Origin of the sequence: Nitrospira sp., assembly GCA_024760545.1 — a bacterium.
In the GTDB taxonomy this organism is placed as follows: domain Bacteria; phylum Nitrospirota; class Nitrospiria; order Nitrospirales; family Nitrospiraceae; genus Nitrospira_D.
On the sequence record CP060501.1, the window covers coordinates 2236273 to 2293943 of the forward strand.

48 protein-coding genes, 1 tRNA gene and 1 pseudogene (2 of these 50 only partly in view) are annotated in these 57671 nt (G+C 55.0%); 14 read left to right on the forward strand and 36 right to left on the reverse strand.

Features of this window, described 5'->3' with window-relative positions; all coding sequences use genetic code 11:
* Positions 1-1655: the 5' portion of an efflux RND transporter permease subunit gene (locus tag H8K03_10545; protein ID UVT22290.1), read on the reverse strand. It extends 1510 nt beyond the left edge of the window; only the first 1655 of its 3165 coding nucleotides appear in the window; it begins with the start codon at positions 1653-1655; its stop codon lies off the left edge, out of view.
* A gap of 662 nt (positions 1656-2317) precedes the next feature.
* On the opposite strand from H8K03_10545, the gene H8K03_10550 reads away from it, so the two are divergent.
* Positions 2318-3727: a sigma-54-dependent Fis family transcriptional regulator gene (locus H8K03_10550; protein ID UVT22291.1), complete on the forward strand. Its 1410-nt coding sequence runs from the start codon at positions 2318-2320 to the stop codon at positions 3725-3727.
* Positions 3728-3863: 136 nt separating this feature from the next.
* On the opposite strand, the gene H8K03_10555 is transcribed toward H8K03_10550, so the two are convergent.
* The 3 genes from H8K03_10555 to H8K03_10565 form a co-directional block, all read right to left on the reverse strand.
* The gene (locus tag H8K03_10555) at positions 3864-5180 is read right to left on the reverse strand and encodes an NAD(P)/FAD-dependent oxidoreductase (protein ID UVT22292.1); all 1317 of its coding nucleotides are present in this window, start codon (positions 5178-5180) and stop codon (positions 3864-3866) included.
* Between the two features lie 96 nt (positions 5181-5276).
* Positions 5277-5666, reverse strand: a complete 390-nt coding sequence (locus tag H8K03_10560; GenBank protein UVT22293.1) for a hypothetical protein — start codon at positions 5664-5666, stop codon at positions 5277-5279.
* A gap of 784 nt (positions 5667-6450) precedes the next feature.
* Positions 6451-7089, reverse strand: a complete 639-nt coding sequence (locus H8K03_10565) for a hypothetical protein (GenBank protein UVT22294.1) — start codon at positions 7087-7089, stop codon at positions 6451-6453.
* 489 nt (positions 7090-7578) lie between these two features.
* Between H8K03_10565 and H8K03_10570 the strand changes: the two genes are divergently transcribed.
* Positions 7579-8574 (forward strand): hypothetical protein, encoded by a 996-nt coding sequence (locus H8K03_10570; protein UVT22295.1) that lies wholly within the window; start codon positions 7579-7581, stop codon positions 8572-8574.
* Between the two features lie 160 nt (positions 8575-8734).
* On the opposite strand, the gene H8K03_10575 is transcribed toward H8K03_10570, so the two are convergent.
* The 5 genes from H8K03_10575 to H8K03_10595 form a co-directional block, all read right to left on the reverse strand.
* Positions 8735-9259 carry a DUF4118 domain-containing protein gene (locus H8K03_10575; GenBank protein UVT22296.1) on the reverse strand — a complete coding sequence of 175 codons (525 nt, stop codon included), beginning with the start codon at positions 9257-9259 and terminating at the stop codon, positions 8735-8737.
* Between the two features lie 371 nt (positions 9260-9630).
* Positions 9631-11025, reverse strand: a complete 1395-nt coding sequence (locus tag H8K03_10580) for a sigma-54-dependent Fis family transcriptional regulator (GenBank protein UVT22297.1) — start codon at positions 11023-11025, stop codon at positions 9631-9633.
* Positions 11026-11028: 3 nt separating this feature from the next.
* Positions 11029-12957 carry a CHASE3 domain-containing protein gene (locus H8K03_10585; GenBank protein ID UVT22298.1) on the reverse strand — a complete coding sequence of 643 codons (1929 nt, stop codon included), beginning with the start codon at positions 12955-12957 and terminating at the stop codon, positions 11029-11031.
* Between the two features lie 81 nt (positions 12958-13038).
* Positions 13039-14211, reverse strand: a complete 1173-nt coding sequence (locus tag H8K03_10590; protein UVT22299.1) for a sigma-54-dependent Fis family transcriptional regulator — start codon at positions 14209-14211, stop codon at positions 13039-13041.
* Positions 14212-14482: 271 nt separating this feature from the next.
* Positions 14483-16243, reverse strand: a complete 1761-nt coding sequence (locus H8K03_10595; GenBank protein ID UVT22300.1) for a SulP family inorganic anion transporter — start codon at positions 16241-16243, stop codon at positions 14483-14485.
* A gap of 727 nt (positions 16244-16970) precedes the next feature.
* Between H8K03_10595 and H8K03_10600 the strand changes: the two genes are divergently transcribed.
* Entirely contained in the window at positions 16971-17285 is a 315-nt protein-coding gene (locus tag H8K03_10600; protein ID UVT22301.1) for a hypothetical protein, read from the forward strand.
* A gap of 141 nt (positions 17286-17426) precedes the next feature.
* A complete protein-coding gene (gene arfB, locus H8K03_10605; protein UVT22302.1) occupies positions 17427-17846 on the forward strand; it encodes an aminoacyl-tRNA hydrolase in 420 nt (139 codons plus the stop codon).
* Between the two features lie 16 nt (positions 17847-17862).
* Here the strand turns inward: arfB and H8K03_10610 are convergent, their stop codons facing one another.
* Positions 17863-18531 carry a hypothetical protein gene (locus tag H8K03_10610; protein ID UVT22303.1) on the reverse strand — a complete coding sequence of 223 codons (669 nt, stop codon included), beginning with the start codon at positions 18529-18531 and terminating at the stop codon, positions 17863-17865.
* A gap of 147 nt (positions 18532-18678) precedes the next feature.
* Complete coding sequence (locus H8K03_10615; GenBank protein ID UVT22304.1) at positions 18679-19458, reverse strand: enoyl-ACP reductase; 780 nt, start codon at positions 19456-19458, stop codon at positions 18679-18681.
* A gap of 419 nt (positions 19459-19877) precedes the next feature.
* Between H8K03_10615 and H8K03_10620 the strand changes: the two genes are divergently transcribed.
* Positions 19878-20090 (forward strand): hypothetical protein, encoded by a 213-nt coding sequence (locus H8K03_10620; GenBank protein ID UVT22305.1) that lies wholly within the window; start codon positions 19878-19880, stop codon positions 20088-20090.
* A gap of 152 nt (positions 20091-20242) precedes the next feature.
* Here the strand turns inward: H8K03_10620 and H8K03_10625 are convergent, their stop codons facing one another.
* The 11 genes from H8K03_10625 to H8K03_10675 all read right to left on the reverse strand — a co-directional run bounded on the left by H8K03_10625 (position 20243) and on the right by H8K03_10675 (position 29452).
* Positions 20243-20761, reverse strand: coding sequence for an NUDIX hydrolase (locus tag H8K03_10625; protein ID UVT22306.1), 519 nt, complete (start codon positions 20759-20761; stop codon positions 20243-20245).
* A gap of 70 nt (positions 20762-20831) precedes the next feature.
* Positions 20832-21935, reverse strand: coding sequence for a glycine cleavage system aminomethyltransferase GcvT (gene gcvT, locus H8K03_10630; GenBank protein ID UVT22307.1), 1104 nt, complete (start codon positions 21933-21935; stop codon positions 20832-20834).
* 7 nt (positions 21936-21942) lie between these two features.
* On the reverse strand, positions 21943-22377 hold the full coding sequence (locus H8K03_10635; GenBank protein ID UVT22308.1) for an FKBP-type peptidyl-prolyl cis-trans isomerase: 435 nt from the start codon (positions 22375-22377) through the stop codon (positions 21943-21945).
* 45 nt (positions 22378-22422) lie between these two features.
* Positions 22423-23607 carry an FIST C-terminal domain-containing protein gene (locus H8K03_10640; GenBank protein UVT22309.1) on the reverse strand — a complete coding sequence of 395 codons (1185 nt, stop codon included), beginning with the start codon at positions 23605-23607 and terminating at the stop codon, positions 22423-22425.
* Between the two features lie 74 nt (positions 23608-23681).
* Positions 23682-23909 (reverse strand): hypothetical protein, encoded by a 228-nt coding sequence (locus H8K03_10645; GenBank protein ID UVT22310.1) that lies wholly within the window; start codon positions 23907-23909, stop codon positions 23682-23684.
* Positions 23910-24006: 97 nt separating this feature from the next.
* Positions 24007-25212 (reverse strand): P1 family peptidase, encoded by a 1206-nt coding sequence (locus tag H8K03_10650; GenBank protein ID UVT22449.1) that lies wholly within the window; start codon positions 25210-25212, stop codon positions 24007-24009.
* A gap of 13 nt (positions 25213-25225) precedes the next feature.
* Positions 25226-26623: an MBL fold metallo-hydrolase gene (locus tag H8K03_10655; protein ID UVT22311.1), complete on the reverse strand. Its 1398-nt coding sequence runs from the start codon at positions 26621-26623 to the stop codon at positions 25226-25228.
* A complete protein-coding gene (locus tag H8K03_10660) occupies positions 26620-27474 on the reverse strand; it encodes a TIGR00730 family Rossman fold protein (protein ID UVT22312.1) in 855 nt (284 codons plus the stop codon). Before H8K03_10660 ends, H8K03_10655 begins: the two co-directional genes overlap by 4 nt.
* A gap of 491 nt (positions 27475-27965) precedes the next feature.
* Positions 27966-28352: a hypothetical protein gene (locus H8K03_10665; GenBank protein UVT22313.1), complete on the reverse strand. Its 387-nt coding sequence runs from the start codon at positions 28350-28352 to the stop codon at positions 27966-27968.
* The gene (locus H8K03_10670; GenBank protein ID UVT22314.1) at positions 28349-28867 is read right to left on the reverse strand and encodes a GNAT family N-acetyltransferase; all 519 of its coding nucleotides are present in this window, start codon (positions 28865-28867) and stop codon (positions 28349-28351) included. Before H8K03_10670 ends, H8K03_10665 begins: the two co-directional genes overlap by 4 nt.
* 3 nt (positions 28868-28870) lie before the next feature.
* Positions 28871-29452 (reverse strand): DUF502 domain-containing protein, encoded by a 582-nt coding sequence (locus H8K03_10675; GenBank protein ID UVT22315.1) that lies wholly within the window; start codon positions 29450-29452, stop codon positions 28871-28873.
* Positions 29453-29615: 163 nt separating this feature from the next.
* Here H8K03_10675 and H8K03_10680 point away from each other — a divergent pair, with 163 nt between their 5' ends.
* On the forward strand, positions 29616-29876 hold the full coding sequence (locus tag H8K03_10680; protein ID UVT22316.1) for a hypothetical protein: 261 nt from the start codon (positions 29616-29618) through the stop codon (positions 29874-29876).
* A 674-nt stretch (positions 29877-30550) separates the two neighbouring features.
* On the opposite strand, the gene H8K03_10685 is transcribed toward H8K03_10680, so the two are convergent.
* From H8K03_10685 to H8K03_10700, 4 genes are all read right to left on the reverse strand, one after another.
* On the reverse strand, positions 30551-30919 hold the full coding sequence (locus H8K03_10685) for a hypothetical protein (protein UVT22317.1): 369 nt from the start codon (positions 30917-30919) through the stop codon (positions 30551-30553).
* Between the two features lie 72 nt (positions 30920-30991).
* A complete protein-coding gene (locus H8K03_10690) occupies positions 30992-31321 on the reverse strand; it encodes a hypothetical protein (GenBank protein UVT22318.1) in 330 nt (109 codons plus the stop codon).
* 302 nt (positions 31322-31623) lie between these two features.
* Positions 31624-32913: a nitrate oxidoreductase subunit beta gene (locus tag H8K03_10695; protein ID UVT22319.1), complete on the reverse strand. Its 1290-nt coding sequence runs from the start codon at positions 32911-32913 to the stop codon at positions 31624-31626.
* Positions 32914-32988: 75 nt separating this feature from the next.
* Positions 32989-36426 (reverse strand): molybdopterin-dependent oxidoreductase, encoded by a 3438-nt coding sequence (locus H8K03_10700; protein ID UVT22320.1) that lies wholly within the window; start codon positions 36424-36426, stop codon positions 32989-32991.
* Positions 36427-36907: 481 nt separating this feature from the next.
* Between H8K03_10700 and H8K03_10705 the strand changes: the two genes are divergently transcribed.
* Positions 36908-36982, forward strand: a tRNA-Gly gene (locus tag H8K03_10705).
* 95 nt (positions 36983-37077) lie between these two features.
* Here H8K03_10705 and H8K03_10710 read toward each other — a convergent pair.
* The 4 genes from H8K03_10710 to H8K03_10725 all read right to left on the reverse strand — a co-directional run bounded on the left by H8K03_10710 (position 37078) and on the right by H8K03_10725 (position 42817).
* Positions 37078-39270: a DUF3488 domain-containing protein gene (locus H8K03_10710; GenBank protein ID UVT18320.1), complete on the reverse strand. Its 2193-nt coding sequence runs from the start codon at positions 39268-39270 to the stop codon at positions 37078-37080.
* Positions 39260-40378 (reverse strand): DUF58 domain-containing protein, encoded by a 1119-nt coding sequence (locus H8K03_10715; protein UVT18321.1) that lies wholly within the window; start codon positions 40376-40378, stop codon positions 39260-39262. The genes H8K03_10710 and H8K03_10715 overlap by 11 nt, the downstream gene beginning before the upstream one ends.
* A 42-nt stretch (positions 40379-40420) precedes the next feature.
* Complete coding sequence (locus H8K03_10720) at positions 40421-41362, reverse strand: MoxR family ATPase (GenBank protein ID UVT18322.1); 942 nt, start codon at positions 41360-41362, stop codon at positions 40421-40423.
* A gap of 147 nt (positions 41363-41509) precedes the next feature.
* Positions 41510-42817 carry a hypothetical protein gene (locus H8K03_10725; protein ID UVT18323.1) on the reverse strand — a complete coding sequence of 436 codons (1308 nt, stop codon included), beginning with the start codon at positions 42815-42817 and terminating at the stop codon, positions 41510-41512.
* A 122-nt stretch (positions 42818-42939) separates the two neighbouring features.
* Here H8K03_10725 and H8K03_10730 point away from each other — a divergent pair, with 122 nt between their 5' ends.
* The 3 genes from H8K03_10730 to H8K03_10740 all read left to right on the forward strand — a co-directional run bounded on the left by H8K03_10730 (position 42940) and on the right by H8K03_10740 (position 45295).
* On the forward strand, positions 42940-43947 hold the full coding sequence (locus tag H8K03_10730) for a ChaN family lipoprotein (GenBank protein ID UVT18324.1): 1008 nt from the start codon (positions 42940-42942) through the stop codon (positions 43945-43947).
* Positions 43948-44087: 140 nt separating this feature from the next.
* A complete protein-coding gene (locus tag H8K03_10735; GenBank protein ID UVT18325.1) occupies positions 44088-44987 on the forward strand; it encodes a hypothetical protein in 900 nt (299 codons plus the stop codon).
* A 119-nt stretch (positions 44988-45106) separates the two neighbouring features.
* Positions 45107-45295, forward strand: coding sequence for a hypothetical protein (locus H8K03_10740; GenBank protein ID UVT18326.1), 189 nt, complete (start codon positions 45107-45109; stop codon positions 45293-45295).
* A gap of 96 nt (positions 45296-45391) precedes the next feature.
* Here the strand turns inward: H8K03_10740 and H8K03_10745 are convergent, their stop codons facing one another.
* Positions 45392-46057, reverse strand: a complete 666-nt coding sequence (locus H8K03_10745) for an arylesterase (protein UVT18327.1) — start codon at positions 46055-46057, stop codon at positions 45392-45394.
* Positions 46058-46141: 84 nt separating this feature from the next.
* Between H8K03_10745 and H8K03_10750 the strand changes: the two genes are divergently transcribed.
* The 3 genes from H8K03_10750 to H8K03_10760 all read left to right on the forward strand — a co-directional run bounded on the left by H8K03_10750 (position 46142) and on the right by H8K03_10760 (position 50745).
* Complete coding sequence (locus tag H8K03_10750) at positions 46142-46918, forward strand: ABC transporter ATP-binding protein (protein UVT18328.1); 777 nt, start codon at positions 46142-46144, stop codon at positions 46916-46918.
* Positions 46919-46926: 8 nt separating this feature from the next.
* Positions 46927-49584, forward strand: a complete 2658-nt coding sequence (locus tag H8K03_10755) for an ABC transporter permease (protein ID UVT18329.1) — start codon at positions 46927-46929, stop codon at positions 49582-49584.
* Positions 49585-49689: 105 nt separating this feature from the next.
* Positions 49690-50745, forward strand: a complete 1056-nt coding sequence (locus tag H8K03_10760) for an MBL fold metallo-hydrolase (GenBank protein ID UVT18330.1) — start codon at positions 49690-49692, stop codon at positions 50743-50745.
* A gap of 56 nt (positions 50746-50801) precedes the next feature.
* Here the strand turns inward: H8K03_10760 and H8K03_10765 are convergent, their stop codons facing one another.
* Positions 50802-51305, reverse strand: a complete 504-nt coding sequence (locus H8K03_10765) for a PilZ domain-containing protein (GenBank protein UVT18331.1) — start codon at positions 51303-51305, stop codon at positions 50802-50804.
* A gap of 91 nt (positions 51306-51396) precedes the next feature.
* Positions 51397-51566 (reverse strand): annotated as a pseudogene (locus H8K03_10770) (hypothetical protein).
* Positions 51567-51749: 183 nt separating this feature from the next.
* Between H8K03_10770 and H8K03_10775 the strand changes: the two are divergent.
* The gene (locus H8K03_10775; protein UVT18332.1) at positions 51750-52727 is read left to right on the forward strand and encodes a methyltransferase domain-containing protein; all 978 of its coding nucleotides are present in this window, start codon (positions 51750-51752) and stop codon (positions 52725-52727) included.
* 568 nt (positions 52728-53295) lie between these two features.
* Here the strand turns inward: H8K03_10775 and H8K03_10780 are convergent.
* The 3 genes from H8K03_10780 to glk form a co-directional block, all read right to left on the reverse strand.
* Positions 53296-55878 carry a M1 family metallopeptidase gene (locus H8K03_10780; protein ID UVT18333.1) on the reverse strand — a complete coding sequence of 861 codons (2583 nt, stop codon included), beginning with the start codon at positions 55876-55878 and terminating at the stop codon, positions 53296-53298.
* A 145-nt stretch (positions 55879-56023) separates the two neighbouring features.
* On the reverse strand, positions 56024-56722 hold the full coding sequence (rpiA, locus tag H8K03_10785; protein ID UVT18334.1) for a ribose-5-phosphate isomerase RpiA: 699 nt from the start codon (positions 56720-56722) through the stop codon (positions 56024-56026).
* Positions 56719-57671 carry the 3' portion of a glucokinase gene (gene glk / locus H8K03_10790; protein UVT18335.1) on the reverse strand. It continues 118 nt past the right edge of the window, so only the last 953 of its 1071 coding nucleotides appear in the window; the start codon falls outside the window, past its right edge; the stop codon is at positions 56719-56721. The genes rpiA and glk overlap by 4 nt, the downstream gene beginning before the upstream one ends.

A 57671-nucleotide genomic window follows, 5' to 3' on the forward strand; every position in this document is an offset into this window, starting at 1 on the left:
TAAAACAGACCGAGCGATGCCACTGCGAACACCATCGAGATCGCGACGAACCCCACGCGATGGGCGATCACCTGTTCAAGTTGCGCGGTGTAACCATCACGGAATCGTTCGAAGGCATTCTGGAACCCATGTTGGAAGCGGGCAAAGATACCACCCTCCGGCCCAGTCGCGTGATGAACCTTCAAAATGTACTTCGCCATTGTGGGCACGAGGGTATAGGTCAAGATAAAGGAGGCCAACATAGCGAAGACGACGGCCTCCGCCATCGCCGGGAACACCCACCCGGCAATGCCGCTCAAATGGAACAGTGGGACCCACACGATCGTGATGGCAAGGGTGGCAACGAACGTAGGGAGAATGATCTGATTAGCGGCATCGATGATCGCCTCTTCTAAGGGCTTGCCCATGGCGAGGTGGGTGTCGATATTCTCGATCATGACCGCGGCGTTGTCGACGAGAATGCCGACAGCCAACGCTAATCCGCCTAGAGTCATAATATTGATCGACTGTTCGAGCATATGGAGACCGATGAGAGAACAGAGGATGGAGAGTGGGATCGAGGTGAGAACGATGACTGTCGGACGCCAAGAGCCGAGCATCACCAGCACGATGAATCCGACTAGCGCGGCGGCAATGACCATTTCGTGCACTACATCGGCGATGGCATCCCTGACGAATTCTGAGGAATCGCTGATCAGACTCACCTTCACATCAGGAGGCACAACCTCCGAGATGCGTGGGATCATTCTCTTGATTCCATCCACGATATCAATGGTCGAAGCCTCACTGCTCTTCATGACGACGACGATGACGGCCTGTTTGCCGTCGACCAGCACGGAGTTCGTTTGTACTCGGCCAGCCAGGCGGACCGTGGCCACGTCGCGCAGGTGAATGAATGAGTTACCTTCTCGCTTGATCGGGATGTCGTCGAACTCTTCAATCTTCAATGGGGATGCATTCGTCAGAACAAGCCAGTCGGTTTCCTTAATCTTCATGTCCCCGCCGGGTAGCACGAGATTCTGCTTCTCAATAGCTTGGTGCACATCCTCCGTGGTGAGGTTACGGGCCAGCAGTTTATCCTGATCGACATTGATCATGACCTGCATGTCTTGCCCCCCGTAAGGGTGCGGCAGGATGGCACCGGGTATGGTGACAAGCATGGGTCGAATTCGCATGACGCAGAGATTGTAAAGCTCCGCCGGCGTTTGAACATCGGATTCAACTTGCAATACGGCTACGGGCACTTGGGAAGGAAACAGCCGCATAACCATGGGCGCAGCAACATCAGGCGGTAGGGCTTTGACGGAGGTCTGCGAGATCCCCACAATATCGGCCTCGCTCCCAGCCAGATCAACTCCGTCCTGAAGAAATATATTTATGATGGAGTGACCGAAGTACGACGTGCTCACGATGGTCTTGATGCCTTCGACCGTCTGAGTCAACATTTGCTCGAACACACGCGTGACTCGTCCCTCTGTCTCTTGCGGCATCAAGCCATCGTAGAGCCAGACCACCGAGCTAACAGGCATCTGGATATTTGGGAAGACATCGGTCGGTGCCTCGATGATCGTCAACGCCCCAAATACGAGAATGAGAATAGCCAACACTACGAAAGTATAAGGTTTTTTTAAGGCAACCTGGACGAGCTTATTCATGCAAAAAAACTCCTACTGCCTCTGTAACAAATGGTCCTAAAGCAGCTATGACTGGAGGTGGACAGTGTTCTGAAAGAAATCTTAGGTCACGGCTCATGGGACAATGCTTAGCAAGGTGTTTGCCTGGCATGCCCGAGCCCGAAATTGTGACAATTCGTTACAAATAAACGCGGTCGACTGAATGAAGGAGAGGGTTATGATTCCCTCCATTGTAAGTTGTGCGTATTACAAAGGTGCGATATGTGCGATTACGCTCTTTTATGGAGATCGGATGAATGGGAATATCGATGACACGCGAGGATTCGTCAGGATCATGATTTGCAGGGTTTGTCTGTGAGGCATTGTTCCAACGTGCTGGATGCTCAGGTTGGAGGCTAGAGGTTTTCTGCTGATGTAACAGGATTACTCCCTAAACATACGTCGTTCTTTTATCGTTCACTGGTGCTCCCTGCCTTGCAGGGAACACCTCAGGGAGTCTCGAACCTTTGAGCAGTTTTAACGAGGGAACACGAGCAAGAACTAGCGGGACTGGGGTGAATGAAATGTCTCCTCACTGGGTAGTAACAGACAACGACGGTAGGGTTCCTCTTGAAGAGTAACTCCGGGATAGGGCATCGAGTTCACGATCGATTTGCCTGTCTGGAAAGAATGGAAATCCGCTGATGTCAATAAGTGGCCTGCCTTCAATCCTCGTCGTAGAAAACGACCAACCGAATCGAGAGATGTTGGTGAAAGCGTTGAGTCATGCCGGATTTGAGGTGGCTATCGCTTGTGACGGCGCCGAAGCCATGAAGAGGGCCAACGCAGTCACATACGACGCCGTATTGAGCGACATCCGCGTGACACCATTGTCCGGGTTGGACCTTTTGGATTCACTTCACAAGACCATGCCGGAGTTGCCAATCGTGTTCTTGACGGCATCCAGTTCCGTCGACATGGCAATCCAAGCCATGAAGCACGGAGCATTCGATTACATCGCCAAGCCCGTGAATCTCGAGGAACTCGTGCTCACGATGAAGCGAGCTATTGAGCACCGGCGTCTGATAGAAAATAATCGCACGCTTGAGCGTGCATTCAGCGAACGACTGCGGGCTGCCTCTCTGATCGGACAAAGTAAAAAGATGGTCGAGGTCTTCAAACTCGTCAGAAAAGCCTCTCGAAGTAGCACAGCCGTCTTGATCCAGGGCGAGAGCGGTACCGGCAAGGAATTAATTGCTCGGGCAATCCACGATAACAGCGCTCGCGCAGCCCACCGGTTTGCCGCCATTAATTGTAGTGCCATTCCGGATTTCCTGCTTGAAAGCGAACTCTTCGGGCATATGAAGGATTCGTTCACCGGAGCCCACACCATGCGCCGTGGGTTACTTGAGGAGGCGAACGGTGGCACGTTCTTTTTCGACGAAGTCGGCGATCTCTCTCCGACCGGACAGGCTAAACTTCTTCGCCTGCTCCAGGAAGGGGAAATCCAAAGAATTGGAAGCAATGAGTCCGCACGAGTCGATATACGCATTATTGCCGCCTCCCGCCAGAATCTCGCTGAACTGGTTGCGGCCAACCGGTTTCGCGAAGATCTGCTCGGCCGACTGAACGTGGTCACGATTCTCTTGCCGCCGCTTCGGGAACGCCCCGAGGACGTTCCCCTACTAGCCGAATTCTTTCTTGCGCGGTTCGGCGAACAGAAGGAAGTTCCCATCACGTCTTTTTCATCTGCCGCGATGCGGGCACTGACTGACTATTCCTGGCCGGGGAACGTGCGTGAATTAGAACAGGTCGTTGAACAGGCCGTGGCTCTCGCCTCGCCTGCGATCCTCTCGATTGACGACCTTCCACCTGAAGTTATTCAGAAGGGCGGAGGTGGTTCGGATTATATAGACATGTTTCCCGGCACACTCAAGGCGTTGCAGCGTGAACAGGTTATCAAAATGTTGGAATCAACACATGGGCATAAGGAGCGTACAGCGCGGTTACTCGGCATCAGTAGGCGCACGCTCTATCGACTCCTCGATCGATACGGTCTCGGTAAAAACGGACATTCCTCCGAAACCGACACGTCAGGCGCTACCAATTCCTAACATAGCCTTTGTAAGGAGAACTCTTGTTGTGACTGGGGTTCACCCTCTTATGGAATACGAGCGCGCGCTCGGGCTGATGGCTATTGCGTTTCATCAAGCATGTTGCGGCGACCACACGAAATGGGGCGCGCAGAATTCAGGCCGGTTTTTCGAATTCATCGGGTGCGGGGGGGGGCGTCCGGGGGCGGGTGGTGCGAAAGTGGACGAGGTCCTTCGAGAACAGCACATCTAAGGTCCAGTCCAAGGCCACGAGGAGTTTCTTCTCCAAGCGCGGGAGTTTCAGCAAATAAATGGTGCGCCAGAGCCACCAGGCGAAGAAGCCGGAGAAGTTCACCCCGAGAATGTTGGCGACCCCGGTCCGTTTCCCGATGGGCGCCAGCAGCCCGAGCGTCGCGTAGCGGAAGGGTTTCATCGGGGCACCGCGCACGGTGGCGAGGATATTCCGCGCCGCCACCCGCCCTTCCCGCAACGCATGTTGCGCGGTGGGCGGATGGAAGGCGCCCGTCTGGCCATCCGGCACGAGCGCACAGTCCCCCAACGCCCACACGCCCGGCCACCCCGCCACTTCGAGATACTCATTGACGAGGACCCGGCCCTTCGTTTTCGGGCACGGCAGGGTGGCCAAGAGGGCATGCGGGGTAATGCCGGCGGTCCAGACCAGCGTATTGGTCGTCACGGTGGTCCCATCGCTGAGCATGACGTCGCGATCCGTCACGGCGGTGACTTTACAGTTCGCATGGATTTCCACCTGCTGCTCCCCAAGCTTGCGCTGAGCGTACGTGCCGAGCTTCTCCCCGAGTTCCGGTAAGATCACCGGCCCCGCACTGACCAGGATGAGCCGCAGCATGTCGCCCCGAAGATGTGGAAAGAACCGCACCGCCTCCCGCAAAAAGTCATTCATGGCCGCAATGGTTTCGACCCCCGCAAACCCGCCGCCGGCCACGACGAAGTTCAGCAGCGGCGCCCGGAAGCCCCCCCCACACTCAAAGTCCGCTTCCTCCAGATTGGCAATGAGATGGTTGCGGAGCACAATCGCGTCACTCAGGGACTTCATCGTGAACGCCCGGCTGGCCACCCCGGGAATGTTGAAGAAATTCGTGGTGGAGCCGAGGGCCAGCACGAGGTGGTCATAGGGCAGCGAGTGGCAATGCTGCTCGTGCCCATGCGACAGGCCGACGCGTTTCTGCACGAGATCGATGGCCTCGATCTCGCCATGAAAGAACGTCACCCGACGCAGCAGCTTGCGGATCGGGCTGACGATATTGGTGATGTCCAGGTCGCTCGCGGCGACCTCGTGCAGCATCGGGGTGAAGAGGAAAAAGTTATCGTGGTTGACGAGCGTGACGTCGACGGCCGCGCCGCGCGCCAGCGCCTGTTCGAAGGCCAACGCCGCATACATGCCCCCGAACCCCCCGCCCAAAATCACCACGCGTGCCTTACCTGGAGCCATCATGCTTCAACAAACGCTCGTATTGTGGGGGTGGGCAGGAGCCGTTCTATCTGTTGTCTGATATACCCACATGGGTGTTCCATCCGCCAAGGAAGTGAATCATCTCCACACTGAATATCCTTGCTTGATCATATCATGGGGAATTTCATGTTCTGCCACTTGAGCTTGTGCGCCTGCATATTCGGCCGCCTCCTGCGGTCGGTGAGCGAATAATCGCATCTGCTTTACGAACTCATCCGTCGCTGGCCCGGGTTTTCTCTTCAACACCAACTCCGCCTCACGCTCTCTCCGCATTGCCATGGTATGGAGTTCCTGCGCTTCCTCGCGCCAGTAAAACATTCGATCCGATGCACGCATCTGTGGAATGGTCGATCGTACGACCGGCGCTGTAGGGGTATCTGTTGAAGGTACCACGCCGTTCGTCGTACAGGAAGTGAGCACCCCGAATACGACACACATGGTGATGAGACAAGTTCTGGCCGGTTTCATATGGCCTCCATAGCAAACAGGAGGGCCTCATGGTTGTTTGTTGTGGGCTTCTAAATGATTGATTATGATGTTTGGAGTCGCGGTTCGCGGGTCAATTGAATGGCGTTCCTCATGAGCTCTAACAACTCAGCGAAATCATAAGGCTTTCGAATGCTGCCATACGTTCCTCCTTGTTCGATCGCATCTGAGTAAAGGCCTTGAGCACGACGATGCAACGGAACGCTCGGGGTCCAGCGCTCTTTTCTTCTTTTCCTAGTTAAGATGCCGTTTAGGCCGAACCTCTTTGTGTTGCCTCTTCCCCTGCTCTTGTAGGATGAACTTGTAGAGCAGAATATCTGCAACGAGCTCGCGTACCCACTTGTCCTCCAGAATTTTCCGTTTCCGCCGCGCCATGGCAGCCTGCCTCTTGGAAGGCCTCGAGTCTGGCATTGGTCTTTACCACCCCGTATAGAACTTGAGAATGCGCCGTTGCCAATACCAAGAAAGCAGTGTCGTATTGGAGTAGCTCGAAAGGAAGGTTGAGCTGTTCAGACCGAGATGTTCTTGCTGCGGTTTCAGCTGCAGCGCTTCGAACGACTCACCATATGTCTGGTAGTGAGGGGATCCCTTCGGATAACCATGCCAAGTTTCTTCATCCGAGATAAACACGTATCCCATCACTTCCATACTGGATCGCTATCTGAAAAATAGTTTTGATTTTCGCACCGCCTCGTAAAACCCCCGTCTCGGATGGTTTCTTCCGATTCATTGCTCTACTGTGCCGGTTCTGCGGAGATACCGATCTTCAGGGTGGTGACGTGAGCTGAGTGCCCTGAGTTTGGAACGTGAGAACGAGAGGACTTTGCATCGACGTCCCTAACTGGGTCACCATCGGCGGCCATTCCCGATCCCCCATGATGGTCCGCATGTCCTTTTCAGCCTGATCCTGCTGGTCGAGCACTCGTCGCGTCAGTGATCCCGAGAAGAACCCCGTTTGCATCGTCAAGTCCCAGGTCCCAATATAGGTATATTCCTGAGGCCGAACGCTGAACGAGGTCGAAAGGGGCGTTTGCCAGATACCTAGCGCATTATCGAAACTGACCGCTGTCAGCTGATAAGAGCCCGCCGGCAGGTCCAGTACGAAGGGACCGTCGACTGGAACCTGATTAACGACCAGCTTGTCGCCGCTCTTTTCGTCCGTGAGACTCCACTTCATATCGAAGGGGAACTGTCCCACTGCTTGGGTCTTTCCATTCCACTGAAGATGCACCCGACCCACCACATAGCCGTGATTAGGCCCCTCTACTGAAGTCGCAGCACCTGGCTTCAGCGGGGTGACCATAGTGGCGCAGCCCATCGTAAGGATCGGGCCGAGGAGCAGGAACGTGACGGATTTCCTTAACCAGCCGGGAGAGGATCGAACATACGCCCATAGGTCTTTCATAGCGGTCATGACCTCCGTGCATCTTGTCTCGACAAGGTGGAGTAATTGGGTAACGAGCAAGATGCGCACCTAAGCCGGCGTGAATTTCACGATATGTAAGTGCTGGTTTTCATGGATCTACTTGATGACGGGGTTAGGGCGATGTTTAAGGGTCGGATTGATCCTCATAGTCGCACTGTGCAAGTAGTGCGGTAACGCTCTATTTTATATTCATATGTCAATCTACTTGAAAATTAAGGTGATATTTTGTCATAGTAGGCTCCGTTTTGAATCTTGCTTCAAGATGGGAATGGAATGATCGTGAACGGTAAGGATAGGACCGAACCTCGATTCCAACCAGACTACCAGAATCAAGTATCCATTCTCATCCAAGCCGATCATGCCCGACCCGCATTCACTGCCATCCGCGCTAATGCCCCGCCTTCATAGGTTATCAATACAACGTAACCGGAGATTGACTCTTCGTGGGTGAGACAGAAAGGAAGCGGTATGTTGCAGAAGGTTTTGTTTTTGATTGGAATTTCAATCCTGGCGATGATACCTCCGGCTCAAGCCGAATGGTCTGTCACAGCTGATGGAAACCTCTACTACACTGATGATGTCGCCCTTTTTTCGGCCACTCGCCGATCAAACATCGATGGCGATCCTTCTCAACCGGTCTTGGACGTGTCGCGCACGGGGTTTGGCTCGGACATGGTGTTCGAACCCGGTTTCCTTATATCTAATGCGATCACGACAGGACTGGGTCGGACGGCCTTCTCGATCAAACCCCAGGGATTTATTTATGCGGTCAATCCCGAATGGAGTCAGGCAAGCGTCGCAGCCGAAGCCTTGCACTCTTTTACGCCCAATACAGCACTGCGGCTCCGCTACTATACTGCTCCCGATCAACTTCTTGGAAATACTGAGGTGAGCCACCATGAACCGGAAGTCCTTGCAAACGAGAGGGTAACTTCGCATATCGGATACATTCGACTCGAACAACGCCTGTCTGACAATTGGGAACTCCGATTTCAGGGACGGGTGGGGAAGCGCCTCTACAACGACCCCTTCGCTCGACGCAATACGACGTTATGGACCATCGGTCCTCACCTGTTTTGGCGGGCGACTGAACATCTGAAACTATTCGCCGCCTATCACTACGAACGTGGTATGGCCGGCGGCCGGCTCGAGCACGAACCCGAAGAAGATCTGTCGTATGTTCAGCACTTCGTTGCGCTTGGGCTGGATGCCGAATTGATGCCACATTTGGAATTGGAACTGGACTTTCACTACGAACGTAATAATTGGACGAGCGGGATCCTGGGGGATGAACGAAACGGCGGGCATGAGAACATCTTCCAAGGGAACGGGAGACTCTTATACAAACTGACGGATAACACCGCGGTGACATTATCTGTTCAGAGAGCAAATCGTCGCCAGAATTTCCACCAGACACACGATTTCAACACTAACGTTGGAGTGGGGGTCATCCATCGCTTTTAGTATGGCAGTACCATTTCTGCACTCTGAACTTGGCTCACCTCAGACTCATAGCCCGGCGGGTTTTGAGTCTCTTTAGTCGCAGACGCATGTGGACGTACGCCACGCTCCTCGCCGAGAGCGATGGTCACGTGACGCTAGGAATCTATGGGACAGATTCGAGCTAGACCCTGTGCTCGTGGTGTGAAGCTGGTCTACTTTCCGTTGATTCGACATGCTTTGGTTCTTCTTCAGTCTGTCTACGGCGATCTATCTCCATTCGTAGCTCTTGTGTCATTTCCTCCGTTTTTTTCCACGCCCACCGCCAAGTTTGTGCAAACCCGACCATCGCGAAACTGACGGTCAAGTAAACGGCAACACCGGCTTGATCTTCCAGGTCTCCAAGGTCAAGTGTGTACCGCGGGTGAATGAAAACCCAATTGGCAAGCAACCCACCTAATGCAAAAGCCACCAAAGAAGGGCCTATCCCGCCATACCAAGTGGTAACCGCTATGGCGATGAGGAACGCAGCATAGGCAAGTCTATCGTCGCCAAGGTAAGAATCAAGGGACCAACGCAGGAGGAAGGCGAGGAGTGTGGTCCCGAAAGCTAGACCATACTCTTTACTCAATTGTGAACCGGTTGGGATCCATCCCCTGTCTTCCCGACGCGGCGGGTGTTCTGAATGTATACCTATCATGTCCGCCATAGCCTCGGGGAACAATGCCGTCCGAGGAGTGTGTCCTATTCCTTCGTTCTCCGCTTTGTCTTCGATATGGGAAGGCACCACGCCCTTTAGTTAATCCCGTCGATTAACCGGAGAAGTAGGACACTATAAGGAACACACACCGAATCATACGACAACGGCACGGCCAATGGAAGCAGACGAATTGAGTCCTCGAAAACCTTACCGAGCGAGCGTCTATTGCGCCATCGGTCTTCCGTATGCTCCGGTCGGTAACTTGGGACGTCATGGAGACGCGTCATGGCGGCTGGTCAGGGGAGAGCGGAGGCACTTCATGGCTCGGTCAGGTTTTCAGCGCAGGATGTCCATTCTAGTTCGGTGAAGTCGGGGACGCTTTACCTTGGTGAGTCCGTAAGCTTTTTCAAACGCCGGTCCAAGGAGAATCGGGTGAGGCCAAGCTGCTTAGCCGCCAAACTCTTGTTGTAGTCCGCCAGCCGTAGGACTTCTTCGATGATGGATTCTTCGATTCGCTCCAGAGTGTGCTTTCCGACTTGCATTTCAATGCGAATCAGACGTTCAGAGCCTTGGGAAACCGACATGGTGGTTTGCCCGACATGTTCATGGAGTTCCCGCGGTAGATAATTCGCTGTCAAGGTTTGGCTCGAACAGAAAATCATCGCTCGTTCGAGCGTGTTTTCCAGCTCCCGAATATTCCCCGGATATTGATATCGCTCGAGCATTTCGCGAGTTTCTGCGTCCAATTCGGGGACTGGTTTCCCGAATTCCTGCGCAAAACGCACGATCGTCTTCCGGCAAAGAGGAAGAATATCCTCGAATCTCTTGCGAAGGGGAGGAATCTCAAATGCTACGACATTGAGACGAAAATAAAGATCTTCTCGAAAGGCTCCTCGTTCCACCTCCTTCTTGATTTCTCGATTCGTCGCCGTGATGAGACGAAAATCCACCCCGAGATCGTCGGTTCCCCCGAGCCGCCTGAATGAGCGCTCCTGAATCACTCGCAGTAACTTGGCCTGTGTCGAAAGATCGAGATCTCCGATCTCATCAAGAAACAGTGTGCCGCCTTCCGCCTTTTCGAGCAGACCGAGCTTGCGTTGATTGGCGCCGGTAAAGGCTCCGCGCTCATACCCGAATAGTTCGCTCTCAAAGAGATCCTTGGGAATCGCGGTGCAGTTGACCCCCACGAATGGCCCAGACGCCCTTGGGCCATTGTGATGGATAACCCGTGCGAGGAACTCTTTCCCTGTCCCTGTTTCTCCCAGCAGCATCACCGTAGGTTTTGGATTCTCCGCCACTTCCCGTACTTGTTCGAGCAATTGTTTCATCACGCGGCTGTGAGCTTCGACGTTGCTCAAATGGTACTGGTTGGTCTGTCCACTTACTTCCGATTCCAGACGGCGGCGGAGCTTGAGGACCTCGATCGCACGGGAAACAACGGCTTCGACTCCTTCAAGATCGACCGTTTTGACCAGGAAATCGTACGCCCCCAATTTCATGGCTTCCACCGCATCGTGTACCGTCCCATACGCAGTCAGCATAATGACGATGGCGGAGGGAGCCAGTTGACGCACGTGTTTGAGCGCATCAAGGCCGCTGATGCCGGGCATCTTCAGATCGAGCAGCACAAGTTCGGGGAGCTTGTGCTCAAGCTCTTGCAACAACACCTCACCGGATTCATACCCGGTGGCGAAATGTCCCAGTCTGATCAGCCTCCTGACAATGGCGGTTCGAATAACTTGTTCGTCGTCGACCACAAAAACAACTGTGTGCATGGATCAAAGCCTTTCCAGTGCGGTTTCTTGTTCCAATGGCAACCAGATGCCGACAATGGTGCCCTTTCCAACTTCGCTCGTCACATAGATGTCCCCCTCATGGCTTTCGACGATATTCTGACAAATAGCCAAGCCCAATCCGGTCCCATGCTTTTTCCCGGACGTCACGAACGGTTGAAACACATTCGGGAGCAGTTCCGGAGAAATGCCGACACCATCGTCTTTGACTTGAATCACCAAACCGGGCCGCTCCTCTCTGAACAATTCATGTCCCGTGATCTCGATGGGAGCGCCACCCTTCGGGGAGGCATCAATGGCGTTGTCTACAATATTCAGCAGCACTTGTCTCAGAAGGTCTCGATCGGCGGTGAATTCGCTGATCATGGGTGAAATACTGATCTTGATCGTGAGGTGCTTATCCTCCAACCGGGACTTCAACAATTTGGACACCTCACCAACGAGCCGGTTGAGATCGATTCGTGTGGGAGCAAGTCGTCGTGGCCGCGCATAGTCCACGATCTGATTCACGATTCGATCCAACCGCCGAGTCTCCGATAGGATCACCTCGATCTCTTTACGCTTTGGATCATCGGATTCGAAGTCATCCAGCAATACCTTTGCCGTCGAACCGATGCCCACCAGCGGATTTCTGAGCTCATGAGCGATGCCGGCCGCAACTTGCCCCAACGTCGCCAACTTTTCCGCCCGCCTTAATCGTAATTGCAGATTGTCCAGGGTGGTAATGTCGATATTAAAGCCCACATAGACCACATCGGGACTCTCTAAATCCATGATCGGCACACGTTGACTGAGGACCGTCCGGATACTGCCGTCATCATGGAGTAACCGGAAAATCAGTTCGCAGGGCCGGCCTGCAGCAACGGCTTCTGAAAATGTTGTGAGCACACGGTCACGATCTTCAGGATGCACCCGTTGGCGGAATGTTTCGGGATCAAGATTCGATTCGGGATCCAGTCCCGCCAACTGCTGATTGTACCGATTGCTGAACGTGACCCTTACTCCTTTCGTCATAAAGATACCGAGTGGCGCGTGATCCACGAGTCCTCGATATTTCGCCTCGGAAGCCGACAAGTGCGCATTCAACCTCTTGAGGGTCGCTTCGGACTGCTGGACCTCTTCGAGATCTTTGCGGATCTGCAAGCTCATTTTCTTCATCACGGTGGTCAGCACACCGATTTCATCCTTGCGGTCAAGGACCGGAATGGAGGGAATCGCCTGACCGGCCGTCGAACCTACGACCTTGGACAAGGCTGTAACCGGAGTGGCAATGGAACGCGCAATGAGTGCCAACGCGAAGATGACGAGGCAGAGGGTCACCAACCCACCTCCAAGAATAAGAAAGCGTGTCCACGCTCGATCATAGCTCAATCGCGATAGCTCCAGTTGCTGCATGCGATCTTGCTCTCGATCAAACCATGCCATCCATTTCCGAACCTCAACCATGATCTCCCGACTTCGTCCGTCTCGGACATACTTGATGGCATCGGACCGATTTCCCAGCTGGATGGCTTGGAGCAGTGCTTCTTTTTCAAAAAATGACTTCTCCACCAGAGCGCGAATGTCTTCGAATTGTTCATGTTGCTGGGGGTGTTGGGTTTCTAGTTGCCGGTCCATTTCCAGGACGTTTTTTCGCCCCTCCTGAAACCGTGCCAGGTATCGATTGTTCTCAGAGATGACATAGCCCAGAAATGCCGTTTCCAAATCAGCGACCGACCGCATGTATTGGGCCGCCGTCTTTTGAAGAAGATAGAGACGTGTCAGGCGTTCTTCATCCTGTATAAAATTCTGGACATCCAGATAGGTCATCACGCTGAAGATCATGAGAGAGATGAAGGGAATGGTTGGAATGAGAAGGAGCTTGGGTAGGATCGGGAGATCATCCAAGAACTTCTGAGGGAAACGCTCCTGCATAAACACTCCGATGGAATCCGGGAATTGTTACCCACCCTACATACCGACACACCCGGGTCAACTGATCAAGGCCGCAAGAACTCAATGTGCTCCGGGGAGGTCACTGCTGGTCAAGGTCTTGCCCACGCACAACATGATGGCCCGTTCGATGATGTTCTGTAGTTCGCGCACATTGCCCGGGAATGAGTAATGTTGAAGCGTGGCGACGGCTTTGGGATCGATATCGGTCACCTCTTTCCCAAACTCCAACCCATACTTCATCATGAACAGCTTGGCGAGGGGTATGATATCCTCGGTACGGTTCCGGATCGGCGGCACGACGAACTGCATCGCGTTCAGACGAAAGAAGAGATCCTCCCGAAAACGTCCTCCCGCCACTTCCTCCTTAAGATCCCGGTAGGAGGACGCGATCACGCGGAAGTCTCCGGAAATATCGTCAATTCCACCCAGACGGCGAAACATTCGATCCTGCACGATTCCCACCAGTTTTCCCTGCATCACGAGATCAAGATCGCCGATCTCATCGAGAAACAGCGTGCCGGTTTCCGCTTGATCCAGCAGGCCGAGCTTTCTCCTTTCGGCCCCGGCGAAGGCGCCCCTCTCATACCCAAACAGGTCGCGCTCGAACCGCATGGGCGACAGGGTGGTGCAACTGATCTTCACGAATGGCCCCTTGGCGCGCGCGCTATTGTGGTGGATGACACGGGCTAAGAATTCCTTCCCTGTTCCGGTTTCCCCCGTCAGGAGTATGGGCACATGTGGACTCTGGGCCACTTCTCGCACCTGAACCAGCAAGGCTCTCATCGCCAGGCTATGCGCGATCAGGTTGCTCAATCGATATTGATCGGCTTCGTGCTCGTTGTTGTAGGACACGCGCCGCTTCAGCAGAATATGTTCAAGGGCCCGGTTGACGACCGGTTCCAAGCTTTCAAGATCGACCGTTTTGATGAGGAAATCGAATGCCCCGAGCTTCATGGCTTCCACCGCATCCTCTACTGTTCCGTATGCGGTCAGCAGGATGACGAGGGCATCGCAGCCTTTGGGGCGAAGCGCCTGCAGAACTTCAATTCCGGACATGCCGGGCATTTTTAGATCAAGCAGAATTAAGTCCGGTACGTCCTCTTCTACTGCAGCAAGCAGTTGTTCACCGGATTGAAACGACCGAACCCGGTGCTGCATACGAGAAAGCAGTTTATCCAGGGCGTTACGAAACGCAGCCTGATCGTCCACTACGAAAATGCTCGCTTGCATCATGCGAGATTCCCCTAGTGGCATGCTACTGTATGCGCGGGCACGCTGCAAGACGTTTGACGATGCCCACTTGTCTCGATCGAGGATTAATCATACGGATGTGGGCATGCACTTTCACCGACCTGTGAAATTCCAACCATACAGCCTTGGCTGAGACATCGATACGACTGTACCCCCAATTCGACCACTTAATTGATCGCCGGCGTATCCCAACGTCTCACGCGTGGCTCCCTGCCTGATCATGCGCTTGCCACATCTTTTCATTTGCCGATCTTCACCCATAGGCCATAGCGTCATCGGATTGACTCACCCGGTATGCCAACCGATGGTCGGAATGTGAAAGGAAATGCTGCGTTCCAAGGATTACGCATTTATGGCCTGCCTTCTCATGTTGGTCCCGGAACTGATACAAATACTCCATCGCCGTATGATCCACCACATGCCCAGCCAAGATGATCATGAAGTTGTCCCTGTGATTAGGAAGAGCCTTGAGCTTCGCGTCGAGTTTCATCAGATTCATGCAGCTGAGCGATGAGAGGTAGATCTTGTAGGGATGTTTCATATTTTGCGCCGCAACGCTCATAATGGTTGTATGTCCGCCTCGGGTGCGCCCGTCTCCAATTCTGATAATGGGATCTCCGAACAGCTCTTTGAATGCAGCCCAGACACGCGCGGAGAAGGAATCGATGGTGCTGGCATTGGATTGCCGTTCAATCGTCAGCGCCCTGACCACGTCGAAACAAAGGACGAGAATCTTTGCCACTGTTCCAGCGATCACTCCCAACAAGATGTCTGACGTGTAGAGCGTGACCACGACACAGACGGTCGCGATCAGGAGTTGCTCTGCGCCGATCGAAAAGACCATGATGAAAATTCTCGGTGCACACAGCCTCCACCCGATGAAGATGAGTAACGCGGCCAGGACGGTGAGTGGGATTCTGTTAATCAGGCTGGTCCCAGACCATACAAAGAAGGCCATGAACAGGGCGTAGTAGAAATTCGCCCATAGGGTACGCCCTCCTGCGATCAGGTTTGCCGTGCTCTTGATTCCCCCTGGAATAATCGTCAATCCACCGGCTAAACCAGAAAGGATGTTCGACACGCCCATGGCGCGAAGCGTGGCATTGGGGTCCGATTTTCTGCGGAAAGGGTCGATCTTATCGATTGCGGCGATAGTGGCCAGAGTCTCGGTTCCGTCGATCAAAGTCAGGGTGATAACCGTAGTCAGTAACGTAAGCCATAGCTCCGATCGTTGCCATACTTCCGAGAAATTCGGGAAATGGATGCCTTGTGCAAGAACATCTTGCGGGACATGAACCAAATAGGTTTCGGGGAAGTTCAGCACCCAACCCGCTACGCCTCCTAAAGCAACGACCAAGAGTGACGCAGGAACACTCCGCGCCCATTTTTGACTCTTGACTAGGTTGCTGTCGAGGCCGAATAGGAGGGCCAAGGCGATGCCTCCGACGGCAAAAACCTGGGGGTTCATCTCCATGATCTGCGCGGGTAGATGCAGGATAGCTTCAGGAATTGATTTCGTCGAAGTAGTCAAGTGGCCTAGGAGCGAGGGAATCTGCTTGATGATAATCAGCATCCCGATGGCGGCCAACATACCCTGGAGCACCGAAATGGGGAAATACATGGCAAAACGGCCGGCGTTATAGCTGCTCAGCACTATCTGTACGGCTCCGGTTAGACAGATGGCCACAAGCACTAGGGGGTACCCTACTTCGAGATCTCCCTGACCAAGAGCCAGCATACCGGCTAGGAGGGCCGGTGCAAGACCTGCCGCCGGCCCGCTAATGGTGATATAGGCACCACCGAGAAAGGGAAAGACCAATCCTGCAATAATGGCGGAGATCACTCCTGTAATCGGAGCTGCCCCTGACGCCAGTGCAATTCCCAGGGATAGCGGGAGCCCGACCAGTGCAACTTGCAACCCTGCTACGAGGTCGTACCGCCAATGCTTTAGCCCAGATATTCCGTTTTGTGGCTTTTCGTCCTGGGTGACAGCCAAGTGTTCGAGAGACGACACCGCACCCTCACTGAGCTTTTCAGGTAGGCCTGCCCTTCGCCGATCACTGAATAAAATTCGCTTCCAGCTACCATAACAACAGCATGGCGCTTATGGACCATAAAGCACATCCGGTGCCTGTGTCGTGGATTGACGCAGTTCCCATGGGCGAGGCGCACAGAGCGAAGAAATTCAATAATAACCATTAGTTGCAGTATTTTATGTGCGAAAATGCTGAACACATAGTTATTGTTCCCACATTGAAGTGAGCGAATTAGAGATGATGGTATAGTGCGATTTCGCTCTCAAGAATGAAGCTCCTATTTTCATGCTATTGAAGCCTTGGAGGGCTGCTCGCGCGAGGATTCTATTGGAATTCTAGGTACTGACCTGAATCTGAGAAACGATGGAGAATTGTTGTGGTTTTTGAGAGATCGCACACTGACTAACCGATTCCTCAGACCATCGGCCAAGGAAATCCGCGATCCTGCTCTCTTCATTCTCCCGTGACGACATGAGCGGTATGCCACATTCCTCGCTCTGTTGACACGAGAAGAATGCACGCACTGCCGATACCTCCCCATCCGAACATATCCGTTTCGTCAAACCGATTGCTCCACGTTGGCTTCAAGCCTCGGCTCGACGCAACTTTTTCCCGAACGTGCTGTTTGGAGTCTACTTTCGAGAACATAGCGACCAACGGGCCGGACGTGACGGAATACTCCGGTCTCCTCTCACAATGCAGGTAATGTGGCAGCCTCCTCCCTTTGAGGTATTGTGGAACAGCCGGCAATCTGGCGATATGTACCTCGCACAACACAACCGTGCCGCCGCCACTATGCCCCAGATTCTCAATTGCAGCGAGTATGCCAATGACGACGAGGTCCAGTACCTCACGACCCTGTTGCTCTATCATCTGGTCGAACGATGCGGAGGACAGTTGCAATTCAGCGTCCAGGACGTCCAACAGATGCGCGAACGCCTCTCCAGCAAGATGGTCCAGATTCACCTGGGCAATGAAGTAAGTCTCCGCATCATTGACCGCCTGCCGGAGTTGCAGTGACCCACGCCTGTGCAGTTTTGGATTTGAATCTCCACGACTTCCCCCGTATCTGGACAATTGACCGAATTGCCTAGTATTCGTTTGACCATTTGATACGTGTTTGCATAGACTGGCAGAGCGAAATGGAGTTCTTTTGCCGCCATGAGTGCAGGACTGTATATCTCGCCCTTCGTCTCCATCTCCGATTCCGACATCCAACTCCACGCCATGCGGTCACAGGGCGCCGGTGGACAGAACGTCAACAAAGTCGCAACCGCCATTCATTTGCAGTTCGACATCAGAAGGTCGTCACTGCCGCAGCTGTATAAGGACGAGCTGCTGAAGTTGCGGGATCACCGCATTTCAGCGGACGGCGTGATCACGATTAAGGCCCAGCAATACCGCACTCAGGAACGCAACCGCGAGGATGCCTTAAGTCGTTTGGTTGCGCTGATCCAAGGCGTTGCAACGCCGCGCAGAAAGCGAAAAGCGACTACCCCGACGAAGAGTGCTCACGAGCGACGGATTGAGCAGAAGAAGCGGCAGGGCCGATTGAAAGTGCTACGAAGAGAGCTCGAATGACGGCGAGTTGAAGGGGTTACGACTGGGACTTGTGATTCGTGTTGCCGGCCTTGGTGAGCAGCTGCTGCAGCACGGCCTTTGCTTCAGGAATGAAGTCAATCCGTTTGAGTTTCTGAGCGATGGCCAACGCGTCTGAAGCCAGGGTCACCGCCTCTTGATGGTGGCCACGCTCACACCGGACTTTTGCGAGGGCAAGCCTCGCGTTGACCGCTCTGGGCGCCTGATTGACGACCTGCTGTAATAGTCGCTCGCCCTCTTGCGAGTTGCCGCCCAGAATTCTGGGGAGCTTCACGAGTAAGGTCCCTTTGGCCGAGAGCGCATCGATATGATGAGGAGCGAGCTCAAGGGTCCGATCGAGCTCGTTCATCATGCGGCGGAGTCCGAAAACCGACGTGAGAGACTCTCCATCGACCCGAAGCAGCTCCCCCAAGTTACAGAAAAGCGAGAAATGCGCGTCCGGGTATTTCTCATCTGCCGTAATGGCCTGTTCCCCCAGCACCTGTCCTCTTTGGAAATGCGCCAGCCTGACTTCGCGTTCTTCGGCCACCCGCCCTAGAGTACACTCCTGCAAGGCCTTACTCGATAGCTCCCTGGCGGTCTCCTGTGCCAGAACCGGAAGTGGAACCAACGAGACGCCAACCGCGAAGAGGCTGACGACGGTTATGGGGAGACGCTTGATCCTCATATCTTTTTGATCAGCAAATCTGGTACCGCATCGTTAGGGGACTGAACTGCTTGATAACTTAGGGAGAGTTTCGACCTCTCAGCCGAACAGTTTGACTGACCCTGTACAAGATGTCCTGATACTGAATAGTCGCGCTCACAAGATTGTCTATCCTGCCGAGTTTATCATGCCCAGGATATTAAACCCTCCATCCACATAGATCACTTCGCCGGTAATGCCACGCCCCAAAGAACTGACCAAGAACAAGGCGGTGTCGCCCACCTCACCTTGTTCTGTGGGACGCCGGAGCGGAGCCACCACCTTGTGGTGGTCAACCATCTTGGTAATGCCCGAGACACCACGCGCAGCCAGTGTCTTAATCGGCCCGGCGGAGATCGCATTCACTCGAATATTCAGTGGGCCGAGGTCATGGGCCAGGTAGCGCACGGCCGATTCAAGCGCGGCTTTTGCCACACCCATGACATTGTAATGGGGCACGACGCGCTCGCTGCCTAGATACGTCAGTGTGACGACCGAGCCTCCGGCAGGCATCAACGGCAATGCCGCTCGTGTGACGGCCACAAGTGAATAGGCACTGATGTCGAGCGCCATCGCAAACCCTTGTCGCGTGGTATTCACGAATTCCCCTGCCAATTCTTCACGGGGTGCGAAGGCCAGGGAGTGGACAAGAAAATCGATTTGCCCCACTTCCTTCTGGACCTGTTGCATGAGCGAGGTAATTTCTCCATCATTGCTGACATCGCAGGGAAAGGCTTTCGCGCCAGGCAACGTCGCAGCGAGCTCCTCCACATTTTGTTTCAGTCGTTCATTCTGATAATTGAAAAGAAGTTGAGCCCCCTGGCCGGCGGTTGATTGCGCGATCGCCCACGCGATGCTGTGTTTGTTGGCCACGCCGATGATGAGTCCTTTTTTCCCCGTCAACAACATTGGTCCTTTTCTCCTTCTTTCAAGATCAACGACAATTGTCGGCGGTATGAGATGTCGACCAGGTTCCTCATCTCACACACAAATCGACCCTTCCACCTGAGGATAGGTCAGAGGTGTAGCGAGGCACACCCTGGAGTCGGGAAGGGAAGATAGCACGATTCGTTCTCCCTGTGAACTGAGATACGTATGGCTTGAATCAACCAATGGAACCTGGGGCAGTTTAGTAGGGAGTAACGCCATACTGCCACAAGGATGAGTAGAACTCGCTAACCCTGCACGATGGCAAGGTTCTAAACCCACTGATTACTGAGCGCAAGGATAGCGTAATCGAGATCGCGGAGCGTGGCACCATGTTTGCTCGGCTCTGTCTTAGGTGCCGAGTGGTCGGCACACAACTTATTCAAGGGAGGTAACTACTTATGAAGAGCATGTTGATGACAATCATGGCAGTGGCGATTGCGGTCACCTTCAGCGCACCATCTTTCGCCGGTGAGAAGAAAGAGGAAAAGAAGGGTGGCAAGTTTGTTGAGAGCATCTATGCGGCTGAGACCTTCAGCGACAAGAAGGAAGAGAAGAAGGGCGGCAAGGCTGAGACCTTCAGTGACAAGAAGGAAGAGAAGAAAGGGAAGTAAGTTTTTGGGTTGCTGAGGCGAGCTGACTGGGGGCACTCCACTTTACTCGCTGTGGATGTGCCCCCAAACCATCCTGACGTATCTTCTTCCGTGATTCTGCACACACGCAGCAACAGCGAAAGGGGTACACTCTCTTTCACCGATAGGGTTAATTATCGAGTTGTGACATTCCCTATGTAGACCGCTTGTAAACCTACGATCGTCTTTCCATCTCTGATGGTTCCATCCTGGATCATGTGAATCGCCTGATCCAGCGGCATTTCGACGACATCCAACACCTCATCTCGATCCAGTTGTTGCCGTCCTTTTGTAAGACCGGTGGCCTTGTAGACGTGAATGACTTCATCCGCAAATCCCGGCGCGGTGAAGATACTGGAAAGCAGCTCAAACGACGACGCTCGATAGCCGACCTCTTCTTCTAATTCTCGTGAAGCACAATTCAGTGGATCTTCTCCGGGAGACAGTTTTCCGGCTGGAATCTCGTAAATGAATCCTCCTGCAGCGTGCCGGAACTGTCGAATCAAGACCACGGTCCCATCGTCTTTTACCGGAACCACCGCGGCAGCCCCCGGATGGCGAATGGTTTCGAGATCCACCGTCACCCCGTTCGGTAACTGTACGGTATCGACGTTCAACGTAACGACCTTTCCAGTATAGATGTTACGGACCATTCGATAGTCTCCTCAGTTGCTCACCATCGTTTTTCAGCAGGCAGACGACCACGGACGGTGCGTGTCTCACCTACTTGGAAGGACGTCGATAGAACGGCGGCTTCACGATCCTCGCAGGAACCATTTTCCCCCTGATGTCGATCATGACGTCCGTCCCGGGTTTCATGTATGCCGGAGACACATAGCCCAAACCGATCCCCTTCTGAAGAAGAGGGGAAAGATTGCCGCTCGTAACCTCTCCGATCGGTGACTGCGGCGGTGATGAAGAGAGAATCTTGAAGCCGTGTCGGGGAACGCCCTTTTCTAACAATTCAAAACCGACGAATCGTCGGGATACGCCTGCTTGCAGTTGTGCAGTCAACACGGTCTTTCCGAGGAACTCCCCCTTCTCAAAGTTCACAGCCCATTCCGCCCCAGCTTCGATGGGCGTCGTTCCTTCGTCGATATCATTGCCATAAAGCAGATATCCCATTTCGAGGCGAAGGAGATCCCGCGCACCGAGCCCGGCCGGTTTCAAACCAAACGACTTGCCGGTGTCCAGCAATCTCTCCCAGACGGTGGAGGCTTGTCCGTACACATAGAATTCGTAGCCAAACTCGCCTGTATAGCCCGTTCTGGCCGCAAGGCATTCCACGTCGCCGATCCGAAGGGTGGTTGATTCTCTCAGTTTGAGGTGATCCAGTTCGATCAACCCGAGCGCGGCCACGATCGATCGCGCCGCAGATCCCTGCAAGGCGATTTGAGCGATCTCCGCCGAACGATCGGAGATATGACAGTCGGGGAATGCCTGACTGTGCTCACGAAGCCAGGAGAGAACCTTGTCTCGGTTTGATGCGTTGACACAGAGAAGAAATTCTCCTGCCCGAGCCAACCGATAGACGAAAATATCGTCCTTGATGCCGCCCTGCCCGTTGCACACCATCGAATACTGCGCGTGCAGGGGCTTCAGCGCAGCAAGATCATTCGTCGTCATTCGCTGAAGAAATGACTCCGCCCCGGAACCGCTGACCTCAATGCGGCCCATATGGCTGACATCAAAGAGGCCGGCTTTGCAGCGGACGGTTTGATACTCATCCACCACGCCGGTGTATTGAATAGGCATTTCCCATCCGGCGAAGTCGACCAACTTTGCGCCGGCAGCGCGATGCTGCAGGATGAGGGGGGTCTGTTGCACGGTGATGTCACCGCACTCCGAGCAATTCGACGTCGAAAATCAGCGTGGCATTTGGTGGGATCACTCCGCCTGCACCGCGCGGCCCGTATCCTAGGTCAGATGGAATGGTCAATTTGCGTTTCCCACCCACTTTCATTCCTTGCACCCCTTCGTCCCAGCCTTTGATGACGCGTCCTGCCCCAAGGGGAAACGAGAAAGGCTGCCCACGATCGACCGAGCTGTCGAATTTTTTACCGTTCTCCAACCAGCCCGTGTAGTGCACCGTCGCGTTCTTGCCGGCGACGGCCACATCGCCGGTACCGACCACCTGGTCGACGTATTTGAGCCCGGACGGCGTACTGACTTCCTGCGCGTTCTCACCTGCTGCCATAATGTCTCCCCCTCCCAGGGTCGATAGTAAAACCGACAGTGTACAGATAGCTATTCTGCTCAGACGTTTCATCACGTTCTCCTTCTTGTGTTCTATGGCACGGAAGAGATCACCAGGTCAACTGTGACGTGACGACGAGTGGCGCTCTGCAAAAAGCGCCATACTGGCGGTGTACCCATGCAGGAAGTTTCGGTGACCGATGGGTCCAATCTCGCCTTGCGCAAAGAACCCCGCAACGGGAATTCGCCCCAGTTGCTGGGTCAGTGCAGCGGCATCATGATTCGGGCGTCCAAAGAGTCCCCGACCACGACCACAACAGCTGAACATGAGCGCTCCCAGAGGGGGATGCCGTCGACCGGCTCGGTCGGCAGCCAGAAGGGAGTTCAAATCTTCGCTGGCGGATTCCGCGTCCCGAAGATGGAATTGCACGGTTTGCCCCTCTTGCACCACATCTCCGATCGCGACAGCGCCCGTGGTTTGGTCGGCCCCGAGCAGATTACGAATGAGAAAATCCCCGCGCTCAAATCGATTTCGATGTTCGTCGATGACAATGCCGAGATGAAGCGCCCGATGCGCGCGGCGGCGATCTTCTTCCGTCAGCGATTCGAAGACAGCCTGCAACCGTTCCAGTGCGGGCGCTCCCCCGAGTTCGTGAATCAGATTGTGTTCGGCCTTTGTGACGACAAACCGGTCGCCGATCAGACGACACCCTTGGGAGATGATTGGCCGAATATCCACAGCCCCCGATAGTCGGATCCCCACCAGGCCGCCCTCAAAGACTTGATCATTGAGGACCAACCGATTCATGCCGGCCTCTTGCCCACCTCCGGCTAACCCTCCTACGGCTTTGGCTCCCGGATACCGGTCGTCCACCAGCCCAAGGATTTCTTGAACCGGGGCTGTGAAGGGGTCTGCCAGCAGGAGGAAAGAGGCATCCTCTGATCCTGGCTGAGGCCATCCGGTGAGTTGAAACTGATCGTGTGTCTGTGAAAACGATGTTCGCAACGGGTGCATGTCGACGTCAGGGAGCGTGGCCGCCCAAACTGTGATTGCCGGGGCTGTCTCCAACTCTTCTGCGCCGGAAATGACGCCCTCTCCGCTGCATCCGATCAGCCATTTTGGACCAAGGGTTCGGGTGAGCACGCTCGCCAAGAGCTCAGAGTTTTCGGCATGATGTGCCGAGAAGAAGAGACAGGCAAGATCGATCGCCGTGCCGCTCAGCTGTGCGCGAATACCATCGGCCACCTCACGGGCGGCGGCTTCCGTCTCTAACTGTTTCGACAGGGCTACGGCGAACTGCACGGTCGTGCCTCGTTGCAAGGGAAACCGATGAACCGCAAGGAGAGGGACGACGAACGATTCCGAGGCGTTACGATTCAGACTCCCGGATCCATCCGCTGGGGTCGGGTCTGCGCCAGCTTCTTATAGTACCGCCACAGGTACGAATGGTAGTCGTCGACTTGAGCCAGGAGGTAGTGCAGTTCCGTCGGGTCCTCAGTTTCCAGCGCATGGAGCATTCTCGTTTTCAGGAATTCCCCAAATGCCTCGGTCTTTTGCACCGCCGTCAGCAGCTGCAGCCCGCCCCCGATCTGGTATTGGCTCATACCATCCCTCCCGGTTAACGTGCCGCAGGATAACGAGGGAACAGCCACATTTGCAAGCGTTGCTCACTTCGCAACAGGTATGCAGGAGTCCTTGCGATCAGTTTGGTCGCCCACCCGACAGGAGTGCCTTGAGGCGATCGAGGTCGATCGCATCGGCCCGATGACCGTCTCGCCCGACCACCGTCGTGGCCGTCGTCAGGGCGTTCAAAATCGCTTCCTCCGTCGTTTCTACCGTTGCAGCAATCAGGGGGTTGAGGTGTGTATCCGCCAGATGTGTGAGTGTCAAGACCGGCTCTTTCGGATAGTGGGGGATCACGTTCGCGGTGGAAAATGCCAAGATGAAATCACCGCTCCCGTGGCGAACGGTCGACCCGGTTCGCGCAAGACCGAGCGCAGCGCGTTTCGCGAGGCGCGTAAGTTGTCTACCATCCAGCGGCGCATCGGTGGCGATCACAATAATGATAGACCCTTCACTTTGACCGGGTGAACGTGCTTCGGAGAGCTGCGGCGGCTGTTGATAAAGCTTTCCGACCGGCACGTTGGCGACTATCAATTCCGGTTTCCGGCCATGGTTCGCATTCACGAGGACCCCGAGCGTATAGCCTCCTTCTTTGTCGGATAATTTTCTCGACGCTGTGCCGATACCGCCTTTGAACCCGTACGACACCATACCGGTGCCGGCACCGACGGTACCTTCTTTGACCGGACCACTACTCGCGCTGTCCAACGCAGCGATCACATCCTGTTCCGAGACATGGCGCCCCTGGATGTCGTTGAGTCGGCCGTCGTCGCACTCCCCCACAACCGGCGTCAGCGTATCATCGGTAATGCCGATCTCAGGATAGTGGCGAATCATCCAGCTCACCACTCCGTTGGCGACTCGAGGTACGTTTAACGTGTTCGTGAGGGCGATCGGATACTCGAGAAATCCAGACTCCGCCACCCAGGAGAGGCCGGTCATTTCACCGGTTCCATTGAGCACGAAGGCTCCGGCCGCAACTTTTTTGTGCCAGACATCCTCGCGCGGAATGATGACGGTCACGCCGGTCCTTACCGGTCCATCTCCAGGTCTTAATGGCCCTTCGCCTCGTGTCAACGTCGTATGGCCGACTTTGACCCCCTCCACGTCGGTAATTGCATTGAACGGACCGGGCTGGTATTGGCCGACCACGATCCCCAAATCGCGCGCACGTTGCCGCTGTCGGTCCGGCTCGGCTGCGGCGGTGAACAGGCATCCTGAGAGCAGGGCAGTCACACAGGACAGGATCAGCAACCGGGCCGGTCGTTCGCCGAGGGCCCCCATCGCCAATAGAGCATTAGATTTCATGCGTACTGCCTTGATGGGGAATTCGCACATCGACCTTTGGATGCTCCGCTTGGATCGCGGCGCCCAAGGAGAGGGCCTGCTTTTCTTCCCCATGCACAATGAAGATCGTGCTGGGGCGCGGATCAATGGCTCGGACGTAAGCCAGCAGATCGTTGCGGTCCGCGTGGGCCGACAAGCCGTTGAACTTGACGATCTGTGCCCGTCGTGGTGTCGGCACGCCGAAGATCGGAACGACGTCCCAGCCCTCGACGAGTTTACGGCCCAGTGTGTGTTCTGCTTGAAAACCCACGAACACAATCACATTGGCCTCGTCCTGAATCGCATGTTTGAGATGGTGAATGATGCGTCCGCCTTCGCACATCCCCGATGAGGAGATGATGACACAGGGACCGCGCATCGTATTGAGCCGTTTGCTGTCTTCGGGTGAGGAGACAAAACGGATGTAGCGGGATGCGAAGACGTCACCCCCGGCGGAGAACGTTTTAAAGGTCTCTTCGTCATAACAATCAGGGTGACGCTTGAAGACCTCTGTGGTCTTATCGGCCAGCGGCGAATCGATATAAATCGGAACGGGGTCCACGCGACCTTCACCGACAAGTTCTTTGATTCGCATGACGAGTTCCTGTGTGCGCCCGACCGCGAAAGCAGGCACGATGATCTTGCTCTTGTGCGTCCGGGCATGCTCGAGGAGATCCTGCGCCTTCTTCTTCGTCTCTTCACCGACTTGTTCATGTAAACGGTCACCATAGGTGGATTCGAGAATCAGGACATCGCAGGGAGGCGGAGGTTCGGGATCGCGCAGAATCGGCATGTGCGATCTACCCAGATCTCCGCTGAACAAGACCGTGGTGCTATTGCCTCGCGCCGTATACTTGATCCGGACGGCGGCGGATCCCAGAATATGGCCGGCGTCATGAAATGAAGCTGTGAGGCGTGGCGCGATTTTGAGCTGATCTCCGTATCGTACGCCCTCAAATCTTTTGGCAATCTTCCGGACGTCCTCCCCATCGTACAGCGGGCGAACACAGGTGTTCCCGCGGCGTCGCTCCTGTTTGTTGACATACCGACAATCGTTCTCTTGAACACGAGCCGAATCTTCGAGCATAAGATTGGCCAGATCGGCCGATGCTCTGGTGAGGTAGACCTTCCCAGAAAAGCCCTGCCGAGGAAGAACCGGCAAGGCTCCTGAGTGGTCGATATGCGCATGCGAGAGTAAGACGGCGCCTACAGACTTCGGCTCAAAACCCAGCTCGCGGTTGCGCCGGACCGCGTCGTCTCGGCGTCCTTGAAAGAGCCCGCAATCCAATAAGACCCGAAAGCCCGGTATTTCCAATAGATGTCGGCTCCCAGTGACTGAACGAGCTGCACCGTGGAATGAGAGCTTCATACGGCGGGTACCCCACTATGGCGCGCGATCAGGTCCCAGGCTTCCTGAGCCGTCTCGGCATAATGAAAGAGGCGAAGATCTGTTTGAGAGATCAGTCCATTGTCAACGAGCCATTGCCAGTTGATCAAACGCTCCCAAAAGTGTCGCCCGACCAGTACAACCAGGACACTCTCCGTTTTGCCGGTTTGCAATAACGTGAGGGTTTCGAATAACTCATCAAGGGTGCCGAATCCTCCGGGGAAGGCGACAAGTGCCTTGGCACGGATGAGGAAATGCATCTTTCTGATGGCGAAATAGCGAAATTGAAAACTAAGCCTTGGCGTGACGTAGGGGTTGGGGTGCTGTTCGTGGGGAAGGGTAATGTTGAAGCCGATGGATTTGGCGTTCACATCCGCCGCCCCACGGTTGGCGGCTTCCATAATGCCGGGGCCTCCGCCGGTCACGATAACGTAGTCGCAACGGCCATCAATCTGGCAGGTTGACGATACCACCCGACCAAATTCCCGGGCGACGTCATAATACTTTGCGAGTTCGAGCTGCCTTTTGGCGATCGCCACTTTCTGTTGCCGGACAGGATCGTCCGAAGCACCAACCGCGTCCTCTTCCGCCGCCTGTACTGCCTGCCTTGCAGCAGCCGGCTCGAGAAGCCGTGAGCTGCCGAAGACGACGATGGTGGACCTGATGCCTTCTTCCCGTTGAATCAATTCGGGTTTAAGCAGCTCAAGCCCGATCCGGACAGAACGCAGCTCATCTCGTTGAAGAAACTCAGTGTCCTTATCGGCCGGGATGTAGGAAGAGAACAGTTCGTCACTGTTGTGGGGATGTGGATGATCGGAAGTATTCCGGCCCATGGCGCGCCATTATAGCGAGGCCACCGGCCGGCGGCAATTCGTTGGAAATGGACAGCCTTGATTGTTGGAAGGGATAGGGGTGAAAGGGAGGCCTGAGGAAATGACGTTGAAACCCCTGCTCTAACACAACCCACTGAGAATCACACAATACTTGGAACGAGTCGACGCCGAGTCCCGTACGTGAAAAGATCAAATCTGGATCCACGGGCGTCCAAGGTTTCGCCAACCACCCAAAATTGACACGTGAGTATTTCAGGTCGAGAAATCGGTACGTGGCGACAATCCCTGTATCTGAATTGGAGATGGAATCGGGGGCCCCCAACCTGGCAACCACATCAGCAAGTTTGGTCTTTCCTGGAACAATGAAGGCAACATCTTCTGGGGAGAGAGTGGTATTCAGAGAGATCCGGACCACGTTACAGCCGAGTGAAGGTAAACCGACCATCACGGCTAGCAAGAACGGAGTAACCTTTCTCCATACGCTGATCATGTCACTCCCCAAATGGCCAGAATCGGAACTCCATGCCGTCTGTGCGTCTTGATGCGATGACGTCTTCGACAAGCCCATCCCGATTCAAGATGACGAACAGGTCATCACTTCTAATGGAAAGACGGGTGAAATTGAGGAGGATCAGCAGCAGACTTCCTGCTTTTGCGTCGTATCGATAGTACTGAAAAACGTCTCGTCCATTGAGCTGCAGCAGCCGATCGGGCGCCCCGAGTAATTGAAACACTTCGGCTTTCGTGGTTGTGCCTTTATGAATGGCGGCGATGGTATCGGGCTTGATATCGTCACCCAAGGTGCCTCGACTGAAGGCGCAGCCTTGAGACAGAAACACGAGAACCAAGAGCCCAAAAATGTAGCGACTGAGTTTCATGGCAACTCCTTGTTCATTTCTGTATCGAACGGATGCCCAAGGACAAAATCCCGTTCATAGACGGCATAGACGGATGGCAACAACCCAACCCGTTGGTAAACAGATTGAGCCCTGTGATTCTGCCGTTCGACGTACAATCGGATCCCGCAGACTCGCGGATCACTTTTGGCTTTGGTGACGATATGATCGTGCAGGGCTCGAAATACTCCCACCCCGCGCCGGTCCGGTGCAACATAGACACTCTGAATCCACCAAAAGAGCCCGTTGCGCCAGTCACTCCACTCATACGTGATCATCAATTGACCGACAGGTTTGTGGCCGCTTACTTCCGGGAGCTCAGCAACGAGATAAAACCCATACTCAGGGGTCCCCAGAAATGCCAAGGTTCCTGCGCGGAGTGTGGACAGATCCAGCCGGCGATGCTCTGTTTCAAGTGCCATCGCGCTATTGTACTGGACAATGGTCTCTACATCGTCCAGGCAGGCCGGCCTAATGTGGATTCTGTCAGAAGTCATTGATCACGAGGAGATCGATTGTGATGTGCCGAGCCAGCCGTTCTTCGGCTTATAGAAACCCGCTGAGAACTCCATTTTCATGGCATCCTCAGGGAGAAGATTAATCGGGACGAGCGCCTGTTCCGGGATGAAAGCCAGGAATCCTGTAAAGGGATGGATGGCGGTTGGTACGAACACCATGAAAAGAGTGTCTGATGGCGCGACCTGGATCGATGGGGGGGCCGCGCCCATCACAAACCCTAGAGCCCAGCATCCATCGCGAGGAAAGGGAAACGCAACAACCTTGCTGCGGCCAAATCGAGATCGGAAATTTAGAACATCGGTCATGCCCTTCAATGTCAGGTAGATGCTCTGCACGAGCGGGATCTGTTCAAGGCGCTGCTCTAAGCGCGCCAATAAATTATGACCGATCACGTGATCAGCAATGAGCCCGGCAATAATAAGTAGAAGCACCAAGAGGAGCAAACCCAGTCCGGGGAGTGGATTCAACATGTATCGACCGACCAAGCCATCGAGTGTCGTAAAGAGGGCTGACAGAATCAAGAAGGTAGCCCAGGCAGGGAGCAAGACAATGAGTCCAGTCACGCAGGTTCGCCAGAAGGCTTTGATCATGATGGAAGACCTTTGAGCAATTCCATGCCAGTGTAGCAGAAATGGGCATTCAAGAGGAGTTCTTCGGAACAGCTTGCGCTCTCTACTCCTATCGACTATTCTAGCGCCTTCCTAGAGACAGGAAGATTGAAGACTCATGAGTATTGATTCGGATCTCCTTGCTATTCTCTGTTGCCCTGAGACCAAGCAGCCGGTGAGTGTCGCCGATGGTTCCCTCATTGAAAAGATCAATGCGGCCCTTGCACGTGGGGAATTGAAAAATAAGGGGAACAGGCCGGTGACTGGGCAAATCGATGGAGGTCTGCTTCGTGCGGATCAGAAAATTCTTTACCCTATACGAGATAGCATCCCGGTGATGCTGATCGAGGAGGGTATTCCGATTGAACAAATCCAGTGATCGAGAGAAGGCCTTTCTTCTGTCTTCCTAATCTTCTTCCTCAGAACACCCCCGGTATGAGACTCTCGATTTCTGGTCTTCCGGTTTCCCTTCTGTTGGTGGTGACAGAGTGTAACCGGCACGGGCTGTAGATGGTTAAGCCACCGTTGTGCATCTCGCAGACCCCCAACCGAAACCTGGAATGAATAGGACTTTCTGGTCTAAGGGCTGACGATTTGAACGGTCTTCACCGCCGCTTCCGTTTTGGAGCCGGTGGATGTGCCGCAGTGAATGCAGAGATACTCATAAAGATTACCTGTTGGGAGCACGAGAAGTAAGCGTTCTCTGGTAGGTGTAGCGACTCGGCAACGTGGGCAGAAGAGCAGAGAAGCATTCAGAGAGCCGAATTGTCCTTGAGCCTCTTCGGGGCTTCTTCGCAGGCGAGTTCTAGGTGCCTGGCGAGTGCCTGGGATCCAGGGGGTTCCTGGTTTTCGTGGAGGTTGAGGCATATAGCAATATTATTGATGAACGGTCGGTAGGGTCAAGTAGTAATCTGATAGAGGGCCGGGTCCGGATAGCTCTCCGAAAGCATGTGGCGTAGTGAAAAGTACTTATGTGTTTTCAGGAGAGTGACACGGGGCCTTGCCTCTGCATCTCTTGTGTGAGACAGAGGAGCCCCGCTTAAAACATACCCATTAGACGGTCGTCTTGGCAGACTCGATCTCGGTTGCGGTAATCAGGCTGGAGAGATAGTCGGCAACGAAATTGAGGGCTTCTTCGCGTCCGTCCGCTCGGCGGCCTTTTTCTCTGCGTTGGACGGATAGTTCGTGTTCCAAATCCGATTTCACTTCACTCAAGATACGCTGGAGCGAGGACGGCGTGAGGTTCGCATCCATCTCTTCAAGTTCCTGACAACGGTCAAGCACCCAGTTTAGCCCTTCAATGCGTCCGGCGTAATGTTCCTGTTCAGCCGTATCGATCCGCGCCATCGCGGTAGCGAAGGTTTGTGCTTCATAAATCAAGTTGTAGAAACTGGTGACGGCCCTTTGCAGCGATGGATTCATGATTCTCCTTCTCTTATGGATGAAGGGTAATTATACATGAGATTGCAGTGCCGACAAGGAGTATTTTTGTTGTTATGTGAAGAGGAGGGAATGAAACTCGTTCATGAACCCGTAGTAGAGGGAGGCGAAGTCTTTTAGACAGTCTGGGCTGGTTTCCTTCAATCGTTTGAAAAAGAAGACCTGAGTGCGGGGGTCGAGTTGTTCGAGCAATTGGCTCAGTTGGGCCATGGAATAGCTGCCGGCCGGGACACTCAGGATATAGTGGACAAGTCGCTCTACAAATTGCTGGGCGACATATTCGCTGTTGAGGTAGCCATCTGGGAGTTTGCCGGCGGCGAGGAACTCGTCAAATGGAATGGCCTGCGCAGCAAAGGGGACTGATTGCTGCTGATCGGATATCACGCTGAAAGTGCTCCCTCGTAGTAGAGCTCAAAATACGACCTTCCAAAACTCTACTGGAGGGAATATATCTCGTCAAGTGCGCAGAAGAAGTGGCATCTTCTGAGCCGAAAGACCGATGCGAGAGATATGTGATGCTCTGATAAGCCCTAGAGACGATAGGCACTATGCCATCTGATGCCGAAACATAATCTTAAGACTCGGTATAAAAAGAGAAGGGCAGAGCTCCTGGTTGGAACTCCGCCCTTCTCTCTAACCTGCCCGCCCCCGAAACCGACGACGGGAGTGGACCCCGCGCGCCAGGCCTAGAGCCAGGTGACGCGTTCGGCGGGGCGAATATAGATGGGCTCCTCGACCTGAATACGGGCGACTTCCTTGCCCGACTTGTTGAAGCCCAAGACCGTATCGTTGTACATCTCGAACCGCTTGCCGTGGATCTGCGTCTCGAAGACTTTCGGCCCGGGAATCACGTCATAGCGGAAGACGATCTGCTGGCTGGCCCGCCACAGCTGCAGCACGGCCAACAGTTCCCGGCTCGGCACGAGATACTTCTCGATGGCATTGTCGACCCCGGGACCGAACATCTGCCGGGCATAGCCGCGCGGGCTGTGCCGCGGCGGAATGTAGTAGCCATTGGGCTCGGTCCCCCATTGCGGATAGAGCGGGAGCGCCACTTGCTCGACCCGAATGGCGTAGTACAGGGGGTGCCACCGATCCTCCGCCCAGAGGCCGTCCTCCCCGATCCGCACCAGGCTCTGCATGCGAATCTTGCCGACGCAGGCCGCCATACAGCGCGTTTCCATCGGCTCGCCGCCCGTCAGCGGATCCTTGCCTTCGATCCGGGGATAGCACGCGATACACTTTTCACTGACTCGGGTCGTCCCCCGGTACATCGGCTTCTTGTACGGACACTGCTCGACACATTTCTTGTACCCCCGGCAGCGGTTCTGATCGATCAAGACGATGCCGTCCTCCGGCCGCTTGTAGATCGCTTTGCGCGGGCAGGCGGCCAAGCAGCCCGGGTAGGTACAGTGGTTACAGATCCGCTGCAGGTAGAAGAAGAAGGTTTCGTGCTCCGGCAGGCTGCTCCCCGTCATTTTCCACGGCTCGTCCCGGGAGAAGCCGGTCTTGTCGATCCCTTCGACCAAGGCCCGCATGGAGGTGGCGGTGTCTTCGTAGATGTTCACGAACCGCCATTCCTGGTCGGTCGGAATGTACCCGATCGCGGCCTGGCCCACTTTGGCCCCCGCATCGAAGATGGTCATCCCTTCGAACACGCCGTAGGGCGCATGGTGTTTGCGGCCCACCCGCACGTTCCACACCTGCCCTCCGGGGTTGACCTGTTCGATCAGCTGCGTGATCTTCACGTCGTAGAACTGCGGGTACCCGCCATAGGGCTTGGTCTCCACGTTGTTCCACCACATGTATTCCTGCCCCTTGGAGAACAGCCACGTCGACTTGTCCGCCATGCTGCAGGTCTGGCACGCCAGGCACCGGTTGATGTTGAACACAAAGGCAAACTGCCACTTCGGATGTCGTTCCTCGTACGGGTACAACATCTTCCGCCCCAGTTGCCAGTTATAGACTTCAGGCATTGCGTCTCTCCTTTTCGTTCGGTCCGAGGGACGGGGCCGCGTGGAGGCGGCCCCTCATTCCTCTCTGCCGGACGGTTAGACCTTGATTTTGATATGTTCGCCTTTGAGCCACTTGATCATGAACTCGTTCTCTTGCCCGGGCGTAAAGCCGGTGCGCACCGGCTCCCACGGCCCCCGGGCCCCGATCCCGCCGTCTTCCGCCTTGGTGATGCGGATCAGACACTCCTTCGGAACCGTATTAATAGCATGGTGGTCGACCTGATACCCCCATTTGAACTTCCAGGCAATTGCATGTTTGCCCGGGAGGGAGTCGGTCTGGTGTATAGGCATCAGCCAGTTCCTTGTAAAGGACTGTTGCGCGCCGTACCGGAAGTTCGATTGATACCCCGTGTCGATCGCGATGGCACGACCGTCCGGGCGGGTTTCATGACCCTTCACTGATTTCGGGGTCGACACATAGGGCGCATGCTTCGCCATCGTGACATGGTATGGATAGGATGGATTGTACTTCGCGCGGATCATGAGCCGCGCGACTTTGTAGTAGGGATCGCTGGGCTTCCAGCCGCGGTACGGACGGTCGACGGGGTTCCCGTCGACATACACATAGTCGCCGTCGTTGATGCCGCGATCTTTCGCCGCTTGCGGGTTGATGTGAATCTGGTGCTCTCCCACCCCCGGCGTCCGCTTATCCATGCGGTACGGATCCCCGAAGTTGGATTCGTAGATCTGTACCCAATCGTTCACCGACCATTGACTATGCACCCGGTGGCGCGTCTTAGGTGTCACGCAGTAGAACTGATAGCCCTTCTCCCAAAGAGGATTCGAGTGACGCATAATTTCATGCCACGACAACTTGATGTTCCGAACTGTTTTGTCGTCATGGTGTTGCGCCGTAATCGGAATGCCGTAGTCGTCGGGCCGGACGTAGGGATTCGTCGTGAAGATGGCGTTCGGCAAGTAAGGGGTCGCCTCCGGCCCCTCGCGGTGGGAAATAAAGTTTTCCCCGTATTCAATAGACTCCGGTTCGATACGATAGTTCTCATATCGTCCACTACGGGTCCACATCGGCTTCGACTCGTTAGTCTCTTCCCAGAAGGGATGCCGCGGGTAGGTGCGCACCATGACCATCCAGCCCTTTTCCGACTTCAGCATAACGTCCGCTGAATAGCCATAGAAGGTGCTGGAGGCATCGAGCATTCGTTGCGCATAGACGTCCACGCGGTTCGCGTAGACCATAGCGAAATAATCCTTCATACGCTTGTCGCCGGTCATCTCCGACAGTTTCGCCGCAACGCCGGCAAAGGTGTCGAGGTCGTTGCGGGTATCGTACAAGGGGCGAATCCCGCCTTTCCAAATCTGGACCCACGGATTAGAGACCGTGATGGTCATTTCCGGATAGGTGAATTCCATCCAGGAATTACAGGCAAAAGCGATATCGTTGTGATTGACGTCGGACGTCATCTCGATATCCTGCGTGATGAGACATTCGATGTTCGGATCGACGTTGCGCACCATGTCGTAATGGTGCTTGGCGTTGTTCAAGACGTTGACATTGACCACCCAACGGAACTTGCTTGGCGTCGGCATGTGGGTCTTGCCGGTGAACACCTTGCGGCCATACTTCGGCGTATTGACGATCAACGCCGTATCGCCATGGTTCCAGTACCCAACTTCTTCGCCGTAATAGTAGGACTTCGTCTTAATTTCTTTCCCATGGGCGTTGGGGTCTAAAGTGATGTTGAAGGGATCTTCGCCGGTGTGCACTGACAGACCAGCACCGGACCAAGGTGTTGCAGTCCAACAGCCGGCTTTGTAGTTACCGGCCCAGGTATGCTGCCCCGTGCCGAACTTGCCGACGTTGCCCGTAATGATGAGGACCATCGCAGCCGCGCGCCCGTTCGGCGTCATGTGGAAATAGTGGCAAACCCCTTCGCCGTTGTGTATCGCAGCCGGCTTGATCGTGCCTGAATCCCGTGCCCAGCGTACGATGAGATCCTTCGGAGTACGGCAGATCTGATGCGTGGTATCCAGGTCGTAGTCTTGAAAGTGAACCAGATACATCTGCCAGACCGGCATCGCATCGATTTCACGGCCGTTGAGCAGCTTTACCCGGTAGGTGCCGTTGAGGGCGGCATCGATACCACTGTTGATATAGTGCCATCCCACTTGCTCCCGATGCAGAGGGATAGCTTGTTTCTTATTGAGGTCCCAGACCATCATTCCGCCGAGTCGCTCAATCTGTTCGGGCTTCAGGGACTGAATGCGGCCCGAGTAGCTGTGTGAAAAATCGGGGAACTTATAGTCCGCCACCACATCGCGCGGATCCAAGTATTGCAGGGTATCTGTGCGCACCAAGATAGGCGCATCTGTAAATTGCTTTAAGAAATCCGTGTCGTGCATGTTTTCGTCGACAATGATTTTCATCGCGCCCAAAAACAATGCACCGTCTGACTCCGGACGCAACGGCATCCAATAGTCTGCTCGATAGGCGGTTGGATTGTATTCTGGCGTGATAACGACCACGCGGGCGCCGCGCTCGATACACTCCAACTTCCAGTGCGCTTCCGGCATTTTGTTCTCGACGAAGTTCTTGCCCCAGCTCGTATTCAGCTTTGAAAAACGCATGTCAGAAAGATCGATGTCCGACCCCTGAACCCCGGACCAGAAAGGCTGAGAAGGATTTTGATCCCCGTGCCAGGTGTAATTGGACCAATAGCGGCCGCCCTGTGCCTGATCAGGACTGACCTTACGGATCCAGGTATCGAGCAAGGCATTGATCCCGCCATTCATTCGAGTATTGCCCATCTTACCGATGATGCCAAGGACCGGCATTCCAGCGCGATGCTTAAAGCACCTCGTGCCGGCGCCCTTCATCATTTCGATCATCTCCGGCGCATAGCCCTGCTCCCGCAGCCGCCGCGCCCCGGCTTCGCCACTGTAACGGGTGGCGATCACAATCATGGCCTTGGCCGCATAGGTAAACGCGGTATCCCACGAGACGCGCAGCATGTCGTCCAAGAAGCGACTGTCAAACTTGTACTTCCGCTTGGTTTCGGGGGTGACTTCCGGCGAGCCATCATCCATCCACTGCTTCCAGCCCTTCCGCATCAAGGGGCCTTTCAGCCGATAGGGCCCGTAGACCCGCCGGTGGAAGGTAAATCCTTTCAGACACATGCGGGGGTTGTGGGCGAACGTCCCCCGGTTGCCGTACAAGTCTTCATAGGTTTGGTGGTCGTAGTTCTGCTCCACGCGCATGACCACGCCGTTGCGCACAAAGGCCCGAATCCGGCAGGCGTGCGTGTCGTTGGGCGAGCAAACCCAGGTGAAGGAGGAATCGTACCGATACTGGTCATGATAGACGCGCTCCCAGGAGCGGTCCGGGTAGTCCCCCAGGGGATTGCCCACCTCGATCACCGGCTGGAGCGCGGTCAACGCCAGGACCTTGTCCGCCACGGCGGCAGCGGCGACCGTGCCGGCGGAGACCTTCAGAAATTGGCGACGTGACAAGAACATTGTAGCTACCTCCTCAACATTTATGAGCTTGAACGGGACTCACTTCCGCTTTGATTACTTAGCTTTCCTTCGGCCGGGCCTAATGGGTATCCATGAATCAGGTGCAAAGATCTTCACCAAGGACGTTCGCAATATTCAAACCACAGGATTGACTTGGTCAGTCTTTGGCGAATTAATTATAAGTGTATGAAATAATAGATTACTTCAGACGTTCTGCTTTTTGAATTTTAGATCATCAGGAGGACATAGTGAGTAGTTATGGTACCGTTGTCGGACTCGGCAGGCCCCGATTGAAGTGTGGATTATACGAATATATGTTGTATTATTAATCATTTATGGATTCTAGTGTCGACTGGTTTTAGTGCGTTACGTGGACGTAACATTTTCAAATTGGTAACCTCGTTTTTATTCAGATCGCATTGGATTCCTTGCTTGACAGTATAAGGAGAGGCCAGTACACTCCGCTCCTCAAGCCTCTCGAGCGGGAATAGCTCAGTGGTAGAGCATCGCCTTGCCAAGGCGAGGGTCGAGGGTTCAAATCCCTTTTCCCGCTCCAAGCAACCTTACAACGTCGTGCCGGATTTGAATTCATAACAAGCCTTATCACTTCGCCCTGGAAGAGAGCGAATGGGTTGTCGCGTTCTGAGTTTCTTACGGTTTTGGTAAGGCTATTAAGTGGCGAAGGTTATTTTCCGCTAGTCGCAGCTCTTCTTTGGTCAGTAGCATCCGACCAAATCGCGTTCGGCAATACAGTTCTGTAATAAGCGCGACGGCTGAATTCGCATCGCTCCATTTCGCTTGAGCGATGCGGACAAACTCGAGGGGACCTGTGGCGGTCGGCTTCGGAATACCATTCCCAGCGAGATGCTTGATCATTTGCCTGTAGAGTTGCACGATGGCCTGCTCGTCGCGCGTTGTCTTTTTCCAGGCCTTCCCACTTTCCCAAGGCCGCTTCGTACCCAACCATAACAAGATCGCAAATCCAATCAGTATCAAACCCAGCCATTTCCCCGAAGGGTGCATGGTTCCCTTGGCAACGTATTCGGTAATTCCACTGGCTAGATTCATGAAGGGACTGAAGAGTGCCGTCATGGAGTCGAAGGCCTTATTTCTGACCGATGTACCCCCGGCTTTCAATTCTCGGACAACAGCAAGCTGATCCGCTGCGCTGTACTGCACAAAAAACCGGCTCCAGTGGAGCCGGATGCTATCCATCATTCGTCCCAAAGCTTGCCACGCCGGATACTCGCTGCCGACGTTTTCGATTAACGAAGGGGTCGGATCCATCATGATCCATCCGGAATGGGGCAGGTGCACCTCGACCCACGCATGGGCGTCCTGCTGCCTTACCAAATAGTAGTTTCCATACTCGTTCCATTCCGTAGCCAAGAACCCCGTCACGAGGCGCGCGGGAATCCCGATGGTCCTGAGCATGATCACCATGGCCGTCGCATAGTGTTCGCAATACCCGGTCTTGCGGGAGAAGAGAAATTCTTCAAGAGGCTGGTCCTGCTCCGCAAGGGGCGCATCAAGACTGTAGCGATAGTTGTGCGTCAGGTATGTTTGAATTGCAGCGGTTTTTTCATAGAGGCTACGTTGCGTTTGCGTAATGTCTCGCGCCAAAGCACCGATGCGCTCGGAATAGGTGGGGAGTTGTAAGAAATGTCGGGCAAATGATTCGGAGTATTGACCAGGTTCGGAACCCAGGTCTACCGGCAACACAGGATTGGATCGAGACACGACGGTGTATTCGATCCGTGAGGAACTGGGAAACGGCAGATAGACTGAACCGATGAGATCGGACTGGACGGTCGGAAACTTTCCGTTGACGCTCTCAATGAAAGGCGCTCCGAAGAGGACCGGGGTGTCCAGCGGTTCGAGGAGGATCTTCTGGTGAATGACCTCCCCGAAGCGGGACGGGAGAGAAGATCGGCTGCCTCGGACAACGAACGTACCTGCAACCTCTTCGTTTAGGTTTCGCCGATAATTCAGCTTGTTCGTCCATCTTTGGCCGTCGTACCTATCAAACGCGACCCCTCGAACGTACAGCCTGTCCGTTTCGTGCGGGGAGCGCTCGAGCAATTCGACCCGCATGACAACGCTGGGATCTCGTTTGATGGGTCCTATGGCTCCTAAGTCCACCGTGTCGGAAAAACCCGACGTACGAATGTTCTCGCCGAAGCCTTTCTGATAAAACCCCGCGCTGACTCGCGGGATCGTAAAGAAAATCACCAAGGTCATCCCAAAGGTGGCCAGCGCCAATCCATTCGCAAACCAGAAGAGTTGGGGAGTGACCCGGCAGAGAGACTCCGGTTGTTCCTGCCGAATCTCGTTGGACATTCCGAGGCCCATCATTCCTTCGGATTGTTTGGTTAGCTGGAACAGAAGGAGCGTCCAAACCCCGGTAACAAGATAGAGTAAGAAAATCGGGAGATACCAGAGATCCGTCGTGAGAGATCCCGACGCGAGGATTGCGACAAGACTGATGGCATAGAGATGCAGATAATCCCGACGGAGCTTAAGGTTGAACAGCTTGATGACCATGAGGATCATGAGGAAGTGAATGCCCGCGGGGAGGAGTTCACCAGAAACCCATAACATGTCCACCCAGAATCCAAGAAAGCCGACGATCACAAGCAGATTCCATCCGGTGGTCGAGAAGGGAGTCTGCGTTGCAAGTTTTTCAATGGATCCAACTCTCAAGTTCCTCGAGAGCACCAGGATCAGGGAAGCCCCGGCCAGCGCTGCCAGCCATGCAGGCAAACCAGCTCCGAGCGTCAACCCTATAAAGGACGCCGATGCCAGCAGAATCGACGTGAGTCGAAGGGCCTGATCAAAGGACATGTGAAACTCCACCCAGCATTTCTCCGTTGATCAGAAGGGTAAGATCCTCTGCCTTGACATCCTCTGGTCCGCGCCATGACCGCACAACAATCAGGGCCCCCCCTTCGACTTCTGGACAGTCGGCGCTCGGTCCTTCAGATAGTACGAACTGCGTAGTTGGAGAGCTTCGTTCACAGAGGGCGAGCATGCGCAGGAGTTCGAAGTAGTGGGCTTCCCCCTGGCCAAATGAAGAGCGAGATGTCCCGAGAAGCAATCGGAAGAGATAGCCTCGATGTGCCAAGTAGTGAACGATGGATGCGGTCAAGGATACGGCTCGTTCAAACAAGGCGTCATGGCTGATCGGGGCAATGGTCGGCAAATGAACGACGGCCCGGCGTTGGTCTTCGGCCTCAGTTTCTCGAACCGTCAATTGCGAGGTCCGTGCCGTCGTCGGCCAATGAATACTTCGCGAGTCATCCCCGGCCTGATACAGCCGTAGATTATACAAATCGTTGCCATGGCCTCGTCGATAGACGCTTTGCTCTTGCCCCGTGGCGTGAAGACCTCGTAACAGATGGTCTTCAAGCGGTTTGATCTCCGGACAGGCGACGGCTGTCCCTTCGACTTGATAGAAGGCTTTTTTCATGAAGAGTCCGAAAGGAAACTCCGTGGCGATGCGTACACCCTCCAGTTGAAGCCTCCCGCGGCGCGTGGCAATCAAGGGATACGACAACAGCCGGCTGCCGCCTGGAGGGAGTTGGGGAACGTCGACGCCGCGATCCAGATCACGACCATCGCTGACGTCAAATACCTTCAATGAAAAGCTGGGGAGCCTCGATTTTCGGTTCTTCACCACCAGGGTCGCTGTGACAGGCTCGTTCACAAAGAGCAGATCGGGAAGATGGCGATGGAATTCCAGCCGCCGGAGGCAGTATTCCGCCACGATTCCTGAGACCAAAATGAGGCTCAGCATCATGGCCAGCAGAAGATAGAAGAGGTTGTTGCCCGTGTTTATGGCAGCCGCGCCAATGGCGAGGGTGAAGATCAGGAATTGAATGCCAACTGAGGTCACGCGCGTTGAGCGGTGGCGAAACATTCGCCGAACGAAGGAAGGAGATTGAAGAGGCATGTGCCATTAGCTCCACGCCGGCCGGCAGACTTCAGGCAAGACCTAGACCGGGATAGGAATCGACTCGACCAAATCCTGGATGATCCGCTCGGCCTGCTCAAAACTTCGTTGGTGCAGACCCTGCGTGCGCGCAACCATGATGCGGTGAGACAACACGATGGGGGCGAGTTCCTTGATATCATCCGGCACACAATAGGTCCGACCGCGAACGAGCGATAATGCTTTGGCGGCCCGGCTCAGCGCCAGCGCTCCTCGTGTGCTCACCCCCAAAGACAGGAGGTCCGACTGCCTGGTGCTCTGGACCACAGCCAGGAGATAGTCCGTGATGCTCTCCTCCATGAGCACCTGATCGACCTGCTCCTGGAGCAGAAGGACATCCTGTGCCGTGATCAGCGGCTGCAGCTCTTCAGCCGGATGGAGGGATTGCGATCGATCAAGGACCTTCTTTTCTTCTTCGTGCGATGGGTAGCCGATGCGAAGCCGCATCAAGAACCGATCGAGCTGTGACTCGGGGAGTGGAAAGGTCCCATGGTATTCAGCGGGATTCTGCGTCGCGATGACCATGAACGGCTGGCTCAGGGGATAGGTCTTGTTGTCGAACGAGATCTGCGCTTCGCTCATCGCTTCCAAGAGACTGCTCTGCGTTTTTGGCGTGGTCCGATTGATCTCATCCGCCAGCACGACATTGGCGAAAATCGGACCCGGGATAAATTCAAAGGCTTGCTTCTGGCGGTTGAAAATGGAGACGCCCACGATATCGGACGGCAGCAGATCGCTCGTGAACTGAATGCGTTTGAAGGAGCAATCGAGCGATCGCGCGAGACTATGAGCGAGCGTGGTTTTTCCCACCCCCGGCACATCTTCGATGAGGAGATGCCCTCGCGCCAGGAGGGCGACGATGCTCATCTCGATGACATGCGGTTTACCTTTGATAACTCGGGCAATATTCTCCTGAATGGCCTGAATGGTCTGCGTTGAATTCATCTTGGGACTAACGCGTGGGAAGTGGCTGTAGAATTGCTTGGTGATCGGACACAATCGAAGTCTAACAAAGGGTCTAAAGACGGTCAATTATTCATGTTTTTTGCGCCTCTACGATCTTGGCGCTGGGCCGAGGTGCTTCGATGAGCGCTACGCCTGGACAAGGGTGACCATCCATGGGGGAACTTCTTCGATCATAGAGGAAAACTTCCGGGCGGTACTGCTCGCGGGAGTGCCCGGGAACGTTGCGCCTCGGCTGATACGGACATACCGGAAGGTCCCATTCAACACGTCCAGTGAAGGAGATAGAGTTGATGACGGAGGTTGATGCCGAAGAGCCGCCAAGTCGGCGAGATCAACTGACTCACCGACCGGCAAGTCGGCAAGCACATCGTAGACCTTGCCGAAGATCTTCGACAGGTTGACGGCGGTAAATGGTTCGTCCTGTGGACGATAGCGTGGGTCCTCCAGGAGTTGTGCGAGGAGTTCCCAGAAGACTTGCGTATCCACTGAGCCCAGCACACAAACAGCTCCACGACGGGCAAGCAGATTCAGGAGAGCGACGGGTCCGGCAATCTCGAACTTCCAAGGCGGGAACAGAAGGGCACGATCACCATGCTGAACTTCCAAGGCAGGCTCCTTTCCAAAGCGTGTCTGGCGAAATACGCCCTTGGTCCGCTCCAATTCCTGCTTGATGAGTGCCTGAGAGAGTCGCGTCGGTTCATACGCAAAGGTGGGTGTGGCTGGAGCCCAACAGGTGGCAAGGGTATATCGAGGTGCCAGCAACTCCCGCTCATCCAGATGTCCAAGCTCGAACATGTTCTGGTTACTGTAGAAGGAGAACGAAAGCCCGGGTTCCTGCTGTAGCCGCCGTAGCCTCTCCGGTTTCGCATGGAGCGGACCTCCCAGCCGCGAAAGAGGGTCGAGTCGATCCAGGCAATGGAGAATAAACGGTCGGTTCTGCTGCATAAGCGCAGGCCCATAGAGATCAACCAGTTCCTCAGCGAAAGAGAGATCACCGGCTCCGATATCCAACAGAGAAGCCACGTCTGCGCGATGAAGGAGGTCGAATGGATTCTTCAGATTGCGGATCGCTTTTTCGATCTCTGCACTCGGCATGCGAGTCTGAGGCCATTTCGCTCCCGGTTCCGGAACTAACTCAAAAAAGATACTGAGCGCCCGTAGCGCTTTGGCCGGGGGGAAGCCGGTAACGGATCTCAGACCCTCTCCGTCGAGATCCTGAACGGATTGTGTCGCTTGCGGTTCGAAAAGACGCAGCAGGGATTCCTTCACTGAAGCCGGAAGGTCTTTTTCCCGAATGGTCTGGTGAAGCCGGGCGAGGGTGAAAGGAAGGGTGGTCCGTTCGATCAGTTTCTTTGATGTTTCCCATTGTCCGGGAGACCGCCGGGCGCGATGGCTCACGACACGACGGAATTCGGCGAGCGGATCGGGATTCATCGGGAAGTGATCGGCTTTGTGTGTCAGGGAGTCAAAGAGCCTTCATCAGGAGCATAGTAGTCTTCAAACGATAGCGTCAAGTCCGCTTGTTCATGCTCAATCGGTATGGTAGGACTGAATCCATGCGAATACGGTTCGGGTTTACCGCCTCTGGAAAATGGAAGTCGGCCGTCATGTTGGGCCTGCTGGCCTGCCTACTCGTGTCCGCGACCAGTTGTGCAGTTGAGCGCCACAGCAACCCTGGTTCCAGCGATGGTAGGTGGCAGCCCTGGCAAATTCTCGAGACTCAAACCGGTCGCACCCTTCATTTTTCGGACTGGATCAAAGACCTGGAACGTCACGACATTGTGTATCTGGGGGAGGAGCATCACAACCCGTACCATATCCAGGCGGCACTGAAAGTGCTGGACCAACTGGTCGCCGACGGCATCGACCCGACGATCGGGATGGAGATGTTCGGCTGGGACGGCCAACACGCACTGGACGGCTACATATCGACAACTCAGCCGGTTACGAACGAGTTTTTGGAACAGGTACGCTGGAAACAAAACTGGGGTGGAGCGTTTGAGGACTATGCGCCACTCGTCACGTTTGCTCGCGACCATCATGTATCTGTCCGAGCGATGAACCCTCCCAAACCGTTGGTCCGTCGCGTCGTCAAACTGGGGCTAGACCAGGCCAAACAAGAGCCGGAATGGGCTGGCTGGGGAATACTCCAAGAAGATATCGTTGACGATCCTGCATACCGAGAAAGGATCGTCGACCAGCTGAGGCGGTGCCATGGAGGAACCGAGGAGCACTACCGAACGATGTACGAAGCGTCGATGGTTCGTGATGAGGGCATGGCCAGGACGCTGGTTATCAGACAAGAAGAACTGCGACGTGATGGAGGCGGTGCCCGTCACATCATTGTAAGTTATACGGGAGGGGGCCATGTCCAGTACAACCTCCCCATACCGAAGCGGGTTGCCAGGCGTCTCGGAGGTGCTGTCAAACAGGCAACCGTCTATATGGTTTCGTTTGACACAAGCCGAACGGATGAAGTACGCGCGCTCATGCGGGAACCCATTGCAGATTACATCTGGCTGACGCCGATGGGTAAGCGACAGCCTTCCCAACCCTGCCGGTAAGTCCGTCTCACCGTGCGTTCCACCGCACCACCATTCAAGAGCAACTCAAAATTGATCAGCGCTTGACAGGATTTCGTTCGCTCGTCAGACTGATACGATCATTCTCATAATTCGGCGTTTTAGAGACTCGGGTGTCGACGATGCGAAATAAAATTCCTTGCAGCGCGGAGCGGCTCGGGTTGCTGGACCCTCAGATGATCAAGGCCGTGACGGAAGCTTCCGCCTATCAAATCGGTCAACAATACCTGACCGAGAATCGGGTTCGTATTGTGGAAGCCGACGACTCTCAGATCACTTCGGCCGTCATCGGCAACTCGGGTTTGTACGAGCAAACCATCCGGCTGAAAGACGGTCATCTCATCTCGAAATGTTCGTGCACGGCTTCTGAAGAACCCATGTGCCGCCATTGCATCGCGGTCCTACTGGAATACCATCGGTGGGCCCAACCTCGGCAAGTGCTCAAACCGGGTTCCCCAAAAGAATCGAAACCGCTACCGCAGGTCGATTCTCCGACGAATGGAAAGGCGCCCACCATGCAAGCGCCTGCGGTCGACGTCAAACTCAACGAAATCATGCAACTTATGGAGTGGTTGCAGTCGGCGACGAAAGCGATCGGGAAGCAAGAGGTGCTTCCCGAACCTCCCAAACTCGGCCCCGGAGAGATCTCGACATGGATCCGAGCCATTATGAATCTTGAGGAGCGATGCCGCGAAAGTGAAGACGCTTTTGGTCAGCTGGAGGCCGATTTGCACGGTCATCATGCGCACGTGGGACGCCTGACTCAACAACTCCAAACTGCGACGGCGCAGATAGACACCACACGGATGACGGTACAAGAGCTTCAACGCCAAATCGCAACTTATAAAGAGACGCTCATCAGAGTCGGTGAGTTGACCGCCGAGGTGGTCCGCTATGATGAACAGATGCAAGCGGCTGCTCGCGACATGCTTCAGAAGGGTTCTCAGTTCGATACGCTCGCCGGTTCTTTTAAGGAAGTGGCAGAAGCACTCAGAGCAGCGGTCAAGATTCCCCCTCTATAATAGCTATTTCCCCCATCATTTACGCGCCTACTTCTGCTTCTCATGCCTCTTGCGCCTTCCAATTGAGGTCCAGTAAAATACGCCCTTCTTTTGCTTGTCCGATATGGAGGGAGACGGAGATGAAACAGCTACGTTCAGGTATGGGTCTGATAACAGGAGCTCTGCTAAGCCAAGCGTTGCCGGCAATGGCCAACGCCCCAGAGGGAGGAGGGGCTCCGGACTATAGCGGAATCACCGGTCTGTACTACTTTTTGATCGGAGTGATCCTCGTCTACGGCGTCTATGACACCTTTTTCAAGAAGTCGTAACGAGTCGCGTCCTCTTGTTCAACTGCAGGTCGTCTTGTTTCACTTCTCTCGAGTTCCGAGAGGAACCTCGCGCATTCAACACCGCCCGTGAGCGAGTCAAGATTTCTGTCTTCGCTCATTCAGCACGGGCCTGAGTACGTTCACCACCTGCTCAACGATAATCTTGTAACCTTCCTTTGTCGGGTGAATGCCGTCCGCCTGATTTAGGGACGACGACCCGCCAACCCCCTGGAGAAAAAATGGAATCAAGGGAAGATGATATTCGTTGGCAATTGCCGGGAAGACGGCTTCGAAGCTAGTGGTGTAGTCTTGTCCATAATTCGGCGGTAGTTTCATGCCGGCCAAGACGACGGTAGTGCCGGCCTCCAGCAAGCGTTGAACGATCTGGCGGAGATTGTTTTTGGTTTGATCGACGCTGAGCCCTCGGAGTCCATCGTTCGCCCCCAATTCGACAATCACCAGTTCAGGCTTGTTGTTAAGAATCCACGGCACACGGCGCAATCCACCGGCCGTGGTGTCGCCGCTGACACCGGCATTGATCACCCGATACTGATAGTTCAGGTGATCCAGCCGGCGCTGGAGTTGGGCGGGGTAGGACTCATCGGCTTGTACCCCAAGTCCGGCCGTGAGACTGTCTCCAAAAGCCACGATGCGGGGCCTGGTGTCCGAAGCTGAGGAGGAGACGCCTTCGGTCGTGGACGTCCAGAGAAGAATGATAAACACAGGCAAGAGTAGATGGTGAAATCGCTTTACTCGTAACATGATCCCACACAACAGTCGCTCACTTCTTCGGTACAGTATAATATCATTCTCTATGGTCTCGCTCTGAGGCAAAAAGGATTCTCAATGATCAACGTGAAACAGGTTTCGATGGTCTTAACGGCGGCGGCGCGTTCTGTTACGATCCTCGACCGCATCTCTTTTGAAATTCCGGCCAAACAGACCGTGGCCATCGTGGGACCGTCAGGGAGTGGAAAGTCGACATTGCTTGGGTTGATGGCCGGCCTGGATCGGCCGACCACCGGATCGATCGAGCTGGATGGAACCAACATTGTCGGCATGGCCGAGAGCCTGATGGCCAGATTCAGACGGGAAAAAGTAGGGTATATCTTCCAATCGTTTCATCTCATTCCAACTCTGACGGCAATCGAGAACGTCGCGATTCCGTTGGAGCTCAGCGGAGTGGGTCGGGCCGGTGGTCGTGCAGCAGAACTGCTCGACGCGGTCGGGTTGTCCGACCGCATGGGGCACTATCCAGTGCAATTGTCTGGTGGTGAACAGCAACGAGTCGCAGTGGCTCGCGCCTTTGCTTGCCGGCCACCGATCCTGCTGGCCGATGAGCCGACGGGTAATCTCGACAGCTCGACCGGCGCCCATGTCATCGAGTTGCTGCTCTCTCTTCACCGAGATCACGGCACCACCCTTGTGCTCGTGACGCATGATGCCACGCTGGCTTCTTCGATGCAGCGAATACTTTCGCTCCGCGACGGACGCCTGGAGTCGGATACCATGCCCTCGTATTCCGAATTTGTCGATGACCTCTCGGCCGGGCTGCCAGGCTCTGACCGGGTCTTCTCTGCCGATCATTCACCTTCCGATTCCGCCGCCGAATCAAATTCATGACATCCTTCATGTTCAAGATGGCATGGCGAGAGACACGCGCGGCGTGGCGACATTTTCTGTATTTTTTGGTCTGTATCGCCATCGGCGTCGGCGCATTGACGGGCGTCTCCCTCTTCGGTACGCAAGTGGAGCAAACCGTCACCAAAGAAGCGCGAGGCTTGCTGGGAGGCGACCTGGAGATCCGGTTATCGCGGCAGATCAGTCCGAACGGTCAGGCAATCTTAGACTCACTAAGCGCTCGTGGAATCTCGCGCACGCATGTCAGCGAACTGGTCGCAATGGCGGCGCCGGCAGAACCTTCTACCAGTGGCCATCTGACACAGATCGTCGAGCTCAAGGCCGTCGAACCTGAGTACCCGCTGTATGGCTCGCTGCGAGTGGAGCCCAACAGCAACTTAGCGGAACTCCTTCACCAACAAGCTCGAGGCTGCCCTGGGCGCACCTGTTTCGGAGTCGTGGTGCAGGAGTCGCTTTTAATCAGAATGGCGTTGGCCGTCGGCGACCGGCTCAAGATCGGTCAAGGTCAGTTCGTCATCACCGGTGTGGTCAGGACGGAACCCGATCGCATGGCCAATGCGTTCAGCCTCGGTCCCCGCGTCCTGATGTCGCGAGAGGGGCTTTATGCGGCTGAGCTGATCAAAGTAGGCAGCAGGATCCGTGAGCGCTATCTCTTGAAAGTCCCTGGCAACATGGCGCCGGAGCCTCTGCTCTATGAATTAAGGACACGCCTGACACCTGAATCTGCCCGTGTCTCGACATACCGGGACGCCCAACCACAATTGAAGCAGTCGCTGGAACAACTGACCCGGTACTTGGGCCTGATCGGATTGACGGCGCTGTTTGTGGGCGGTCTGGGAGTCGCAACCTCGGTTCATGCCTTTGTGCGAGAAAAGCTCAATACGATCGCTGTGCTGAAGACAGTCGGCGCGGATTCTCCAACCATCATCGGAACCTATGGACTGCAGGCGATGATCCTTGGGCTGGTCGGAAGTCTCGTCGGCCTCATCATCGGCGTCCTCCTCCATCAGGGACTTCCTTGGATGATTGCGGCTCTAGTGGCGTCGGATCTTCTAGACCAGTTGGGATTCACGAAAGGCGCGATGAACCTTTCCCTCGCGCCTCTCGCGAAGGGTCTGGCATTGGGCATACTGTCCACGCTGCTGTTCACCCTGTGGCCGCTGCTGACGATCCGTGAAGTCAAACCGGCTCGGATCTTTCGCCGTGATGTCGCTCCGCTCGCCCCGGCTCGAAAGCAGGGGAGATTCCGGTGGTGGACGGCCTGGCATGACCTTGACCCCATCAAAGGGATCGTATCGAGCGGGATCGGCCTGGGGTTGGCTCTCTTATCGGTGTGGCAAGCAGGGTCGTGGAAAGTCGGCCTGCTGTTCATTCTGGCGTTTGGAGCGGCGGTTCTGCTGTTGGCGGCATCAGCCCGTGCTGTCCTGGCGGCGGCCAAGAAATGGCCTCGTCCCGAGCGTCTCGTCCTTCGCCAAGCACTGGGAAATGTGATGCGCCCGGGAAGCCAGGCGGTGGGCATCACGATCGCGATTGGAATCGGAGTGATGGTCGTGACGACCGTGTCGCTCGTTGAACGGTCGTTACTCGTGCAGGTGGGCGAGAATCGGCCGACTGATTCGCCGACGTTTTTCTTCATCGATATTCAGCCGGATCAGACCGATGAGTTTCTGCGTCTCTTACATCAACAAGCCGGCGACTCGACCCCTCGGTTGACACCGTTGGTGCGCTCGCGCCTTGCTGCCCTTAAGGGGGAACCGGTCAAACTTGAGGCCACATCGGAGGCAGAAGAGCAACGTGAGAAGGCCGCCGAGAAGGAAGAGCGGCGAAAAAAGTGGTATCTGACACGAGAGTATGTCCTCACGTTCCTCCAGGAGCTCCCCAAAGACAACAAGGTGATTCAGGGCGAATGGTGGAAACCGGGACAAGTCTTCACCAAGCCTCTGATCTCGATCGAAGAAGAGGCTGCGAAGCAACTCGGTCTGACAGTCGGAGATACGATGGAGCTTGACATCCAAGGCGCCTCCATCACCGGAGAGATCAGCAGTATTCGCCGAGTGGAATGGGGAAACTTCTCCACCAACTTCTACATGATTGTTTCCCCGGGTGCCCTCGACGGGGCTCCTCACACCTACGTGGCGACCGCTCGAGTCGCTCCATCCGAGGAAGTACCCCTCCAGCAAGCAGTGGTGGCCTCATTCCCGAATGTGACGGCCATCAACATCGGAGATATCCTCGACAGCTTTGCGCGGGTGCTCGATCGACTGTCTCTCGCCATCCGTGCCGTGGCGCTGTTCTGTGTCCTATCGGGAGCTGTGGTGATGGCAGCGGCCTTGGCAGCGACGCGTTATCGCCGTCTGTATGAATCAGTGATTCTCAAAGCCCTTGGAGCCACACGCGGAGTGATCGCCCGCTCGTTTGCGGTCGAGTATGCCTTGCTTGGAGCCTTGGGCGGGTTTCTCGGCAGCGCGCTGGCCAGTGCATTGTCGTGGGCGGTCCTTGAGACCGTGTTTGAGTTATCGTGGAATCTTCAGCCAGCCGTGCTGGCCATGGGCGTGATCGCGACGATCACCCTCACGGTGTCGGTCGGTTTTCTCAGCACCTATCGCATTCTCGGCCAGCCCCCGTTGGCAGTGCTGCGACATGAGTAATAGGGACGGTATGGAGTTCTTAGTGCATATTACTTATAATTGCCTCACGTGATAGGTCTTATCTATTGGTTACGGCCAACCTCGATTCGCCTGAAAGATATTGCGATGTGTCGCTGGCCGCTCATGATCCTGGTGGGGGTGTGCCTCAACCTTGCAGGGTGTTTTGACAAGATTGTCGAACCAGCAGACGTATTCGGCAACATTAAACAAGGAGAGACCTACGACCCGGCTTCGGCAATGATTGATGAATGGTATGCAGTCGAAGCGATCGATGCCCAGACTTTTGCTATCAATGAGCCAAGATCTTCTCAGTACAACACGTCCCACCTCATCATCGGTGATACCCAGGCCATCATGTTCGATGCAGGCAGCGGCGAACGTCCTCTCGGTTCGCGATCCATGCGCGCAATAGCAGAGCGCTACACAGCCAAACCCATCACGCTCATCCTCTCACACTTTCATTATGACCATATCGGTGATGCGGCAATGTTTGACCGTACCCACCTCATAGACCGTCCGGAAATCCGCAACAGTGTCAGGGATGATGTCTTTACGATCAGCCCCTGGGAATCGCTGGACATTGGAAAACGACCGCTCAAGGTTGCCGCCTTTATCGCCGATGGCGATGTGATCGATCTGGGAGGCCGCAAACTCGACGTGCTCAACATGCCTGGGCATACCAAGGAATCAATACTCCTGCTCGACAAAAGCCGCAATCAGGTCTTCACCGGCGATTTCGTCTATCAGCATCTCGGCGGCATCATTGCCTTTGCGCCGGGATCTGATCTGGTGGCGTATAAGACAAACAGCGATCGGCTGCTACACCTCGCCAATTCCGACACGGTCTTTTTCGGCGCACATGGTTCCCCGCGGTTCAGTCGCAGCTGGCTAGCGTTGCTGGATAGCGAACTTGGCAAGATCATCAGAGGTGAAGCGGAATATCGATATGCAAGCCATTATCTTGCCCCCGGCATCCCGTGGCGGGTACGCCAGCATGGAGACCTCTATATCTATACCACGCCCCTGGTTGACCCGCCGCTCTTCTGGTCCGCATGGACGCTGCTGATATTGGGGACTGTGAGCGTACTGTCGCTGTCTCTGCTCTACCGGATTATCCGAGCTTTGATTCTTGCTCGAGGGAAGCACGCGAGAAGAATGTAAACCTGACAAGAGCTGTTTGGCAGGATAGTTGTGGCAGCGGCGTTGGCACGCGCCCACTAGGCTGATGGTAAGGTTTCAGGCAACCACACATCGACAATGTGTCGAATGCGCCGCTCATCGTCTCGATGGAGCCTGGTGAAGCGCAGGCCGATTGCGCCATCGACTGCGGACCGCACAATGGCCTCATCAATCGTAACCGGAAATGAACTGTCGGAATACTGGAACTCCAGCTCAAGCCGCGAGCCGATTCTGATCGGAGCGGTGGAACGGATTCGGCACCCGCGTATCGAAAGGTTGTCGATCGTCCCTTCCTTTGCTGCGTCAGAGGAGAATGCGGATTCTCGATGTCTGAACCAGACTGGAAAAGAGACGTCGATGCGCTCAAAGCTTCGACGCGGATTGGAGGTCCGACAGCCGAGAAATATTCGAAACCGCCTGCCACAGAGCTGACAGCGAAAAGGATAAATCGTCAACCCACTCAGGAGAGCATCGGGCAGAGTGGTTCTCGCCGCGAGACGAACTTTACTCGCCCTGCAAGCCGGGCATCGCAAATCAGGCATGGTTCAACCCAGAACGATTTCCGGCGATTGTAGCGATGTTCACATCTCGGCGACAAGCGGGGAATATGCGTATGGGTGGAGGCCGTTACCACACAAACGCTTCCAGAATGTCCCCGAATTCTGAATAGCACATGTGGGTATGAATCTGGGGCTCATCCAGGACTCCACTCGTCGCGAGTTTGAAGGACGTGGCTGATCGTCGCGGACAAATGACCACTGGAGGATGGTGACCGGTCCGGTGAGCATGGTTTTCATCGGGCGTCGCCTGAGATTCCAATACCCTTCGCATTGACCTAGCAGCATTTCCGAGGCTAATCTACGCCACTTTTCGCCTCTGTTGGCACATCAATAGAGCGGGTGTGAGGGGTTCCCCAAGTTACTCGTGTCACCTTCTTTGTTTTGTCCATACATGTTAATGAAGTCACGTTCATTCAGACATTCGACATGATGAACATGTTCATATGGGCGATCGTCCTTCTCCTGGGCTTTCTGCTGATTGGATTAGTACTGTACCTGCTCTTTCCCCGCAAATATCAGTCTGCCGATTCTGTCGCCAATTCCTATGATGACTGGACGAATGACGGCATTCTAGAGTTCTACTGGGGCGAACATGTACATCTGGGACACTATGGCTCTCCCCCGCGCAAAAAGGATTTTCTCAAAGCCAAGTCAGACTTTGTGCATGAAATGGTGCATTGGGGTGGGTTAGACAAGCTTCCTTCCGGTACGACAGTGTTAGATGTGGGCTGTGGCATTGGCGGCAGCAGTCGTATTCTCGCGCGAGATTATGGCTTTGTGGTCACAGGAATCACCATCAGCCCTCAGCAAGTCAGACGTGCTCAAGAACTGACTTCCCCAGAGGTGAATGCGCACTTTCAGATTGATGATGCGCTGGCACTTTCGTTCCCCGATGCCAGTTTTGATGTGGTCTGGTCGGTCGAGGCAGGACCCCACATGCCGGATAAGGCACAATTTGCTCGAGAGCTCTTGCGCGTGCTGAAACCGGGTGGAATTCTGCTTGTTGCCGATTGGAATCAGCGAGACGATCGCCAGGTTCCATTCAATTTTTGGGAAAGGCCAGTGATGCGGCAACTGCTGGATCAGTGGTCTCATCCAGCGTTTTCCAGCATTGAAGAGTTCTCAGAATTACTGGAGGCCACCGGACTGGTGGCGGGTAAAGTCACCACAGCAGATTGGACTGCCGAAACCTTACCCTCCTGGCTCGATTCCATCTGGCAGGGAATTGTCCGTCCAGCAGGGATTGTTCGGTTTGGCATGATCGGGTTGTTTAAATCATTGCGAGAAGTGCCCACGTTCCTGTTAATGCGTCTGGCATTTGGGGCAGGGCTGTGTCGCTTTGGCATGTTTCGGGCAGTGCGTGCCAATGTCCCTACGCTTGAAGATTGGCGAGTATCGCAATGAAATTTTGGATGATCATAACAAGATCACAAAGTTCCCTAAAATCTTTCCAAACTCGAGAATCGGTGCTACCCACAAGGACCGAAGACTCAAGCTAAATACACAGACTCGCTCACCCTACAAGAGTGCGCGTCACACAATAGATACACTCTATGCATGCGAGAATAACTACCGTTTTCTCAACCCTAACGATGTCATTGAGATTGATGAAACCGAGGATGCTCAAGACAAGCGAATCATAATTCACATAACGAATAGGAGGCTGGAATCCGGGGGAAGCCTCCTTATGCAATATAAGGCTGACCTTATAGCTAGACACAACACTGAACTCCAAATTGGGCGTAAGCTTAGTCCAGCTGGTACCATGACGGTTTTGGAGTTCAAACAAATTTATGACTGGCAGATAAATGACGTTTCCAACATTCCGTCATCTAGCAAGAAGGATGAATAGGATACGCGGGACAGGTCTGCCCCATTGACTCCATTTATGGCAGAAAGAGATGAGCGTTTGGTGAGCAACGGGGAATCTAGATCGGCTCTGCCAAAGCATCCGGAACGAACTCACTGCATTTCACGTCTCCAGTGAACTGGCGAAGGCGGCTCGGATCGTGCGTCCTTCCCGTTCACGGAATGCCACGGCAATACGGAGTTGTTCCAAGTACTGGTCGAGTATTTTCCCGCCCAGGTCGATCTTGCGAGCGGTGAAGAACTCGCGCACATCCTGTTCGAGGTCCGGTGTGGCAAGCCCGATGATTCCCGAACACATCCGCCTGAGACCTTGTTTCGGGTACAGCCGGTCCATGTGATCCCAGTTGGCTTTCACAAAATCCCAGGCGACCTCACGACCATACACGTTCATCATGAGAGCCCCGACGACGAACGGCGCATCTTGGGTCCGGATCTCGCCGTTGATCGTACGGGCCAGCGTGCGCGCAAGTAATTCCTTGTGTCGAAACGAGGCCAACGAAAACAGATACCGCCGTTCTTCCTGCGGGGTAGACGCCGATCGATAGAGTTCTACGAATTCATCGTACCGTGCTTCGTCTCCGGTATGAGCCAGAATGGCGACGAGCGCGGGCACGACATTTGAGTCGGTGCTGGCCGGATCTTTGCGGTACCGCTGATACCGTTCTGTCGCTTGGCGTTGCGTCGCAAGATCATTGCCCATCTTGCCGAGCGCGCCGAGTAGATCCCCCCGCAATTGCCGGAGGAGATCCGATTCTTTCGGCTGCGGATCCCATCCGAGATCTTTCACAGCCGCCCCCACGCGCTCGCGAACGAAGGCTTCCAATGTTGCGCGATCCTCTGAAGTGATGAGCCTGTTCAAATAGGAAAACGAATCCAGCAACACGGTCCACACGTTCTTGTCTCGTTCACCCTTAAAATGCGCGGTGAGCTCGAGATACTCGGATAGCGGCATGACCCCGGCCTGTGTCGTGGCCCACGCATCACTGACAAGGGCGAACCGTTCTATAGCCGCCAGACGATCGAGCCCCTGATCGAGAAGTTGCTGCAGGAGCGGATCGCGGTGGCGGACCCGATAAAATCCATGCCCTCCTTCATTGACCAACACGGAAGTGACTCCGGCCGGTATGCCGATGCTCGTCTCCCGTTCTGTCAACAACACCCGTCGATGTTCCGTTCGTTCCCCGATGCTCAGTCGAATCTGGAGAGGGATCTGCCATATCTGCTCGGCAGACTGCCCTTGAGCTACGTACGTGAAGCGCTGTTGTGAAAGAAGCAGTTCTTGACCACGCATATCCACCGTCACCAAGGGAAAGCCTGGTTGGAAGATCCAGCCGTTCATCAGCTCGGGAACCGGCTGCTTGGCGACCGTGCCGAGTGCCGTCCAGAGGTCGTTCGTATCGGCATTGCCATAGGCATGGGTGCGAAGATACTGCCGCACACCGTCCCGGAAGGCCGTGAAGCCGATATGTTGCTCCAGCATCCGAAGAACCGACGCACCTTTTTCATAGGTCAAAATGTCGAACATCGCATCGGCATCCTTCGGCGCATGGACGGGATATTCGATCGGCCTCGTGCTATGCAGTCCATCGACGGAAAACGCGGCTGCGCGGGCGACGCTGAACGTCTCCCATCGTTTCCATTCCGGCCTCCACGCATCCACGGCCAGCATCTCCATGAACGTGGCGAAGGCTTCATTCAACCAGAGCCCGTTCCACCACGCCATTGTGACCAGATCACCGAACCACATGTGGGCGTTCTCATGGGCCACCACGTCGGCCACGCGTTCGAGTTCGGCATGGGATCCGGTGCGTTGATCCACGAGGAGCGCCGTCTCACGGAACGTGATGGCGCCAAAATTCTCCATTGCCCCGGACGCAAAATCCGGGATGGCGACCAAATCCAGTTTGTCGCTCGGATAGGGGATGCCGTAGTAATCTTCGAAAAATTTCAACGACGCAACGGCAATCTCATGCCCGAACGGCGTCAGCGGTTGCTTCCCCGGAACTGTCCAAAGCCGAAGGGGTACTTTTCCAACAAAGACGGGCTCTGTCGTTTCCATTTTCCCGACGATAAAGGCCGCCAGATACGTCGACATCTTGATGGTGTCGGCAAACCGTACCACCTTCTTATTGTTCTCAATCGATTCAGAGGTAACCGACGTGTTTGAGATGGCCGTGAGATGAGTGTCGACGACGAGCGTCGTCGCGAAGACCGCCTTAAAATCCGGTTCGTCCCAACAGGGGAAAGCCCGGCGCGCATCTGTGGCTTCGAACTGCGTTGCAGCCAGAGTTTGGGTGGCTCCCGAAGCATCTTTGTACGTGCTGCGGTAAAACCCACGGAGCTGATCGTTCAGCTTCCCATGAAAGGAAAGAAACAGCCGCCATTCACCCGGCGTGACAGGCTGCCTGACAGAGAACCGGGCACGTTGCGTCGACGGTTCCAAATCGATGGAGGCCTCGAATCGCCGACCGTTCGAACCTTCAACCACAGCCGACGTAATGACGAGATCGACGGCATTCAATAGGATGGTCTGGGTCGTCTGGCTGACTGAGACCGCGACAGTCGCCTGGCCTTGAAATGTCCCCGTCGTGAGATCGGGTTCAAGCCGCAAGTCATAGCGAGCGGGAATAACATGCCGTGGGAGTCGATAGGGATTACTGCTGCCTGGAATATCGTCAAGATTCATCTCTTCACCTTTCGGCCTGATCGCCGTTGCTGCGGCGCTGGGCGACACTGATGGAACGCAGAACGTATACGCTATTGGAAGGGTCAGAAGGAAGCGGGCCTGTCGAAGAAAATCCAGCAGTATCTCTCGCCTGTTGATTGAATCGTCACCTCCGAGTGGCATAAAGAGTCTGGACACCTTGCGGTGTGCCGACGATCAAGACGTCAGTCCGGCAGACGAAGAGACCGGTTTCCACAACGCCGGGAATCAGGTTGAGTGCGATCTCCAGGTCTCCTGGCCGATCGATGCGATCCATATGGACGTCGACAATAAGGTTGCCGGACTCGGTTCTAAACGGAACTCCGTTTCGTTCCCTCAGGATCACACGACTTTTTGTGAGCGATTCGATTTCGCGCGCGGTACTTCCCCAGCCGAAGGCAATGACCTCGATGGGCAAGGGGAAAGACCCTCCCAGCACCGGGACTTGCTTGGTGTGGTCGACCATGACAATGAATTGTTTCGCCGATGCCGCCACAATCTTTTCTTTCAGGAGGGCCCCGCCGCCGCCCTTGATGAGATTGAAAATTGGATCCACCTGATCGGCGCCGTCGATGGCAACGTCAATGTCCCATCGGTCTTCTGTATCAATGAGGGGAATGCCGGCCTTTCTGGCCAGTGCAGCGGTTTCTTGGGAGGTCGGCACTCCTCGCAGCTTCATACCGGCACGGACGTGTGCGCCGAGTGCGATCAGCATGTGTTTTGCGGTCGATCCTGTCCCTAGGCCGACAATCATCCCGTCGCGAACGAATTCCACCGCTTTTATCGCAGCGGCCTTTTTAAGACTGTCTAGATCTTCGGAGGTCATGACGCGGACGGGAGGGAAAGGGCGGCCGCGACGGAGGCCGCACCGATGAGGGCTGTTTGTTGGTTCATGATCACTTTTACGGGCATCTGACCCATCAGACGTTTGTACCGACCTTTATTGATGAATGCCTTCATGAACGTCCCATCTTGAAGCTTCTTGATGAGCTTGGGAGCGATCCCGCCGCCCACATACACGCCATCGAGCGAGAGCGCCTTCAAGGCGAGATTCCCGGCTTCGGCGCCATAAATCGACGCGAACAGATCCAACGCTTGCTTGGCGATTTCGGCTTGTCCCTGCAATCCTGCTTGGGCAATCTCCGCGGCCGGATTCCCGGCTTTAATCTTTTCTGCGAGCCAGGTCGGCTCGTTCTTTTTGGTATCGCGTAGAAACTCATAGATCGCGTGAAGACCGGGACCGGACAGAATCCGCTCATAGCTCACGTGGAGATACTGGCTCCGGAGATAGCGAAGGAGTTCGATCTCTTGATCGTTGTTCGGCGCAAAGTCCGTATGACCTCCCTCGGATGGCATCGGACGATAGGTTTTGCCGTCCCAGAACAGGATCCCTTCACCCAGTCCGGTACCGGCAGCAATGAGCGCCAACGCCTGCCGTTTGGCCGGTGGATTCCCCGCATTCAGCACTTCCAGCTCGTCGGAGCGCAGCCACAGAAGACCGTAGGCGGTGGATTCCAGATCATTGAGCAACTGCACGCGCGGAATGGTGAACTGTTTGGCGATGGTCCGGCCGTCAATCACCCAGGGGAGGTTCGTGGTTTGACAACGATTGTCGATCACCGGTCCCGCGATGCCGAAGCAGGCTGCCGTCAACTGTACCGGTTCAGACGGAGCACTGCCGGCTTGCTCGCTGTGGTCCCCCTCTTCGGTTGTCGCCGATCCTAGAGGGGACGGCGCTTTCGGCGGCGTGAGAAATTCTACGAGAATGTCTTCCA

Excerpts from the sequence above, each read along its gene's own strand:
- H8K03_10730 (UVT18324.1), top strand. The coding sequence starts at position 42,940 with ATGCGAATACGGTTCGGGTTTACCGCCTCTGGAAAATGGAAGTCGGCC.
- H8K03_10775 (UVT18332.1), top strand. The coding sequence starts at position 51,750 with ATGATGAACATGTTCATATGGGCGATCGTCCTTCTCCTGGGCTTTCTG.
- H8K03_10580 (UVT22297.1), bottom strand. The coding sequence starts at position 11,025 with ATGCACACAGTTGTTTTTGTGGTCGACGACGAACAAGTTATTCGAACC.
- H8K03_10565 (UVT22294.1), bottom strand. The coding sequence starts at position 7,089 with ATGAAAGACCTATGGGCGTATGTTCGATCCTCTCCCGGCTGGTTAAGG.
- H8K03_10555 (UVT22292.1), bottom strand. The coding sequence starts at position 5,180 with ATGATGGCTCCAGGTAAGGCACGCGTGGTGATTTTGGGCGGGGGGTTC.
- H8K03_10615 (UVT22304.1), bottom strand. The coding sequence starts at position 19,458 with ATGTTGTTGACGGGGAAAAAAGGACTCATCATCGGCGTGGCCAACAAA.
- arfB (UVT22302.1), top strand. The coding sequence starts at position 17,427 with ATGAGTGCAGGACTGTATATCTCGCCCTTCGTCTCCATCTCCGATTCC.
- H8K03_10685 (UVT22317.1), bottom strand. The coding sequence starts at position 30,919 with ATGAATCCATCGCTGCAAAGGGCCGTCACCAGTTTCTACAACTTGATT.
- H8K03_10745 (UVT18327.1), bottom strand. The coding sequence starts at position 46,057 with ATGTTACGAGTAAAGCGATTTCACCATCTACTCTTGCCTGTGTTTATC.
- rpiA (UVT18334.1), bottom strand. The coding sequence starts at position 56,722 with ATGACCTCCGAAGATCTAGACAGTCTTAAAAAGGCCGCTGCGATAAAA.
- H8K03_10715 (UVT18321.1), bottom strand. The coding sequence starts at position 40,378 with ATGCCTCTTCAATCTCCTTCCTTCGTTCGGCGAATGTTTCGCCACCGC.
- H8K03_10710 (UVT18320.1), bottom strand. The coding sequence starts at position 39,270 with ATGTCCTTTGATCAGGCCCTTCGACTCACGTCGATTCTGCTGGCATCG.
- H8K03_10590 (UVT22299.1), bottom strand. The coding sequence starts at position 14,211 with ATGATGCAAGCGAGCATTTTCGTAGTGGACGATCAGGCTGCGTTTCGT.
- H8K03_10610 (UVT22303.1), bottom strand. The coding sequence starts at position 18,531 with ATGAGGATCAAGCGTCTCCCCATAACCGTCGTCAGCCTCTTCGCGGTT.
- H8K03_10620 (UVT22305.1), top strand. The coding sequence starts at position 19,878 with ATGAAGAGCATGTTGATGACAATCATGGCAGTGGCGATTGCGGTCACC.
- H8K03_10695 (UVT22319.1), bottom strand. The coding sequence starts at position 32,913 with ATGCCTGAAGTCTATAACTGGCAACTGGGGCGGAAGATGTTGTACCCG.
- H8K03_10725 (UVT18323.1), bottom strand. The coding sequence starts at position 42,817 with ATGAATCCCGATCCGCTCGCCGAATTCCGTCGTGTCGTGAGCCATCGC.
- H8K03_10560 (UVT22293.1), bottom strand. The coding sequence starts at position 5,666 with ATGAAACCGGCCAGAACTTGTCTCATCACCATGTGTGTCGTATTCGGG.
- H8K03_10635 (UVT22308.1), bottom strand. The coding sequence starts at position 22,377 with ATGAAACGTCTGAGCAGAATAGCTATCTGTACACTGTCGGTTTTACTA.
- H8K03_10760 (UVT18330.1), top strand. The coding sequence starts at position 49,690 with ATGTGTCGCTGGCCGCTCATGATCCTGGTGGGGGTGTGCCTCAACCTT.
- H8K03_10670 (UVT22314.1), bottom strand. The coding sequence starts at position 28,867 with ATGACTTCTGACAGAATCCACATTAGGCCGGCCTGCCTGGACGATGTA.
- H8K03_10650 (UVT22449.1), bottom strand. The coding sequence starts at position 25,212 with ATGGGGGCCCTCGGCGAACGACCGGCCCGGTTGCTGATCCTGTCCTGT.
- H8K03_10600 (UVT22301.1), top strand. The coding sequence starts at position 16,971 with ATGTGGCAGCCTCCTCCCTTTGAGGTATTGTGGAACAGCCGGCAATCT.
- H8K03_10720 (UVT18322.1), bottom strand. The coding sequence starts at position 41,362 with ATGAATTCAACGCAGACCATTCAGGCCATTCAGGAGAATATTGCCCGA.
- H8K03_10570 (UVT22295.1), top strand. The coding sequence starts at position 7,579 with ATGTTGCAGAAGGTTTTGTTTTTGATTGGAATTTCAATCCTGGCGATG.
- H8K03_10780 (UVT18333.1), bottom strand. The coding sequence starts at position 55,878 with ATGAATCTTGACGATATTCCAGGCAGCAGTAATCCCTATCGACTCCCA.
- H8K03_10740 (UVT18326.1), top strand. The coding sequence starts at position 45,107 with ATGAAACAGCTACGTTCAGGTATGGGTCTGATAACAGGAGCTCTGCTA.
- H8K03_10625 (UVT22306.1), bottom strand. The coding sequence starts at position 20,761 with ATGGTCCGTAACATCTATACTGGAAAGGTCGTTACGTTGAACGTCGAT.
- H8K03_10645 (UVT22310.1), bottom strand. The coding sequence starts at position 23,909 with ATGAGCCAATACCAGATCGGGGGCGGGCTGCAGCTGCTGACGGCGGTG.
- H8K03_10700 (UVT22320.1), bottom strand. The coding sequence starts at position 36,426 with ATGTTCTTGTCACGTCGCCAATTTCTGAAGGTCTCCGCCGGCACGGTC.
- H8K03_10665 (UVT22313.1), bottom strand. The coding sequence starts at position 28,352 with ATGAAACTCAGTCGCTACATTTTTGGGCTCTTGGTTCTCGTGTTTCTG.
- H8K03_10755 (UVT18329.1), top strand. The coding sequence starts at position 46,927 with ATGTTCAAGATGGCATGGCGAGAGACACGCGCGGCGTGGCGACATTTT.
- H8K03_10680 (UVT22316.1), top strand. The coding sequence starts at position 29,616 with ATGAGTATTGATTCGGATCTCCTTGCTATTCTCTGTTGCCCTGAGACC.
- H8K03_10735 (UVT18325.1), top strand. The coding sequence starts at position 44,088 with ATGCGAAATAAAATTCCTTGCAGCGCGGAGCGGCTCGGGTTGCTGGAC.
- H8K03_10585 (UVT22298.1), bottom strand. The coding sequence starts at position 12,957 with ATGCAGGAGCGTTTCCCTCAGAAGTTCTTGGATGATCTCCCGATCCTA.
- H8K03_10660 (UVT22312.1), bottom strand. The coding sequence starts at position 27,474 with ATGGGCCGGAATACTTCCGATCATCCACATCCCCACAACAGTGACGAA.
- H8K03_10750 (UVT18328.1), top strand. The coding sequence starts at position 46,142 with ATGATCAACGTGAAACAGGTTTCGATGGTCTTAACGGCGGCGGCGCGT.
- H8K03_10575 (UVT22296.1), bottom strand. The coding sequence starts at position 9,259 with ATGGCGGACATGATAGGTATACATTCAGAACACCCGCCGCGTCGGGAA.
- H8K03_10765 (UVT18331.1), bottom strand. The coding sequence starts at position 51,305 with ATGCCTGATTTGCGATGCCCGGCTTGCAGGGCGAGTAAAGTTCGTCTC.
- H8K03_10655 (UVT22311.1), bottom strand. The coding sequence starts at position 26,623 with ATGAAGCTCTCATTCCACGGTGCAGCTCGTTCAGTCACTGGGAGCCGA.
- H8K03_10550 (UVT22291.1), top strand. The coding sequence starts at position 2,318 with ATGTCAATAAGTGGCCTGCCTTCAATCCTCGTCGTAGAAAACGACCAA.